At 41.0% G+C, this 56630-nt stretch carries 61 protein-coding genes, 1 tRNA gene, 1 other RNA gene and 1 pseudogene (1 of these 64 running past the window's edge); 29 read left to right on the forward strand and 35 right to left on the reverse strand.

Annotation, left to right across the window (positions count from 1 at the left end; all coding sequences use genetic code 11):
* Positions 1-177: 177 nt before the first annotated feature.
* Positions 178-813 (reverse strand): TfoX/Sxy family DNA transformation protein, encoded by a 636-nt coding sequence (locus ACO5E4_RS07430; protein ID WP_485862604.1) that lies wholly within the window; start codon positions 811-813, stop codon positions 178-180.
* Between the two features lie 243 nt (positions 814-1056).
* On the opposite strand from ACO5E4_RS07430, the gene ssrA reads away from it, so the two are divergent.
* Positions 1057-1422, forward strand: a transfer-messenger RNA (tmRNA) gene (gene ssrA, locus ACO5E4_RS07435).
* 275 nt (positions 1423-1697) lie between these two features.
* Positions 1698-2535, forward strand: a pseudogene (locus tag ACO5E4_RS07440) (integrase arm-type DNA-binding domain-containing protein).
* Positions 2536-2874: 339 nt separating this feature from the next.
* On the opposite strand, the gene ACO5E4_RS07445 reads toward ACO5E4_RS07440, so the two are convergent.
* Entirely contained in the window at positions 2875-3084 is a 210-nt protein-coding gene (locus ACO5E4_RS07445) for a YnbE family lipoprotein (protein WP_485862605.1), read from the reverse strand.
* Entirely contained in the window at positions 3081-5807 is a 2727-nt protein-coding gene (locus ACO5E4_RS07450; RefSeq protein ID WP_485862606.1) for a YdbH family protein, read from the reverse strand. The genes ACO5E4_RS07445 and ACO5E4_RS07450 overlap by 4 nt, the downstream gene beginning before the upstream one ends.
* Before the next feature lie 252 nt (positions 5808-6059).
* On the opposite strand from ACO5E4_RS07450, the gene deoC reads away from it, so the two are divergent.
* Complete coding sequence (deoC, locus tag ACO5E4_RS07455) at positions 6060-6731, forward strand: deoxyribose-phosphate aldolase (RefSeq protein WP_485862607.1); 672 nt, start codon at positions 6060-6062, stop codon at positions 6729-6731.
* An 86-nt stretch (positions 6732-6817) separates the two neighbouring features.
* Here deoC and ACO5E4_RS07460 read toward each other — a convergent pair whose 3' ends face one another.
* From ACO5E4_RS07460 to zapB, 13 genes are all read right to left on the reverse strand, one after another.
* Complete coding sequence (locus ACO5E4_RS07460; protein ID WP_290522098.1) at positions 6818-7246, reverse strand: F0F1 ATP synthase subunit epsilon; 429 nt, start codon at positions 7244-7246, stop codon at positions 6818-6820.
* Positions 7247-7287: 41 nt separating this feature from the next.
* Complete coding sequence (atpD, locus tag ACO5E4_RS07465) at positions 7288-8661, reverse strand: F0F1 ATP synthase subunit beta (RefSeq protein WP_209363774.1); 1374 nt, start codon at positions 8659-8661, stop codon at positions 7288-7290.
* Positions 8662-8677: 16 nt separating this feature from the next.
* Entirely contained in the window at positions 8678-9547 is an 870-nt protein-coding gene (gene atpG / locus ACO5E4_RS07470) for a F0F1 ATP synthase subunit gamma (protein WP_314954298.1), read from the reverse strand.
* A gap of 15 nt (positions 9548-9562) precedes the next feature.
* Complete coding sequence (gene atpA / locus ACO5E4_RS07475; protein WP_021616109.1) at positions 9563-11104, reverse strand: F0F1 ATP synthase subunit alpha; 1542 nt, start codon at positions 11102-11104, stop codon at positions 9563-9565.
* Between the two features lie 12 nt (positions 11105-11116).
* Positions 11117-11665, reverse strand: a complete 549-nt coding sequence (gene atpH, locus ACO5E4_RS07480) for a F0F1 ATP synthase subunit delta (protein ID WP_485862608.1) — start codon at positions 11663-11665, stop codon at positions 11117-11119.
* 13 nt (positions 11666-11678) lie between these two features.
* Complete coding sequence (gene atpF, locus ACO5E4_RS07485) at positions 11679-12149, reverse strand: F0F1 ATP synthase subunit B (protein ID WP_021616111.1); 471 nt, start codon at positions 12147-12149, stop codon at positions 11679-11681.
* Positions 12150-12198: 49 nt separating this feature from the next.
* On the reverse strand, positions 12199-12453 hold the full coding sequence (gene atpE, locus ACO5E4_RS07490) for a F0F1 ATP synthase subunit C (RefSeq protein ID WP_021616112.1): 255 nt from the start codon (positions 12451-12453) through the stop codon (positions 12199-12201).
* A gap of 56 nt (positions 12454-12509) precedes the next feature.
* Entirely contained in the window at positions 12510-13298 is a 789-nt protein-coding gene (gene atpB / locus ACO5E4_RS07495) for a F0F1 ATP synthase subunit A (RefSeq protein ID WP_021616113.1), read from the reverse strand.
* Positions 13299-13325: 27 nt separating this feature from the next.
* Entirely contained in the window at positions 13326-13700 is a 375-nt protein-coding gene (locus ACO5E4_RS07500) for an ATP synthase subunit I (RefSeq protein ID WP_485862609.1), read from the reverse strand.
* A 105-nt stretch (positions 13701-13805) separates the two neighbouring features.
* On the reverse strand, positions 13806-14438 hold the full coding sequence (gene rsmG / locus ACO5E4_RS07505; RefSeq protein ID WP_485862610.1) for a 16S rRNA (guanine(527)-N(7))-methyltransferase RsmG: 633 nt from the start codon (positions 14436-14438) through the stop codon (positions 13806-13808).
* Entirely contained in the window at positions 14438-16327 is a 1890-nt protein-coding gene (gene mnmG, locus ACO5E4_RS07510) for a tRNA uridine-5-carboxymethylaminomethyl(34) synthesis enzyme MnmG (RefSeq protein ID WP_485862611.1), read from the reverse strand. Before mnmG ends, rsmG begins: the two co-directional genes overlap by 1 nt.
* Positions 16328-16744: 417 nt before the next feature.
* Positions 16745-17188, reverse strand: a complete 444-nt coding sequence (gene mioC, locus ACO5E4_RS07515) for an FMN-binding protein MioC (RefSeq protein WP_485862612.1) — start codon at positions 17186-17188, stop codon at positions 16745-16747.
* Between the two features lie 58 nt (positions 17189-17246).
* Complete coding sequence (gene zapB, locus ACO5E4_RS07520; RefSeq protein ID WP_006719913.1) at positions 17247-17465, reverse strand: cell division protein ZapB; 219 nt, start codon at positions 17463-17465, stop codon at positions 17247-17249.
* 191 nt (positions 17466-17656) lie between these two features.
* Here zapB and glpX point away from each other — a divergent pair, with 191 nt between their 5' ends.
* Positions 17657-18670: a class II fructose-bisphosphatase gene (gene glpX, locus ACO5E4_RS07525; protein WP_485862613.1), complete on the forward strand. Its 1014-nt coding sequence runs from the start codon at positions 17657-17659 to the stop codon at positions 18668-18670.
* A 65-nt stretch (positions 18671-18735) separates the two neighbouring features.
* Here the strand turns inward: glpX and cysE are convergent, their stop codons facing one another.
* From cysE to ACO5E4_RS07545, 4 genes are all read right to left on the reverse strand, one after another.
* Positions 18736-19533 carry a serine O-acetyltransferase gene (cysE, locus tag ACO5E4_RS07530; protein ID WP_314954276.1) on the reverse strand — a complete coding sequence of 266 codons (798 nt, stop codon included), beginning with the start codon at positions 19531-19533 and terminating at the stop codon, positions 18736-18738.
* Between the two features lie 3 nt (positions 19534-19536).
* A complete protein-coding gene (gene gpsA / locus ACO5E4_RS07535; protein WP_485862738.1) occupies positions 19537-20550 on the reverse strand; it encodes an NAD(P)H-dependent glycerol-3-phosphate dehydrogenase in 1014 nt (337 codons plus the stop codon).
* Positions 20551-20626: 76 nt separating this feature from the next.
* Positions 20627-21133 (reverse strand): protein-export chaperone SecB, encoded by a 507-nt coding sequence (gene secB, locus ACO5E4_RS07540; protein ID WP_314954273.1) that lies wholly within the window; start codon positions 21131-21133, stop codon positions 20627-20629.
* 14 nt (positions 21134-21147) lie between these two features.
* Positions 21148-21588 carry a rhodanese-like domain-containing protein gene (locus ACO5E4_RS07545; RefSeq protein WP_454905949.1) on the reverse strand — a complete coding sequence of 147 codons (441 nt, stop codon included), beginning with the start codon at positions 21586-21588 and terminating at the stop codon, positions 21148-21150.
* Positions 21589-21910: 322 nt separating this feature from the next.
* Between ACO5E4_RS07545 and ACO5E4_RS07550 the strand changes: the two genes are divergently transcribed.
* The 3 genes from ACO5E4_RS07550 (at position 21911) to cydC (ending at position 26812) form a co-directional block, all read left to right on the forward strand.
* Positions 21911-23233: an anaerobic C4-dicarboxylate transporter gene (locus tag ACO5E4_RS07550; protein WP_109433107.1), complete on the forward strand. Its 1323-nt coding sequence runs from the start codon at positions 21911-21913 to the stop codon at positions 23231-23233.
* Positions 23234-23412: 179 nt separating this feature from the next.
* Complete coding sequence (locus ACO5E4_RS07555) at positions 23413-25161, forward strand: ABC transporter ATP-binding protein/permease (RefSeq protein WP_485862614.1); 1749 nt, start codon at positions 23413-23415, stop codon at positions 25159-25161.
* On the forward strand, positions 25154-26812 hold the full coding sequence (cydC, locus tag ACO5E4_RS07560) for a thiol reductant ABC exporter subunit CydC (RefSeq protein WP_485862615.1): 1659 nt from the start codon (positions 25154-25156) through the stop codon (positions 26810-26812). Before ACO5E4_RS07555 ends, cydC begins: the two co-directional genes overlap by 8 nt.
* A gap of 280 nt (positions 26813-27092) precedes the next feature.
* On the opposite strand, the gene ACO5E4_RS07565 is transcribed toward cydC, so the two are convergent.
* The gene (locus ACO5E4_RS07565) at positions 27093-27185 is read right to left on the reverse strand and encodes a methionine/alanine import family NSS transporter small subunit (RefSeq protein WP_005702403.1); all 93 of its coding nucleotides are present in this window, start codon (positions 27183-27185) and stop codon (positions 27093-27095) included.
* Between the two features lies 1 nt (position 27186).
* Complete coding sequence (locus ACO5E4_RS07570) at positions 27187-28686, reverse strand: sodium-dependent transporter (protein ID WP_314954260.1); 1500 nt, start codon at positions 28684-28686, stop codon at positions 27187-27189.
* A 340-nt stretch (positions 28687-29026) separates the two neighbouring features.
* Between ACO5E4_RS07570 and ACO5E4_RS07575 the strand changes: the two genes are divergently transcribed.
* The gene (locus ACO5E4_RS07575; protein ID WP_485862616.1) at positions 29027-29713 is read left to right on the forward strand and encodes an rRNA large subunit pseudouridine synthase E; all 687 of its coding nucleotides are present in this window, start codon (positions 29027-29029) and stop codon (positions 29711-29713) included.
* 4 nt (positions 29714-29717) lie between these two features.
* Entirely contained in the window at positions 29718-30434 is a 717-nt protein-coding gene (locus tag ACO5E4_RS07580) for an MgtC/SapB family protein (RefSeq protein ID WP_485862617.1), read from the forward strand.
* A gap of 37 nt (positions 30435-30471) precedes the next feature.
* Here the strand turns inward: ACO5E4_RS07580 and ACO5E4_RS07585 are convergent, their stop codons facing one another.
* From ACO5E4_RS07585 to selA, 3 genes are read right to left on the reverse strand one after another with little or no spacing between them, the layout of a single operon-like run.
* Positions 30472-31413: a DUF3298 and DUF4163 domain-containing protein gene (locus ACO5E4_RS07585; RefSeq protein ID WP_485862618.1), complete on the reverse strand. Its 942-nt coding sequence runs from the start codon at positions 31411-31413 to the stop codon at positions 30472-30474.
* A gap of 41 nt (positions 31414-31454) precedes the next feature.
* Positions 31455-33314 (reverse strand): selenocysteine-specific translation elongation factor, encoded by a 1860-nt coding sequence (gene selB / locus ACO5E4_RS07590; RefSeq protein ID WP_485862619.1) that lies wholly within the window; start codon positions 33312-33314, stop codon positions 31455-31457.
* A complete protein-coding gene (selA, locus tag ACO5E4_RS07595) occupies positions 33311-34705 on the reverse strand; it encodes an L-seryl-tRNA(Sec) selenium transferase (RefSeq protein ID WP_485862620.1) in 1395 nt (464 codons plus the stop codon). Before selA ends, selB begins: the two co-directional genes overlap by 4 nt.
* A 152-nt stretch (positions 34706-34857) precedes the next feature.
* Between selA and proS the strand changes: the two genes are divergently transcribed.
* From proS to ACO5E4_RS07640, 9 genes are all read left to right on the forward strand, one after another.
* Positions 34858-36573, forward strand: coding sequence for a proline--tRNA ligase (gene proS / locus ACO5E4_RS07600; protein WP_454905025.1), 1716 nt, complete (start codon positions 34858-34860; stop codon positions 36571-36573).
* A gap of 65 nt (positions 36574-36638) precedes the next feature.
* Positions 36639-36968: a DMT family transporter gene (locus tag ACO5E4_RS07605; RefSeq protein WP_454905023.1), complete on the forward strand. Its 330-nt coding sequence runs from the start codon at positions 36639-36641 to the stop codon at positions 36966-36968.
* 38 nt (positions 36969-37006) lie between these two features.
* Positions 37007-37261: an FAD assembly factor SdhE gene (locus ACO5E4_RS07610; RefSeq protein ID WP_485862621.1), complete on the forward strand. Its 255-nt coding sequence runs from the start codon at positions 37007-37009 to the stop codon at positions 37259-37261.
* A gap of 125 nt (positions 37262-37386) precedes the next feature.
* Positions 37387-37962 carry an RNA polymerase sigma factor RpoE gene (rpoE, locus tag ACO5E4_RS07615; RefSeq protein WP_006719952.1) on the forward strand — a complete coding sequence of 192 codons (576 nt, stop codon included), beginning with the start codon at positions 37387-37389 and terminating at the stop codon, positions 37960-37962.
* 41 nt (positions 37963-38003) lie between these two features.
* Positions 38004-38591, forward strand: coding sequence for an RseA family anti-sigma factor (locus tag ACO5E4_RS07620; protein WP_485862622.1), 588 nt, complete (start codon positions 38004-38006; stop codon positions 38589-38591).
* Positions 38592-38676: 85 nt separating this feature from the next.
* Complete coding sequence (gene rseB, locus ACO5E4_RS07625; protein WP_485862623.1) at positions 38677-39627, forward strand: sigma-E factor regulatory protein RseB; 951 nt, start codon at positions 38677-38679, stop codon at positions 39625-39627.
* Between the two features lie 20 nt (positions 39628-39647).
* Complete coding sequence (locus ACO5E4_RS07630) at positions 39648-40085, forward strand: SoxR reducing system RseC family protein (protein ID WP_485862624.1); 438 nt, start codon at positions 39648-39650, stop codon at positions 40083-40085.
* A gap of 79 nt (positions 40086-40164) precedes the next feature.
* On the forward strand, positions 40165-40674 hold the full coding sequence (mobB, locus tag ACO5E4_RS07635; protein WP_314954235.1) for a molybdopterin-guanine dinucleotide biosynthesis protein MobB: 510 nt from the start codon (positions 40165-40167) through the stop codon (positions 40672-40674).
* Positions 40675-40686: 12 nt separating this feature from the next.
* Complete coding sequence (locus tag ACO5E4_RS07640) at positions 40687-42078, forward strand: MDR family MFS transporter (RefSeq protein ID WP_485862625.1); 1392 nt, start codon at positions 40687-40689, stop codon at positions 42076-42078.
* A 63-nt stretch (positions 42079-42141) separates the two neighbouring features.
* On the opposite strand, the gene ACO5E4_RS07645 is transcribed toward ACO5E4_RS07640, so the two are convergent.
* The 9 genes from ACO5E4_RS07645 to ftsB form a co-directional block, all read right to left on the reverse strand.
* Positions 42142-42236: transfer RNA gene (locus tag ACO5E4_RS07645), tRNA-Sec, on the reverse strand.
* A 143-nt stretch (positions 42237-42379) separates the two neighbouring features.
* Entirely contained in the window at positions 42380-43564 is a 1185-nt protein-coding gene (gene nlpD, locus ACO5E4_RS07650; RefSeq protein ID WP_485862626.1) for a murein hydrolase activator NlpD, read from the reverse strand.
* Positions 43565-43575: 11 nt separating this feature from the next.
* Positions 43576-43764, reverse strand: coding sequence for a lipoprotein (locus tag ACO5E4_RS07655; RefSeq protein WP_314954227.1), 189 nt, complete (start codon positions 43762-43764; stop codon positions 43576-43578).
* Between the two features lie 13 nt (positions 43765-43777).
* A complete protein-coding gene (locus ACO5E4_RS07660) occupies positions 43778-44353 on the reverse strand; it encodes a YqaA family protein (protein ID WP_314954224.1) in 576 nt (191 codons plus the stop codon).
* Positions 44354-44380: 27 nt separating this feature from the next.
* On the reverse strand, positions 44381-45121 hold the full coding sequence (surE, locus tag ACO5E4_RS07665) for a 5'/3'-nucleotidase SurE (protein ID WP_485862627.1): 741 nt from the start codon (positions 45119-45121) through the stop codon (positions 44381-44383).
* A 16-nt stretch (positions 45122-45137) separates the two neighbouring features.
* Entirely contained in the window at positions 45138-46148 is a 1011-nt protein-coding gene (gene truD / locus ACO5E4_RS07670) for a tRNA pseudouridine(13) synthase TruD (RefSeq protein WP_485862628.1), read from the reverse strand.
* Entirely contained in the window at positions 46145-46624 is a 480-nt protein-coding gene (gene ispF / locus ACO5E4_RS07675; protein WP_005702371.1) for a 2-C-methyl-D-erythritol 2,4-cyclodiphosphate synthase, read from the reverse strand. The genes truD and ispF overlap by 4 nt, the downstream gene beginning before the upstream one ends.
* Positions 46621-47316 (reverse strand): 2-C-methyl-D-erythritol 4-phosphate cytidylyltransferase, encoded by a 696-nt coding sequence (ispD, locus tag ACO5E4_RS07680; RefSeq protein WP_485862629.1) that lies wholly within the window; start codon positions 47314-47316, stop codon positions 46621-46623. The genes ispF and ispD overlap by 4 nt, the downstream gene beginning before the upstream one ends.
* Positions 47316-47594: a cell division protein FtsB gene (gene ftsB / locus ACO5E4_RS07685; protein WP_290521225.1), complete on the reverse strand. Its 279-nt coding sequence runs from the start codon at positions 47592-47594 to the stop codon at positions 47316-47318. Before ftsB ends, ispD begins: the two co-directional genes overlap by 1 nt.
* Positions 47595-47750: 156 nt before the next feature.
* Between ftsB and rpe the strand changes: the two genes are divergently transcribed.
* From rpe to ACO5E4_RS07705, 4 genes are all read left to right on the forward strand, one after another.
* Positions 47751-48425, forward strand: a complete 675-nt coding sequence (gene rpe, locus ACO5E4_RS07690) for a ribulose-phosphate 3-epimerase (protein WP_314954212.1) — start codon at positions 47751-47753, stop codon at positions 48423-48425.
* A gap of 2 nt (positions 48426-48427) precedes the next feature.
* Positions 48428-49102, forward strand: a complete 675-nt coding sequence (locus tag ACO5E4_RS07695) for a phosphoglycolate phosphatase (RefSeq protein WP_314954210.1) — start codon at positions 48428-48430, stop codon at positions 49100-49102.
* 121 nt (positions 49103-49223) lie between these two features.
* On the forward strand, positions 49224-50228 hold the full coding sequence (gene trpS / locus ACO5E4_RS07700) for a tryptophan--tRNA ligase (protein WP_485862630.1): 1005 nt from the start codon (positions 49224-49226) through the stop codon (positions 50226-50228).
* 98 nt (positions 50229-50326) lie between these two features.
* A complete protein-coding gene (locus ACO5E4_RS07705) occupies positions 50327-51166 on the forward strand; it encodes a cysteine ABC transporter substrate-binding protein (protein ID WP_485862739.1) in 840 nt (279 codons plus the stop codon).
* A gap of 54 nt (positions 51167-51220) precedes the next feature.
* Here ACO5E4_RS07705 and ACO5E4_RS07710 read toward each other — a convergent pair whose 3' ends face one another.
* Entirely contained in the window at positions 51221-51619 is a 399-nt protein-coding gene (locus tag ACO5E4_RS07710) for a pyrimidine dimer DNA glycosylase/endonuclease V (RefSeq protein ID WP_006719848.1), read from the reverse strand.
* A gap of 497 nt (positions 51620-52116) precedes the next feature.
* Between ACO5E4_RS07710 and ACO5E4_RS07715 the strand changes: the two genes are divergently transcribed.
* The 7 genes from ACO5E4_RS07715 to ACO5E4_RS07745 form a co-directional block, all read left to right on the forward strand.
* On the forward strand, positions 52117-52557 hold the full coding sequence (locus tag ACO5E4_RS07715; RefSeq protein ID WP_485862631.1) for a DUF6636 domain-containing protein: 441 nt from the start codon (positions 52117-52119) through the stop codon (positions 52555-52557).
* An 88-nt stretch (positions 52558-52645) separates the two neighbouring features.
* Complete coding sequence (locus tag ACO5E4_RS07720) at positions 52646-53206, forward strand: DUF4189 domain-containing protein (protein WP_485862632.1); 561 nt, start codon at positions 52646-52648, stop codon at positions 53204-53206.
* A gap of 126 nt (positions 53207-53332) precedes the next feature.
* Entirely contained in the window at positions 53333-53872 is a 540-nt protein-coding gene (locus ACO5E4_RS07725; RefSeq protein WP_006719843.1) for a DUF4189 domain-containing protein, read from the forward strand.
* 53 nt (positions 53873-53925) lie between these two features.
* Positions 53926-54360: a DUF4189 domain-containing protein gene (locus tag ACO5E4_RS07730; protein ID WP_485862633.1), complete on the forward strand. Its 435-nt coding sequence runs from the start codon at positions 53926-53928 to the stop codon at positions 54358-54360.
* A 20-nt stretch (positions 54361-54380) separates the two neighbouring features.
* Positions 54381-55148: a type 2 periplasmic-binding domain-containing protein gene (locus ACO5E4_RS07735; protein WP_006719839.1), complete on the forward strand. Its 768-nt coding sequence runs from the start codon at positions 54381-54383 to the stop codon at positions 55146-55148.
* A gap of 294 nt (positions 55149-55442) precedes the next feature.
* Complete coding sequence (locus ACO5E4_RS07740) at positions 55443-56261, forward strand: DUF4189 domain-containing protein (protein ID WP_006719837.1); 819 nt, start codon at positions 55443-55445, stop codon at positions 56259-56261.
* An 87-nt stretch (positions 56262-56348) separates the two neighbouring features.
* Positions 56349-56630: the 5' portion of a transposase gene (locus tag ACO5E4_RS07745; RefSeq protein ID WP_454906788.1), read on the forward strand. 93 nt of this gene lie beyond the right edge of the window; 282 of the gene's 375 nt are visible here — the first part of the coding sequence; its start codon is at positions 56349-56351; its stop codon lies off the right edge, out of view.

Here is a 56630-nt window from a genome sequence, read left to right on the forward strand (position 1 = left end):
GTATTATAGGCATTTATCCCAACCTTGCAACCCCTTTTTTACGTTTTTTTGAAAAAAATTTTCTAGTTGATAATAATTTAAGCATAATAAAAATTATATCTTAAATTATTCAACTAATTTGCAAGCATTAGATCAAAAATGGTGTTTTATGTATTACTCCCTTTTCCTTAGCATTCTCTAGTACCCTTTGATTTTCCTCATCCCATTAGCTTCAAGCATAAGGTTTAATTTAGTAAGGGCTGATGATTTTTCTTTTTCTGTCAACAAGTTGACGTGTTTATTCATTAAAGCAGCGCTAAATGTCCAGAGTAAATCAATACTTGCCTGAATACCTAATTTCTTTAATCTGACATAACTATGAATAGCACCCAACGATCTAAAATCACTGACGGTATGAATATTAATTTTAGCTAACAGCCTTTCATGTTTAATAGTGAAATTAGCTAATTCTTTGACACGTTCTTTTTTGGCTAAGGCATCAGAAAGTTTTTTTCTTTTGATTTGTTGAATAGAAAGATTAATAACTTGTTTGAAAAGAGTTTTGTTTTTACGAACTGAAGGGGGTAATTGATAATAATGATAAAGAGCTAATTTACTCATATTATTAGGATTGAGTGAATAGGCAACAGCCCCTAACCTCTCAAAATAAGATACCAACTCTCCCTCAGCTCGAACAAAAATTGCATCATTTTGGAATAAAGCAAACATGGTATCTTCCTGGAATATTCCATAACCGGTAAATAAATTCTTAACGCTTACCTCACCAATCAGCTCAGTAAATTCGTTACGTAGTTCTTGTCTTATATTACACATAGTTTTTCCTCACATTATTATGTGAATTGGTTATATCATACTTTTTGTTTTTTAAGAAAAACATATCATTAATAATATTCAAAAATGTGAAGTGGATCGAAAAAAATAAATTTTTTAACTAAAATATCAGCTAAAAACACATAATTTGGGCAAAAAGTTCGCTCACTATTCAGATCCCGAATACGCCTTTATTTTGCCCGCTTTCCTTTATTGCTATATTTTGCTATTCTTATACCCACTTCTGGGGCTGATTTTGGATTCGACGGGATTAGCAAAGCCTGAGGTGCACGTCGAGGTGCGGTAGGCCTCGTAAATAAACCGCAAAAAAATAGTCGCAAACGACGAACAATACGCTTTAGCAGCTTAATAAACTGCTCATAGCCTTCGCTCCCCAGCTTCCGCTCGTAAGACGGGGATAAAGCGGAGTCAAACCCAAACGAGATCGTGTGGATGCCGCCGTTTGAGGATCGAAGCATTAAATGGAATCAAACTAGCTTAATTATCGCGTGTCTGTCCGCAGGGTTAAGCGAATTTTAAAGACTGACTAAACGTGTAGTACTAACGGTAGAGGAATTTCGGACGGGGGTTCAACTCCCCCCAGCTCCACCAAATAACAATCCAAAGCAAACTTATCAAATCCTAAAAGCCCTTGAAAATAATGACTTCAAGGGCTTTTTTATATCCTGAGCGTTCCTATCCAATCCTATAAAATCCTTGAGTTTTAGTTATACTGACAGCCGTATAACAAAACCGGTATAACTAAAATCATACAAAACCTGTTAGCAAAAGGTTTTACTCATGTTTTAGCTATATCCAAATATTTAAAAGTCTGAATCGCTGTCGGAATTATTCAGGATAGTTTTCAACTCTTAGAAAGAAGCAATATGGCACGCATAATCACACCGTTAAATAGTACAAAAATAGACAAAGCCAAGCCGCAGGAAAAGGAATTTACCCTATCCTATGGCAAAGGGCTTTATCTGTTGATTAAACCCAATGGGGCTAAGTTATGGCGGTTTAACTATTACAAACCTTTCACGCAACCAAAGAAAAGGACGTTAATTGGCGTTGGCAAATACCCTGATATTTCCTTATAGCAGGCAAGAGCAATCAGAGAGGAGCATTTATCTTTACCGGCGCAGAATATCGATCCGGCAATCAATCGCCAACACCAAGAACAATAGAAACAAAATGAGCTGAATAATATCAATGAAGCGGTGGTATGGGCGTAGCTTGAGTATCGCAAAACTAAGAAGAACGTTTCAGATAATTATTAAAAAAACGTTATAATCCTGATTAATCGTTGATTATTGCTGCATTTCTGACATTTACCTATTTCTCAAGTTACCGCGCCAATGGCATTAAAAGCATTTAAACAATATCAATATAAAGAGCACTTAGAAAGCTCAAACAGACGATTCTGAAGCATAACGAGATCATAACTTATACCCTACTTATTTCTTTTAATTCCACATTAATACGCAAACGGCAAATGCCGCGATTAAGTGAATGGGTTATGCCGGTAAATTGGTGGCACACAGTTTACGCAGTATCACCAACACCTATTTAAACAATCAGGGTTTTAATAGTGATTTAATTGAAATGGCACTATCGCCCCTCAATTCAGATAGGGTAAAAACTACCTACGACACAGAAGAGAAATAAGAAAAGCGATTCGAGCTATCGCAAGCATGCACGGATTTTTTAGAACAATCCTCATAAGGCACCTTACCACAATTTCATTTGAAGATTGTGGCTGAGAGACTAATAAAACATGAAGTAAAGTGCGGTCGATTTTGACAGCGTTTTACTGTTTGATAATTTAATGCGGCTAGGTGCTGCGTAATTAACCGAGCTGAAAGATAATAACCCTTATTGCTATTTATCGCACTTCCTATGACAAGGATAAAGTTAAAAAGAGGGTATGAATAAGTCAGAATTTATCCAATTGTTTAAGAATAATGCAGAACCATTAGTTAGTATAAAAAATCTACTTATAGAACTATTAAATCACACAAAAAAAACGCTGAGTAAAACGGTACAAACCTATACTGAATTCCCCTATTTCACCAAAGACTTAACGCTATTACCTGTTGCCACTTGTGTTTTTTCATCCATTTTGATACTGATATTGTGATCTACAACTACATTCATATTGATAGTAATACCTTCTTTAGGGGTATCCAGCTGAATCGTTGGAGTACAAGCCACAAGCACAAAACAAAGCCATAAGCAAAAAAAGTGCGGTGATTTTTTCATGTGTTTTTTCATTTTTCTAACTGCCGGTAAAATCGATGTTGTAATTTTTGTTCAAATTGCGAGCCGTAGTCTATCATGTCCCACAATTCAAACATATTTTCTCTATGCGTATAATTTAAAGTTATTGGATGATGGCTTTGCTTATTAGGATTAAACCCATTGATAGTCGCACGTAATGTCATTTGCCCATTCGGCGCTAAATCAATGGAAGCCTGAGAACCTTTTAATTCCAATTCTTTAAGTAAATCCACCAAAATACTTTCAGTCAAACCACCCTTTTTTAAGCCATCCACAACACTCTCATTCACTTTAAGGTGTAATTTACCCACTTGCTCCAATTTACCATTACAAATCAAACAGGTTTTATGTCCCAACCAAAAAGGGAATGTCGCATTTGCCCGTCCGTTTAAACTCAACTGATTATACTGCGCCATTTCTAGCACTTGTGCTAAGTCAATATTTTTAAAGGAAAGCACTGCCATTTGTCGCTGAGGAAAATTCAACTTATCTACTGTTAATTCTCCATCAAACAAACCTATTTTTACTTTACTTAAAGTTAACGGATGATGCTCTGAATAAGGATAAGTGCCGAATATATCAAACGTTCCATTATGTGTTGTCAGCACCCCTATTCTCATATTTTTAACAGAAAAGTTAATCGGTTGGTTTGATTTAAGCTGTAATTTAAGGTTTTGATAATTCAAAGGAAAAGAAATATTAAGCCCCTCAATTTCACCATCCGGCATGGTGATCTTACCATGGTGTAAATTTAATATACCGGTCATGGCAATACCACCACCATTAATCACAAAATCACTTTCGCCTTTAATGCTGCCTTGGTGGATAATCCATTCCCATTGTCGCGGAAACAAGGATTGGAAAACTTTCGCAGATTGTTCCTTCCAACTAATTTTTCCACTAAGCGCATTATTTTCATATGTTGCAAACAAATCTAACGGACCAAGTGAACCCGCTTTTAAATCGCCTGCAGCATTAAAGTGATCGATGCTTTTTCCATCAATCCCTAAACCAAAAACCGGTTTTTCAAACCGTCCACCATAGGCAAATTCAATCCAATCGGTTTTTGCTTGCATCAATCCTCGAATGTGTTGTTTTTCGTAATTCCAACGTAAACGATCTTTCAGCTCTAAAGAAAGAGGTGCCATTTTGACGCCATCAATACTCACTTTTCCAGAATGCGCAAAAAGTTGGTTAAGCTCAATATGATCCCCCTCCCAAAAACCAATACCTTTCATATTTACCGGCGTTTTTAAAGATTTCCACAGCGCATCACCTTCAATTGTCCAATCCCAACGATTTGCTGCCTGCAATTCAGCTACACGAAGTTTTTGTCGCTCATCACGCAATTCAAAAATTGTTTTAATACCGGCAATAAACTCATGGGCCAACCCATCTAATTTCAAATCCAATTGTTCAAATTGTGGTGTAAATCCTTGCAACGTTGCTTGCAATCGTCCTTCTAAACCATAGCGCCCAATTAGAACATCATCTAAAGGCACGCGCACATGGATTTTTGAGTCAGGCTGTAAATTATCCATTTTAAAAATAGAGCCTGGGTAAAAACGCAATAAAGGCAAATCAAAGTTACCACCAATATGATATTTCAAGTTCGTTTGCGCCACTGTGTTGTTATAACGTAAATCACCTCGAGTCATCATCTCAAGGAAAAGAGAATTTTTATTTTCACCACCGCCAATCTCTCCATTTTTACCTGAAATGACAACTTCTCCTTTCCCTTGTTCACCAAAGGTTTGTAATATAACATTTAAATCTAAGCCTAATGGTAACCAACCCTCTTTTGGCTTACGAACAGCCAAACCTAAAAAGCCTTTTAATGGAAGATTCCCATCAAACATCCAATAAAAAGTCCCCCAAGAAATATCCAATCCGCTCTCCGTAAAAGTAAAAGGAACATCAAGCAAAGGAGCATTTCGAGTTAAGTCTTGCGCAGTTATTTTTCCCTCAACCCCATTCCAAACAAATTGAAAATGTCCTTGTTCTACCGTCCATTGCGAATTCTGCCAATCCAGAATAATGTCTCCCTGTGAAGGTGGCTGCCATAATTCATCATGAAGTTGCAATGTGAAATTTAAATGATAGTTCTCTGTGGTAGAGGGATGAAAATCTGTTTGTCCACGCCATTGAAAGACAGAATGTTGACGAATAAGAGTAGAATGATGTTGTAATAGCAATCCTGCATTCGTTCTAGTATTAGCATGAAGCTTCAGTTGTTCACCATCATAATGCGCGGTTACTGACATATCAGAAGAAATCAATTGATGTAACATTGACTGTTGTATTTCATCCAGCCCTTTAATGCGTAAATGTTCAATAACCAATTCACTATCAGGAAGAATGTCAAAAAGTGCGGTCAATTTTGACGGTGTTTTTGACTCTTCACTCACTGGCAAATGCTCAAAACAAGCATAATCCACTACCGCATTTTCCACCTCAAGACGAGGCAACCACCAATTCAAACGAACATTTTGTAACGTAGCAAGTGTGCATTCTGAGGTAGCCAACTTTAATTCAGAAAGTTGTAGTTCACTACTTTGCATGAGCCATTGATCTGAAAGCTGTAAACGGTATTCCGGCAATAAAAAACGGTTAGCCACTTGTTCTACCTGTTTAGGCGTCAACCACCATGGCAGAGAATACATCCCAACCACTAACACAAATAAAACAAACAAGGCATATCGCCACCATTTTTTCATTACAACCTCATATAACATTTTAATAGCCACGCAGGCAAAAACACTGTTCTCGACACATTCTAACGGAATATTACAATGAAAAACACGATAAAAACCCACCGCACTTTCTCGCTCTTTTTCTTTATATTCTGATAATAAAAAGTACGAAGATTATTCTCCTTGTAGCAAAACCTTAGAAACGTTAAATGGATCACGTTCATTAAATTTATTTTAGTTATAATTATTTGATTATTTTCTAAGGAGGAAATACAAATGGAAGAAAAACAAATTGCACATTATATTGATCACACCGCACTAACAGCGGAAAAGAGCGAAACAGATATTTTGAAACTTTGTGAAGAGGCTATTGCCCACCAATTCTTTTCTGTATGCATTAATTCCGGCTACATTCCTTTAGCAAAACAAAAATTAGCGCATTCCAACGTAAAAATCTGTACTGTGGTAGGATTTCCGCTAGGTGCCAATTTAACTTCAGTAAAAGCGTTTGAAACAGAACAGGCCATTGCTGCCGGCGCAAATGAAATTGATATGGTAATTAACGTTGGCTGGATTAAATCAGGCAAATGGCAAGCTGTAAAAGAAGATATTCAAGGTGTTCTTAATGCCTGTCATGGCGTACCACTAAAAGTAATTCTGGAAACCTGTTTGCTAACCAAAGAAGAAATTGTCCGTGCTTGTGAAATTTGTAAAGCATTGCAAGTGGCTTTTGTTAAAACCTCTACCGGCTTCAACAAAGGCGGAGCTACTGTAGAAGATGTTGCACTAATGAAACAAACTGTAGGCAATATCGGTGTTAAAGCCTCCGGAGGTATTCGTGATACACAAACAGCATTAGCCATGATAAATGCCGGCGCAACTCGTATTGGGGCTAGTGCAGGTATTGCTATTATAAACGGATTAAAAGATACAGACACAGGTTATTAAGATAAAATAAAAAATCTGCATTCTAAATAACGAAGTAATTCGATTCTAGAATGCAGATTTAATACAGGTTTTAAAGTGCAGTGAAATTAACGTTTAGATTTCACTAATTTCTCTGTCAGTTCATAAGCACGAAGTTTCGCCAATTCTTTAGAAAGTTTAAGCATTAACAATTCATAATCAGCATCATGGTGATGTTGATGAATGTTTTCTTCCGCACGTTTCTTAGCAGCAAGAATACGCTCGCTATCAAGCTCTTGACCACGAATTGCGACATCAGCAAGAACAGTTACAATCGTTGGTTGAACTTCTAAAAAACCACCGGAAACATAGATAACTTCTTCGTTATCATTTTCTAAAGTAAATTTAACAATACCCGGCTTGATCGCGGTTAATAAAGGGGTGTGCCCCGGTAAAACACCGAGTTCACCCTCAATACCTGTTGCTTGAACACTTTTCACATTACCGGAAAAGATTTTTTGTTCTGCACTTACGACTGTTAAATTAAATGTTGCCATGTTTTTCTCCTTCAAGTTTGATATGCATCAGCTTGAAGTGATTACATATTTTTGGCTTTTTCTAGCGCTTCGTCGATTGAACCAACCATGTAGAACGCTTGTTCTGGAACATGATCGTATTCGCCGTTTAAAATACCTTTAAAACCACGAATGGTTTCTTTTAATGGAACGTATTTACCCGGTGTGCCGTTAAATACTTCAGCAACGAAGAATGGTTGTGATAAGAAACGCTCGATCTTACGCGCACGCGCTACAACCAATTTATCTTCTTCAGATAATTCATCCATACCAAGAATCGCAATAATATCTTTCAATTCTTTATAACGTTGTAAGATACCTTGCACGCCACGAGCAACATCATAATGCTCTTGACCAACAACTAATGGGTCTAATTGACGAGATGTAGAATCTAATGGGTCAACCGCAGGATAAATACCTAAAGACGCAATTTGACGGCTCAATACAACGGTTGAGTCTAAGTGTGCAAAGGTGGTTGCCGGAGATGGGTCAGTCAAGTCATCCGCAGGCACATAAACCGCTTGTACAGACGTGATAGAACCTGTTTTAGTTGAAGTAATACGCTCTTGTAATACCCCCATTTCTTCAGCAAGGGTTGGTTGGTAACCTACTGCTGATGGCATACGACCTAAAAGTGCAGATACCTCAGTACCAGCAAGAGTATAACGATAGATATTATCCACGAAGAATAGTACATCACGACCTTCATCACGGAATTTTTCCGCCATGGTTAAACCGGTTAACGCAACACGTAAACGGTTACCCGGTGGCTCATTCATTTGACCATAAACCAAAGATACTTTATCCAATACGTTGGAATCTTTCATTTCGTGGTAGAAGTCGTTACCTTCACGGGTACGCTCACCTACACCAGCAAATACGGAGTAACCTGAGTGCTCAATCGCGATATTACGGATTAATTCCATCATATTTACGGTTTTACCTACACCCGCACCACCGAATAAACCAACTTTACCCCCTTTTGCAAACGGGCAAATTAAGTCGATCACTTTAATACCGGTTTCTAATAATTCGGTACTGTTTGATTGTTCTTCGTAGCTTGGTGCAGAACGGTGAATAGACCAACGTTCTTCTTCACCAATTGGACCTTGTTCGTCAATTGGCTCACCTAATACGTTCATAATTCGACCAAGGGTTTTCGTTCCTACCGGTACTTGAATTGGAGCATTTGTGTTTTCTACTTTCAAACCACGTTTTAAACCATCGGAGGCACCTAATGCGATACAACGTACCACACCGCCACCTAATTGTTGTTGAACTTCAAGGGTTAAACCTGTTTCAACATTTAATGCATCATAAACTTTTGGTACTGCATCTTGTGGAAATTCGACGTCAATCACCGCACCGATGATTTGTACAATTTTACCTGTCGCCATTACCGTTCCTCTTCTATTAAATCGCAGCCGCACCGGCAACGATTTCATTTAATTCATTTGTGATACTTGCTTGACGAGCTTTGTTATACACCAACCGTAGGTCATTAATTAAATTACCTGCATTATCTGTTGCTGCTTTCATCGCTACCATTCGAGCCGCTTGTTCTGAAGCTAAATTATCTACAACCGCTTGATAAACTTGAGATTCTAAATAACGAACTAAAAGGCTATCTAATAACACTTTTGGATCAGGTTCGTAAATATAATCCCATGCCTGTTGTCTTTCGCTTAAGTGATCGTCTTCTATTTCCGGTAGAGGAACTAATTGCTGTACAACCGGTTTTTGCGACATCGTATTAATGAACTTATTATATGCAATATAAATCGCATCAATTTCTCCATTACGATAGGCATCAAACATGGTATTTGCCACACCAATTAATTCTTCTAAAGAAGGGTTATCGCCCAAACCGGAAAGTTGGCTTCTTACATTAAAGCCAAGGGAACGGAAAAAACTAATTCCTTTAGAACCAATCAAGCCAAGCTCAGTCGTTGCATTTTGAGATTTCCAGTCTTTAATTTGGTTAAGTGTGGTTTTAAACAAATTCACGTTTAAGCCACCGCACATTCCACGATCGGTAGAAATCACTAAAACACCAACTTTTTTTACATCCCGTTCAACTAAGAACGGGTGTTTATAACCGATACTTGCTTTAGACACATGGCTGATAACACTACGGATAGTTTCAGAATACGGACGAGATGCCGCCATACGGTCCTGCGTTTTACGCATTTTTGAGGTTGCAACCATTTCCATTGCCTTAGTAATTTTTTGCGTACTTTGTACGCTGGCAATTTTGGTTTTTATCTCTTTTGCACCTGCCATCTTATTTCTCCGTTACTACCAAGCACTATTCGCTTTGAAACTATCCAAAATACCTTTTAATGTATCTTTGATTTCATCATTATAGTTACCGGTTTTAGTAAGCTCTTGCATAAACTCGGCATAATTACGATTTGCATAATCTAAAAGTGCGGTCTCAAAACTTGCAATTTTAGATAACTCAACATCGTCTAAATAACCAAATTCAACCGCAAATAACACCACGGCTTGCTCAGCAACAGAAAGTGGAGAAAATTGTTTTTGTTTCAACAATTCGGTTACTTTTTCACCGTGAGAAAGTTGTTTACGAGTTGCATCATCAAGATCAGAAGCAAACTGAGCAAATGCCGCTAATTCACGGTATTGCGCAAGTGCGGTACGAATACCACCCGCAAGTTTCTTAATGACCTTAGTTTGTGCTGAACCACCCACACGAGAAACCGAAATACCTGGGTTTACTGCAGGACGGATACCGGAGTTAAACAAGTTAGATTCTAAGAAAATCTGACCGTCGGTAATAGAAATCACGTTGGTTGGAACGAATGCAGAAACGTCACCCGCTTGAGTTTCAATAATCGGAAGTGCGGTTAAAGAACCTGTTTTTCCTTTTACTTCACCTTTGGTGAATTTTTCTACGTATTCTTCATTTACACGAGAAGCACGTTCAAGTAAACGTGAGTGTAAGTAGAATACATCACCAGGATAAGCTTCACGACCCGGTGGACGACGTAATAATAGGGAAATTTGACGATAAGCTACCGCTTGTTTAGAAAGATCATCGTAAACGATTAATGCATCTTCACCACGATCACGGAAATATTCACCCATTGCACAACCGGCATAAGGTGCTAAATATTGTAATGCTGCAGATTCAGACGCAGACGCCGCAACCACAATAGTATTAGCTAATGCACCATGTTCTTCTAATTTACGTACTACGTTAGCAATTGTTGACGCTTTTTGACCAATTGCCACATAGATACATTTAATGCCTGAATTACGTTGGTTAATGATGGCATCAATCGCTAATGCTGTTTTACCGGTTTGACGGTCACCGATAATCAATTCACGTTGACCACGACCGATTGGTACCATGGAGTCAACCGCTTTATAACCGGTTTGTACAGGTTGATCAACGGACTTACGTTCAATTACACCCGGCGCGATAACTTCAACCGGAGAAAAACCGTCATTTTCAATTTCACCTTTACCATCAATTGGTTGGCCAAGGGTGTTTACGACACGACCTAATAAACCACGACCAACCGGCACTTCAAGAATACGGCCGGTACATTGCACTTCCATTCCTTCGGCAAGATCGGCATAAGGCCCCATAACTACCGCACCAACCGAATCGCGTTCAAGGTTAAGTGCCATGGCATAACGGTTTCCCGGTAAGGCGATCATTTCGCCTTGCATCACATCGCTTAAACCATGGATACGAATAATCCCATCACTAACAGAAACAATCGTTCCTGTATTGCGGGCTTCGCTCACCACATCAAATTGAGCAATGCGTTTTTTAATCAATTCACTAATTTCAGTTGAATTTAGTTGCATTTTCTAATCCTCTTATAATTGCAACTCATTTGCTAAACGGGCAAGCTGTCCGCGACTACTGCCGTCTATGACAAAATCCTCTGTACGAATGATAACACCGGCAATGAGCGAGCTATCAACGTTGCAATTTAACTTAACTTTTTGGGCTAATCTTTTTTCCATTGCGGCTGCAATTCTTTCTTGTTGCATGACGCTTAATGGTTGAGCCGATATGACGTTCACTTCCGCAATAGCTTTATATTCCTCAACATAATGTTGGAATTCTTTAAAAACTTGCGGAAGAACAGTTAAACGCTTATTTTCAGCCATTAACCGAACTAAGTTTTGCCCATATTGATCTAATTGTTCACCACAAATTGAGATCACCGTATCTGCTAATTTTTGTGCGGAAAAAGAACTTGTTAAGTAACTTTGCATTGCTTCATTTTTCACTAACTCAGCAAGAAAACCTAACATTTCATTCCATTTTTCGACCGCACTTTTGTCAGATGTACTTTGTTCAACGGCAAAATCAAACGCTGCTTTAGCATAAGGGCGAGCTATGGTAGTTAATTCTGACATAAGCTCAACCTTCTTATAGTTCTGCAACTAATTTATCAATAATGTCATTGTTGGCTGCTTCATCCACAGTACGTCCAACAATTTTTTCAGCACCTGCAATGGCCAAAGACGCAACTTTTACACGTAATTCTTCTTGAACACGTTTACGTTCAGCTTCAACCTCAGCATAGCCTTGTTCAATGATTTTCGCTTTAAGTTCTTCGGCTTCTGCCTTCACTTCGTCTAAAACTTCATTGCGACGTTTATTGGCTAAATCTAAAATTTCTTGCGCTTGAATTTTCGCTTCAGAAATTTCCTTTTCAACAAGCATTTTAGTATCTGCTTGTTCTTTTTTCGCCGCTTCAGCAGAAGCTAAAGCATTCGCAATTTGGCTTTGACGTTTTTCAATTGCACTAATAATTGGTGGCCAAACAAATTTCATGCAGAACCACACGAAAATTGCAAACGCAATTAGTTGACCAATCAATGTTGCATTTAGATTCACAACGTCCTCCTTAATCTGCTTGTTTTACGTTGATAAGCAAATAAGGTGATTATTGTAATAAACCGATGAATGGGTTTGCGAAAATGAAAAGTAAAGAAATACCAACAGCAATCATCGCAATCGCATCCAATAAACCTGCAACGATAAACATTCTTGTTTGCAAGCTAGAAGCAAGCTCAGGTTGGCGAGCGGAAGATTCTAAGAATTTACCGCCTAAAATCGCAAAGCCGATAGCTGTACCTAATGCTGCGAATGCAAGAAGGATTGATGCACCGATAATTGTAGCTGTAATTACAGTTTCCATAATGTTCTCCAATAGAAGTTAAGTTTAGCCCTAGAGCCGGTTAATAAAAAATAAAATTAATGATCTGCTTTGTTATAAGCGATACTTAAGTAAACCACCGTCAACATCATAAAGATGAATGCTTGTAGCGTAATGACCAAAATATGGAAAATCGCCCAAACAAGGTGTAATGGAATCCCCAATGCCGCAATTGCCATATTGGCAGAATACATCACAGCAATGAGAATAAAGATTAATTCCCCTGCATACATATTACCGAATAAACGGAATGCGAGAGAAATTGGTTTAGCCAGTAAAGTAACAGTTTCAAGAATAAAGTTAACTGGAATAAACGCCCAGTGATTAAATGGGTGTAAGGTATATTCCTTAACCAATCCACCAAAACCTTTAGATTTTACTGTATAGAAAAGAATTAAGAAAAAGACACAGATTGACATGCCGAGCGTTGCACTAATATCTGCTGTTGGCACAGCTCTCAAATAGTGAATACCGAACAAACCTGCGAATTGTGGAAGAAAATCGACTGGGATTAAGTCGATGGCATTCATAATGAATACCCAACAAAAAATAGTTAATGCTAACGGTGCAACAACATTGCGTGGGCCATGAAAGTTTTCTTTTACGATACCATTGACCCATTCCACTAAAATTTCGACCAAACATTGCATTTTGCTTGGTACGCCCGGTGTCGCTTTTTTCGCAACACGTGAAAAAACGAAAAGGAAAATAATGGCTGATACGATAGAGAAAAACAGCGTATCGACATGAATATGCCAAAAACCCTCACCGGTCTTTAAAAAAGACAAATGGTGGCCGATATACTCAGAGGTTGTTTGTCCGGACATAGTTGACCCTTTATATAAAACTTAAAATTAAGACCTGTTCAGCAAAAATGGAACGACATTGTTCAACACTAATGCCACAAAAAAACCTGCAAAAAACAAAATGAATTCACTTACATGAAATACTTTAAAGGCAGCAATAATACATAGTATGGTTAATGCAAACTTTACCGTTTCCCCACGATAAAGTGCGGTCAATTTTGTTGATAAATGCTGTTTACGATAAAAAATAAGGTACACAAAAGCACAATAAGGCAGAAAAGCACTGAAAAATCCAAGACAGAAATCAACCGCACTTTTCCACTGCCAAAGTGAGATTAACGCACCGATAATGAGTAAAATCCCCATTTCAATCCATATTGATTTTTGGTAACAATATTTTGCTTGCGTTAAAATCCTAGACATCAAATTACTTTTTAGTATGCAAAAACTGGCTAATTATACATTTAGCACTGAGAGATTCAACTTAAAAAAGGGGAAAACTGTTAAATAAATCACACTTTTAGAAATTTAATGCAGAATGACTAAATGTCGTTCACCTACAAGCTCAGGAACATGGAGCTTAACCACCTCTTTAACCATAAATTTCCCCTCCAAGGCTTGAACTTCCTCATCGTGATAGAGGCCTTTTAAGGCATAAAAATGCCCCTCTTTTTTCGGTAAATGATGGCACCAGTCTGTCATTTCTTTTAACGAGGCAAAAGCACGACTTAATACCCCGTCAAATTGATGATCGGATTGATATTCTTCCGCACGACTCAACACCGCTTCAACATTGGTAAGCTCTAACTCACGTACCGCATTGCGAATAAAGCTGATCCGTTTACCCAAGCTATCTAATAAAACAAAGTGTTTTTGCGGATTAATGATAGCTAAAGGCAAGCCGGGCAAGCCAGGACCGGTGCCAACATCAATAAAACGATCACCTTGTAAATAAGGGCTTACCACAAGACTGTCTAAAATATGTTTAACCACCATTTCCTGTGGATCACGCACAGACGTTAGGTTATAAGCCTTATTCCATTTATTCAGCAGCAAAACCAGCTTCACTAACTGTTGTTGCTGTTGTTCTGTCACAGAAAGTGCGGTCTGTTTTAACAATGTTTTTAGCTTATCCGTTAATTGAAGTTCTAAATTAGTCATTATTCACCACGTTTTAGCATGCCTTGCTTTTTCAAATTCACCAGAATGATAGAAATTGCTGCCGGCGTAATACCGGAAATACGGCTCGCTTGTCCGATAGAGACCGGGCGATGTTGTTCCAATTTTGCCCGCACTTCGTTAGATAAACCGGAAACTTTGCTGTAATCAAAGTGGGCCGGGATAGCTGTATTTTCGTGGCGTTTTTGTTTTTCGATTTCTTCTTGTTGATGCTCGATATAGCCTTGATATTTAATGGCGATTTCTACTTGTTCTACCGCTTCTTTATCTTCCATTGCCGGTTGATATGGCGTTAAGGAAGTCAAAATATCGTAAGTCATTTCCGGGCGACGTAATAAATCTTCACCGCTGGCTTCACGCACTAATGGGCTATTTAATACTTTATTGGCTTCTTCTAGGTATTCAGAACGTGGATGCAACCAAATACTGCGTAAGCGTTGACGTTCTTGCTCGATATTTTCCATTTTTTGGTTAAAACGAGCCCAGCGTGCATCATCAATTAATCCTAATTCATGGGCAATTGGCGTTAAACGAATATCGGCATTATCTTCACGCAATAACAAACGGTATTCCGCACGAGAGGTAAACACGCGATAGGGTTCTTTTGTTCCTAATGTACAAAGGTCATCCACCAATACACCGGTGTAAGCCTGATCACGGCGCGGAAACCAGGCTTCTTTCTCTTGTACGTAAAGACCTGCATTAATCCCAGCCAATAAGCCTTGTGCTGCTGCTTCTTCATAACCGGTCGTACCATTAATTTGACCGGCAAAGAATAAACCTGAAATAGATTTCGTTTCTAAGGTGGGTTTTAAGTCACGTGGATCAAAATAATCATATTCAATAGCATAACCCGGTTTCACAATACGGGCATTTTCCAACCCTTTCATGGAATTGACGATACCCATTTGCACGTCAAAAGGTAAACTGGTTGAAATCCCATTCGGATATACTTCATTGCTGGTTAAGCCTTCCGGTTCTAAATAAATTTGATGCGAATTACGATCCGCAAAACGCATTACTTTATCTTCGATCGATGGGCAATAACGCGGCCCGATCCCTTCAATGACACCGGTATACATTGGGCTACGATCCAAATTATTACGGATCACATCATGGGTTTGTTCATTGGTGTGGGTGATATAGCAAGGAATTTGTTGCGGGTGATCAGAAACGGATCCCATAAAAGAAAATACCGGTAACACCACATCACCATGCTGCTTAGCTAAGACTTCAAAATTAATTGTACGCGCATCAATACGCGGTGGTGTTCCAGTTTTTAAGCGATCCACACGTAAACCAAGATCTCTTAAACGATGAGAGAGGGTTACAGAAGCTGGATCACCCGCTCTTCCGCCTTCATAATTTTCTAAACCAATATGGATCTTACCGGCTAAGAAGGTGCCGGCGGTTAAGATCACAGATTTTGCATGAAACGTCAGCCCCATTTTCGTTGTAACACCGGTTACACGATCTTTTTCGATCAAAATATTCGTGGCTTCTTGTTGGAAAATATCTAAATTCGGTTGATTTTCAAGGGCAATTCTGACGGCTTGACGATATAACACACGATCCGCTTGCGCACGCGTTGCACGTACGGCCGGGCCTTTACTGCTGTTTAATGTACGAAATTGAATACCGGCTTTATCGGCGGCATGTGCCATTAATCCGCCCATGGCATCCACTTCTCTTACTAAATGCCCTTTGCCAATTCCCCCAATCGCCGGGTTACAAGACATTTGTCCGAGAGTATCGACATTATGAGTAAGTAATAGGGTTTTTAATCCCATACGTGCAGGTGCCAATGCGGCTTCTGTTCCTGCATGACCGCCACCGATCACGATGACATCATAGGTTTCAGTGTAAAACATGATTATGAATGATCTCTATTTTAAATGAGGTACGGATCTGTTGATCCTTGAAAAAATTGGTCGCTATTTTACTGAAAATCTTAGGTGGTTAAAAGATGCGTTTCAGTGAAAGAAAAAAGAGGGATCGGGAGAAGGATCTTCGCTAATAAGAAATAAGATCTTTATATAGAGATCTTTTATTATTACTATTATAAGGATCATCAAAACCATTGAATAAGATCTTTTTTACGTTGTAAATGAAACACATAGATCATTTCCAAATGTGTTAAGATCTTCCCGATCGATACCGTTAATTCTTGTGTATAACTTCCTTATTTATCCACAGGTTGATTAGCATAAGAATTTATTCATCACATAAAAACAGATTTTTAACAATAATCAACGAAGTTATCCACATGCTGTTTGCTTTTTTATTGATTAAATATTATGCGTAAAATTAGGTAACCAGTCTTCTGCGCACTGTTCTTGATCAGATTCTGTTGAGACATCAATGCGTAAAGCATCGGTTATTTTGACCGCACTTTTTGCCAACAAACTTTGTTCTACTTTGTCCACGGCAAAGCAAAAGGTATCGTAATCAGAATTTCCTAAACCGATCACCGCAAATCTTAAGTGAGAAAGGTCGTTATCACTTGCATCCAGAGCTTCAAATAACGGTTTTAGGTTATCCGGTAATTCGCCTGCGCCATGGGTGGAAGTCACCACTAGCCATAATTTTTCATTGATTACGTCATTTAATGCCGGGCCGTGGTGCAATTCAGTACTAAAACCTTGTTGTTGTAATCGGCTTTCTATGTGTTCGGCAACATATTCGGCACCGCCTAAAGTGCTGCCGGTGATTAAGCAAATGTGAGGTTGCATTTTATTCTCCAAAAAAGAAGGCTTAGATTAACTAAGCCTTTGTTTTTTTATTAATCGATTAGATACCGTCAGTCATGCCTATGATGGAACGTAAACGCTCTTGAATATTTTGCTGTTCATTTCTTAACTGTTCGTTTTCACCACGTAATGCATCGTTTTCTTGTTGTGATTTGTTGTTTTTTTCTTTTAATTCTTCAACTTCTAATTGAAGTAATTGAATGGTTTCAACTGTTTGCTTAATTTTATTTTCTAATTGATCTAATACTTCGAATGACATAGTAATTTCCTCTAAAAAAATGGATAAAAGTGGCTTTATTCTACCTAGTTAATTGGTTTTATTAAAGCGGAGAATCAAATAATCTTTGAATTAATTACCCCTAAGAAAATTTCTGGATGTTTTTGGTATGCAAACGTTTGCTTAGTGATAAAATAAGCCGATTTTTTACTTCTCACTTTTAAGGAATTTCCATGAACAGATCATTAGCTATTGAGTTTTCAAGAGTAACAGAGGTTGCCGCATTAGCGGGTTTTGCTTGGTTAGGTCGCGGTGATAAAAATTCGGCTGATGATGCCGCCGTAAAAGCGATGCGTTATATGTTGAATTTAGTGCATATGGATGCAGAAGTCGTTATTGGAGAAGGGGAAATTGATCAGGCGCCAATGCTGTATATTGGTGAAAAAGTGGGATCCGGCATGGGTGAGTTAGTGTCGATTGTTGTTGATCCAATTGATGGCACGCGTATGACGGCAATGGGGCAAACTAATGCTATTTCTGTATTGGCGGCAGGGGGAAAAAATACTTTTTTAAAAGCACCTGATATGTATATGGAAAAAATGGTAGTTGGTCCGGAAGCAAAAGGTATCATCGATTTAAATTTACCACTTGAACAAAATTTGCGTCGGGTAGCCTCTAAATTAGGCAAATTATTATCTGACTTAACAGTAACGATTTTAGATAAACCACGTCATCAAGAAATCATTGATAAAATGCATCAATTAGGCGTGCGTGTATTTACTATTCCAGATGGTGATATTGCGGCATCGGTATTATGTTGTTTACCGGAAGCAGGAATTGATATGGTGTATGGGATTGGTGGTGCACCGGAAGGTGTTATTGCGGCGGCAGCAATTCGTGCTTTAGGGGGGGATATGCAATCCCGTTTATTACCTCGAAATGTTGTTAAAGGGGAAACACCAGAAAATAATGCACTGGCAGCAGAAGAAATTCGTCGTTGTGAAGGAATGGGTGTTCAAGTAAATACGGTATTACAGCTTGAACAATTAGTACGTGACGACAATTTAGTTTTTGCGGCCACCGGAATTACTAATGGTGATCTATTAAAAGGTATTCATCGTAAAGGCAATCTGGCAACTACGGAAACCTTATTAATTCGAGGAAAATCCAGAACAATCCGTCGTATTCAATCTACCCATTATTTAGACCGAAAAGACACCGCACTTTCCCGTTTAATAGGTGCTTAATAAATTTTAAAGTGCGGTCATTTTTGAGTATGTTTTTTAGGCTCAACCTTGAGATAGTGTTGAGCCTAAATATTTAGTTCCATTCCTAAATCAATAAAATTTTGGTTCATGTCAAATGCCGGTTTGGCATCTTTATCTTTTCCGATAATTCGTGCCGGTACGCCAGCAGCGGTGGCATAGTCAGGAATAGGTTGTAATACAACAGAATTCGCGCCGATTTTGGCGTATTTACCCACTTCAATATTGCCCAAAATTTTTGTACCCGCACCAATCATCACGCCTTCGCGAATTTTTGGATGACGATCACCGCATTCTTTCCCGGTACCGCCTAGGGTGACACCTTGGAGAATAGACACGTTATTTTCAATAACGGAGGTTTCGCCAACAACAATCCCTGTGGCGTGGTCAAACATAATACCATGGCCGATTTTGGCAGCAGGGTGAATGTCCACATCGAATGCAACAGAAATTTGGTTTTGCAGATAAATTGCTAACGCTTTACGGTTTTGTTGCCATAAATGATGGGTAATACGATAACTTTGAATAGCATGAAATCCTTTTAAATAAAGCAAAGGAGTTGACCAAAGTTCTACTGCAGGATCACGTTGACGAACGGCTTGAATATCAAAAGCAGCACATTCAATAATGCTTGGTTTTTCCTGATAGGTTTCTTCAATAATTTCGCGTAACGCAATGGCAGGCATAATCGTATTGGACAATTTATTGGCTAAAATGTAACTTAATGCACTGCCTAAATTATGATGTTTTAAAATCGTTGAATGGAAAAAACTGGCAAGCATAGGTTCGTTATCTACTAACTCTTTTGCTTCCTGACGAATGTTTTGCCAAACCGTTGATGACATGGATTATTCCTCTTTACGTTCTCTACCTAATAAACTCAATGCGGCTTCTTTAGCATTTTTGCCACAGAACAGGACTTGATAAATTTGTTCAGTGATAGGCATTTCAATGTGGTGTCGTTGTGCAAGTAAATAGGCTTCTTTGGTGTTGTAAAAACCTTCTACTACTTGACCGATATTATTCATTGCTGTTTGAGCGGAAAAACCTTGCCCTAACATCATGCCGAAACGACGGTTACGGGACTGGTTGTCAGTACAGGTTAAAACGAGATCACCTAAGCCGGACATGCCCATAAAGGTATTTGGATTTGCGCCTAGGGCGATACCTAAACGAGATATTTCGGCAATACCACGCGTGATGAGCGCTGTTCTAGCGTTTGCGCCAAATCCCATGCCGTCGGACATTCCTGCGCCAATGGCAATAACGTTTTTAATGGCACCGCCAAGTTGTACACCAAGCATATCGTTATTAATGTAAACGCGAAAATGTTTGCTGCAATGAATGCGTGCTTGAAATTGCAATGCAAATTCTTCATCGTTGGAAGCCAATGTGATTGCTGTCGGAAGACCAGAAGCCAACTCTTTGGCAAAAGTTGGGCCGGAAAGTACTGCTAAAGGATAGTGGTTGCCTAATTTTTCTTTGATAACGTTTTCTAACAAACGACCGGTATCTCTTTCTAAGCCTTTTGTAGCCCAAACAATACGGCTATCAGGACGTAAGTGCGGTCGAATTTTATCGAGAATTTCACCAAAACAATGACTTGGAACGGCTAATAATAAATCACGTGAAGCTTGAATGGCTTTGGCTAAATCCGTTTCTATTTGTAACGAATCGGGAAAAACAATCTCCGGTAAAAATTCTGTATTTTGTCGCTCGCTATCAAGTTTTTGCATTTTTATCGGATTATGTCCCCAAAGATGGGTTAAGTGTCCATTGCGGGAAAATGCGATAGCTAAGGCGGTACCAAAAGAACCGGCGCCTAAAACGGTAATAGAAGAATGAGTTAAGGTCGTATTCATCATTGACTCCTTGACGGATAAAAATGAGAGTAACGAAAAAATAGAACCCACTTTATCAAAAGTGGGTTTTTTGAGATTAATTTACTTTTGCTTGCTCGGCAGATTCTTGCTCTTGTTGTTGACGTTGTAAATATTCAACAAATAAAGCATCGAAGTTAACCGGAGAAAGATTTAATGCAGGGAAAGTACCGCGGTTGACTAAGTTAGAAACCAATTCACGGGCGTAAGGGAATAACATATTTGGGCATTGAGCGGTTAAGCAATGTGCCATTTGCATATCTTCTAAACCGCTAATGGTAAATACACCGGCTTGTTTCACTTCACAAATAAAAGCCACATCGCCGGAATCTTCTAAAGTCGTTTCAACGGAAATATTTAGGCAAACTTCGTATAAATCATCGGCTAGTTTGACGGTTTCAGTGGATAAGTCAAAAGCCAGTTTTGGTTTCCACTCTTGATTGAAAATGTGTGGCAAATTAGGTGCTTCAAAAGAAACATCTTTCACATAAATACGTTGAATTTGGAGTACCGCTTGGATTTCTTGTTCCTCGTTTTTTACAACATCTTTGTTTTCTTCGGTCATTTTTGTGTCCTTATTTATTTTTTAACTAAAGGTAAATTTGCTGCTCGCCAGCCGGCAAGGCCTTCTTTTAAGGAATAAACGTGATTAAATCCTTGTTTTGCTAAAATTTCAGCAGAAGAAGCGGAAGTCACACCGTTATCACAAACTAAAATAATAGGTGTCTCTTTATGCTGTTCAATTTTACCGATATTGTGATTTTTAATTTCGGTAGGAAGCAGATTTAAACTGCTAATGATATGGCCTTTATTAAAGTCATCTATTGAGCGTAAATCAATAACAACGGCATTTTGGTTGTTGATTAACGCAATGGCTTCAGTATTTTCAATCACTTTGGTTTTGCTTGTGGCTGATTTGATGAAGTGGTAGATAACCATTAGAAAAATAGCCACCCAAGCAACAACAATTAAAGAATGATTTTTGGCAAATTCAATTGCCATCGGCATAAATTCTTCCATATATTTCTCAATAATTAGGTTTAAAAATAAGGGCTCAAGTATAACTTTACTTTGACTATTTATCAAAAAGTTATTGTTTCTACGGAGAATGTTGATTTTGTTGAAATAATCATCAAATTTTATTTAAAATCTGACATGGATCATAATTTAATGAGAACATTCAAAATCAGCCATACTCAGTATTATGACATTCTTATATAATTAACCTGAATTTTGGGTTGTTAAATCCCTATTGCCTTGGAAAGGTATCTCTATCAAAATATAACTGAGTATAATTTCTTATACGTTATACAGATTTTATTTCATTCTCTAAGGAGGCAGTATGTCTGCTATGTTTTTACTTCAATTCGCCATCGTGTTGCTCTGTATTTTAGTTGGTGCACGTGTTGGCGGTATCGGTTTGGGTGTTTTTGGCGGCTTGGGGCTTGCTATCTTGTCTTTCGGTTTTGGCTTAAAACCGGCAGGTTTGCCAATTGACGTAATGTTTATGATTATGGCTGTGGTTTCCGCTGCAGCAGCAATGCAAGCGGCAGGCGGTTTAGATTATATGATCAAAATTGCTACCAATATTTTACGTCGTAATCCAAAACACATTACGTTTATTGCACCCGCAGTCACTTGGACTTTTACATTATTAGCCGGTACAGGCCACGTTGCATATTCTGTATTACCAGTCATTGCCGAAGTGAGCCGCCAAAATGGTGTTCGCCCTGAACGACCAATGTCTATGGCAGTTATTGCCTCTCAATTTGCTATTGTTGCCAGCCCGATTGCTGCAGCTGTAGTTGCAGTTGTGGCGTACCTTGAACCGCAAGGTATTCATTTAGGTGATGTGTTAATCGTCACGATTCCTTCCACTGTTCTTGGTATTTTCTGCGCGTGTTTATTTGTCAATAAAATGGGTAAGGAATTAAAAGATGATCCGGAATACCAACGTCGTTTAAACGATCCTAAATATGCCGAAGCCTTTAATTCAACTATTAGTGGAAAAGAACTTGAGATCAGCAAAACAGCAAAAATTTCTGTTTCTCTTTTCTTGTTTGGTGCATTGCTTGTTGTATTAATGGGGGCAATGCCTTCTCTTCGTCCGGTATTTGATGGCAAACCAATGGGTATGGCACATACCATTGAAATCATCATGCTATCTATCGGTGCGCTAATTATCTTAACCTGTAAACCGGATGGCACTGAAATTACCAAAGGTTCCGTATTCCACGCTGGTATGCGTGCGGTAATCGCTATTTTCGGTATCGCATGGTTAGGAGATACCTTAATGCAAGCTCACATTGAGGAAGTAAAAGATTTAGTTAAAGGTTTAGTAGAAACAGCGCCTTGGACATTTGCTTTTGCCTTGTTCGTGCTTTCTGTACTCGTAAACAGCCAAGGAGCTACCGTAGCGACCTTGTTCCCATTGGGTATTGCTCTTGGTATTCCACCGGCAATCTTGATTGGTGTGTTTGTTGCGGTAAACGGTTATTTCTTTATCCCGAACTACGGTCCAATCATCGCTTCAATCGACTTTGATACCACAGGTACTACTCGAATCGGTAAATACATTTTCAACCACAGTTTCATGCTACCAGGTTTATTAAGTATGGCATTTTGCTTAGGTTTTGGTTTGTTATTTGCCAATATCTTGCTATAAACTGATTTGAATTTTATACAAATAGCACCTTTCTTAAGGTGCTATTTTTTTTGTTTTAAATTTAAGCGTCAAATATAAAAACACCAAAAATTAGAATAAAATTAATTATCATTTGTTATAAAAATGTTATGATGTAGCCCTTTTTACTCATATGATTTTTTTAAGGAAAAATAAACGTTATGATGATTGATAAACGGCTGATAAACACAGTCGCGGATAGCAAAAAATGGATTGCTATTAATGTCTTATGGAACTGGGTTGCCTTAATTGGCGGAATTATAAGTGCAGTAGTGTTTGCCATTTGTTTGCAATGGGCGTTTGAACGCTCACTTACACTACAAAGTGCGGTCATTTTTACCGTTGTTTTGGTTGCTTGTCTGGCGTTGCGTGCTTGGGCGGGCAAAATGGCGGTGAAAGCCTCCTATAAAGCGAGTACGCAAGTGAAACATAAATTGCGCACGCTGATTTATCAAAAATTATCTTCCATGCCGCTGAATCAGGTTAACCAACAATCTACCTCTTCCGTGATCCAAGTGGCATCTGAAGGGGTGGAACAACTGGAAATTTATTTCGGTCGTTATCTTCCACAGTTGTTTTATAGCCTGCTTGCGCCGCTCACATTGTTTGTTTTCCTGGTCTTTTTTAATGCACCGACCTCGTTAATTCTTTTGGTTTGCGTGCCGTTAATTCCAATGTCCATTATTGCGGTAAATAAAATCGCGAAACGTTTGTTGGCGAAATATTGGTCTATTTATGTCGGGTTAGGCAGTAGCTTTTTGGATAATCTACAAGGTTTGATTACCTTAAAAATCTATCAAGATGACGATTACAAAGCCAAACAAATGGATATCGAAGCAGAGAATTTCCGTACCATCACCATGAAAGTACTGACCATGCAGCTGAACTCTGTTTCTTTAATGGATTTATTGGCTTACGGCGGTGCGGCACTCGGAATTTTGACGGCGCTTTTACAATACCAAGACGGCAATTTAAGCATTTTTGGTGTCATTTTATTCATTTTGCTTTCTTCCGAATTTTTCATTCCGCTACGCTTACTCGGTTCTTTCTTCCACGTGGCGATGAACGGCAAGGCGGCTTCAGAAAAAATCTTTACGCTGTTAGATACCCCGGTAGAAGAAAACAAAAGTGCGGTAGATTTTCCGGCTAAAAATGAAGTTACCGTGCAAATTAAGGATTTACATTTTGCCTATTCTGCAGAGAAACCGGCTATTAACGGATTAAACCTTGATATTCAACCGAAACAATTAACAGTTTTTGTGGGTAAAAGCGGTTGCGGTAAATCCACATTGGTTTCCTTGCTTATGGGCTTTTACCAAGCACAGCAAGGGGAAATTTTATTTAATGGCGTCGATATTAAACAAATTAACCGTCATTCCTTATATCGTCACGTTTCGTTGGTGAGCCACAGCAGTTACATTTTCAAAGGCAGCCTCAGAGAAAATATGTTGATGGCATTATCCGATGCTTCTGATGACGCTATTTATCAATGCTTGGAACAAGTAAATTTAGCGAATTTCGTCCGTGAAAACGGCGGGTTGGACATGATGTTATTAAGTCGCGGAACTAACTTATCCGGCGGTCAAATTCAACGTTTAGCGTTGGCGCGAGCGTTGTTGCACAATGCCGACTTATACGTTTTCGATGAAGCCACCAGTAACATCGACGTAGAAAGTGAAGAAATCATTCTGCAATTTATTCAACAGCTTAAACACGAAAAAACTATCGTCATGATTTCTCATCGTTTGGCGAATGCGGTAAATGCCGATCAAATTTATGTATTACAAAGCGGTCACTTGGCAGAATCGGGCGATCATGCTTCTTTAATGGCTGAAAACGGAATTTATGCAGAAATGTTTAATCAACAAAAGAACTTAGAAAATATCAGAACGGGGGCAAATCATGCGTAAGAACGGATTTGTCGTTATGTGGCAGCTCATGAAATTGGTGACGCCGTTGGCACATATCATGAGTTTTACGATTATTATGGGTACCCTCGGTTTCCTCAGTGCCATTTTTATTATGGTGCTGGGGGCGATGGGTTTGTCGGAATTACTTAATTTCCACTCCCACTTAAATTTATCGCAAATTTTGACCGCACTTATTGTGCTCGCAGTGGCGCGTGGCATTTTGCGTTATTTGGAACAAATGTCCGGCCATTACATCGCCTTCAAATTATTGGCGTTGTTACGCGACAACGTGTTCAGTGCATTACGTCGTTTGGCGTTTGTGAAATTGCAGGACAAACAATCGGGTCAGCTGCTTTCGTTGGTCACCAACGATATTGAATTGTTGGAAGTATTTTATGCGCACACCATCGCGCCGATCGCCATTGCCTTTTTAACCTCCGGTATCTTGTTGGCAGTGTTCGCTCATATTTCTTGGTGGTTCGTGTTGGTGGCATTTTTAGCATATGTCACCGTCGGTATTATTTTGCCTATCGTCACCACCCAAATGGCGCGTGAAGATGGTCGTAAATACCGTGACTTAGTTGGCGAAATGAATGATTTCTTCCTCGACAGCATTCGTGGCATGAAAGAAATTCAACTTTTCGGCAACGAGGAAAAACGTTTACAGGAAATCCACCAACGCAGTGAAAAAATCGACCAAGCCTTTTTAAAAATCAAACAACAAGAAGGCAACGTGCGTTCGTTCACGGAAATCGCGGTGTCTTTCTTCAATATCCTGATTTTATTGGTGGGCTTAACCCTCTTTGCTTACGATGACATTGATTTTGCCGGCTTGCTCATTGGTGTGATTTTATTGATGTCTAGTTACGGCCCGGTGATTGCTTTAAGTAACCTGTCTAACAACTTATTGCAAACCCTCGCCAGCGGTGAACGTGTCTTAGCATTATTGGCAGAACAACCGGAATTAAAAGACGTAGAAAACGGCGTGAACATCGCCGAAGTGCAGCAAATTAACGTGGAAAACGTCAGCTTTGCTTATGCGGACGAACAAATTTTGTCTGACGTGAATTTGCAGCTCAATAAAGGTGAAATTCTCGGTATTCATGGTCGTAGCGGTAGCGGTAAAAGTACGCTTTTGAAATTAATGATGCGTTTTTACGATCCGCAACAAGGCCGTATTTGCATTAACGATACGGACTTAAAAAACATTAATACGGTGAATTTGCGCGATAATATTGCTTACATCACCCAACAAACCTATATTTTCAATGAAACGGTGTATGAAAATATTGTGTTGGCAAACCGTAAGGCAACAAAAGAGCAAGTGATTGAAGCGGCGAAAAAAGCCTCTATTCATGAATTTATCATGAGCTTGCCGGAAGGCTACGACACCAAAATTACTGAAATGGGGAACAACCTTTCCGACGGTGAAAAACAACGTATCGGCATTGCCCGCGCCTTCTTGCACAATGCGCCGATTATTTTGTTGGACGAACCGACCAGCAATCTGGACAGCTTAAACGAAGCTATGATTTTGCAATCTCTGCTAAACGTGAAAGCGGAAAAATTGATTATCCTGGTAAGCCATCGTGCTTCTACCATGGCAATTTGTGATCAGGTTATTCCAATCGCCAACGGACGAATGTCATAGTTAAGGCTTGTTGAACGTCAAAGTGCGGTGGGTTTTCGAAGAGTTTTTTGAGAATGTAGCAGTTGTATAAAGCTGAAATTATGGTCACTGAGCTTGTTGAAGTGCAAGTAATTTCAGCTTCTCCGATACACAAAACGAATGCTTCGACAAGCTCAGCAGGCTTTTTGTGCATTTGCCAATAATACCGCGTGTTTTTTAAAACGGTCGGGAAAACCACCGCACTTTTCCCATAAAAAATCCCATCAAACATTTGATGGGATTTTTGTTTTTGAAAGCTAAATTATTCTTTTGGTAATCTGATGACGGAAACCAATAATCCGCCCCAGATAATGATAAGCGCGATAGCCATCATAATAATTGCATTGGTTGACATCTTATTTTTCTCCTTGTTTTTGTACGGTATGTTTCCACGGTAAACGGGAAAGTAAGAAGCTGATGATGACTAAGCCGATCGCCATGCCCCAGCCGAAGGTATTAACGAACCATTCAGGATAGCCTTCGTAGCCGTTTGCCAATACTTTAGTGGCTTCTTTGTAAAGCATGAACGCTAATACGCCGGTGGTAACCACAATGCAGGCTTTCCAGATTGTGCCGACTTTGAAAGAGCTGGTTTCGTTCAAGTGTTCACCAAGTTCTTTTAATCTGCCGGTAACGATAATAGAGAGTAAAGAGAAGAATGCCACAGCAACAATACCGAACATATTGACGAAGTTGTCCATGGTATCAAGCATCGGTAAGCCGGCTGCCGTACCAAACAATAAGGTAGACGCTACCATCATTGGTAAGCCAACCAAGAACGTGGCGTGTGCACGGCGTAAGCGTAATTTATCTTGTACCGCCGCAATGATAACTTCTAATACGGAAATGAAAGAGGTTAAGCCGGCGAAAACTAAAGAACCGAAGAATAACACGCCCAATAATTGACCTAACGGTGCTTGGTTAATGATGGTTGGGAATGCAAAGAATGCCAATCCGATACCGCCTTTGGCAACCTCGCTGACATCTTGTCCGTTTGCAACAGCGATGAACCCTAAAGCAGAGAATACGCCGATACCTGCTAAAACTTCAAAGCTACTGTTAGCAAAGCCAACGACTAAGCCTGCACCGGTTAAATCCGATTCTTTTTTCAAGTAAGAAGCATAAGTCAACATGATGCCGAAGCAAATGGAAAGCGAGAAGAAGATTTGGCCGTATGCGGCAATCCAAACACTTGGGTCGGCTAATTTTTCCCAGTTTGGTGAGAATAAAGCATCAAGACCTTTTTCTGCACCCGGTAAGAACAAGGAATAGACCACTAAGGTAATGAACATGATAACCAAAATTGGCATGAAGATAACGGAAGAACGTGCCACGCCTTTTTGTACGCCAAAAGAAAGAATCAACAACGTGATAATCCACACGGCAAGTAACGGACCGACAACAGTGTCAACAAAATCCAAGCTTAATGCCACCTCGCTTGCCATCTTAATGTGTTCATGTAAGAAGAAATCTACCGGGTTGCTACCCCAAGCGGAGCTGAAGGAATAATAAGCATAGCTTGCTGCCCAGCCAAGAATAACCGCATAGTAAAGACCGATAATCACATTGATCATCACTTGCCACCAACCGAAGGTTTCAAAGGCGGTTTTGAGCTTGCGATAAGCTAATGGCGGAGAGGCACGGAATTTATGGCCTAAAGCATAATCTAAAAAGAGCAAAGGAATACCGGCCGTTAATAACGCCACAATGTAAGGCAAAATAAAGGCACCGCCACCGTTTTCATAAGTAACATAAGGGAAACGCCAAATGTTTCCCAAGCCGACAGCCGAACCGATTGCCGCAAAAATAAAGGCTCTGCGTCCGGAGAATGTTTCACGTTTATGTGTTTGAGTCATGGAACAACCTGTTAAAGTTAAAAAAATGTTAGAGCGTCAATATAAATCAATAAAAACGGGAGTCAACAGATATAAATAACAAATTATAAAAATTTACGTTATTTTTTATTAATTTATTTATAATTTATGGTTTTTTATTCTGGTTTGTTGGTTGGTTTTTAGAATAAAAAAACGAGATTTATTAAAAAGCAACGTTAATTTGCTAAAAGGAGAAGTGAAAAGCCGAATAAAACGCTAATGATGAAAAAGTTCCCTATTTTGTGCATTTATTTTGGCCATAAATTTAGATTTTGCTTCAATTGGTGCTAAAGTATGCAAAATTTTTATGAATACCTTGTTTATGCAGCCAACATCTTTTCGGCGAAAACCCCAAAAATGGAGAAAACCAACGCAAAGTGCGGTTCATTTTAGTGGTGTTTCTAGATCTAAAATCGCGTTTTCTCAAACGCAAGTTATCCTGTTTAATAAACCCTTTGATGTGTTGTGCCAATTTACTGATGAAAATGGCCGCAGCACGTTGAAAGATTTTATTGATATCGCCGCGGTTTATCCTGTCGGGCGGTTGGATCGCGATAGTGAGGGGTTGTTGCTGTTGACTAACAACGGGGAGATTCAACATCGCTTGGCGGAACCTAAGTTTAAAATGGAAAAAACTTACTGGGTGCAGGTGGAAGGCGTGCCTGATGAAACCGCGTTAGAGCAACTTCGGCGAGGCGTGCAATTAAAAGATGGTATGACAAAACCGGCAAAAGTGCGGTTGATTTCCGAGCCGGATTGTTTATGGCAGCGTGTTCCGCCTATTCGCGAGCGAAAAAACATTCCTACATCGTGGTTAGAAGTTAAAATTTATGAGGGGCGAAATCGGCAAGTGCGCAGAATGACGGCGCATATTGGCTTTCCGACATTGCGTTTAATTCGTTATCAGCTTGCCGGTTTTACGCTCCAAAATTTAGCGCCCAAAACCTACCGCACTTTAACGCAAGATGAACTAAAACAACTTTATCAATCACTTGGATTAACAATTTAGCATTATGAGTAACCTATCTGTTTTCTTTGAAAGCTTGGCGCAAGACAGCCATTTCTTTATTTTCGTTAAAATGGCCTTTGCCATGGTACTGGGTGGTATTATCGGTTTGGAACGCGAATTAAAAGCCAAACCCGTGGGGGTAAAAACCTGCATGATTATTGCGGTGACTACTTGTGTGTTAACCATCGTTTCCATTCAATCGGCCGAACATTATGCCCAAGTATCAGAAAACATTCGTACTGACCCAATGCGTTTGGCGGCTCAGGTGATTAGCGGCATCGGTTTCCTTGGTGCAGGCGTGATTTTGCGTAAACATAACGATGCCATTTCCGGTTTGACCACCGCAGCAATTATTTGGGCGGCCGCAGGTATAGGCATTGCTTCTGGTGCCGGATTCTATTTTGATGCGATTATTGCCACTTTCATGATTTTAATTGCCATTCGTTTGAGTCCGTATGTGCATCGTTGGGTGCGTCGTTATGAGAAAAAGAAGAAAACCCGTATTACTGCCATATTGGCGTCTCCGTCGGCGGTCGGGCAGTTTATCCAGCTGCTACATACCCATAACCATCTTGTTGAAAATATTAATATGAAAGATCAGGCAAACGGTGAGACTAAATTGACGATTCGTTGTACGATTAATGATAAAGATACCATTCACGAATTGTATTTATTACTGAAGAATGAACCGGATGTACTGAGTTTAGAATTAGAGAACTAAAAAAATCCCCAAGTATGTACTTGGGGATTTTTGTTTGTTATTCAACGTAACTTTTTCCTAAAAATTTAAATGCCGGCGTTAACAAGGCTTTGATTTCATCATCATATAAAGACAGGCGCAGTTCCTTTTCACCTTCTGCATAAGGGCCAAGGGCATAAAGCGGATAGACAAACACAATGCCATCTTGTGAAAAATAGAAATTATCACTGAGGTAAAAATCGGCTTTTGCGGTGAAAGGTTCTTGTCGCTCGCCGTTATCGCCACGAGATTCATTTTGGTAAATCTCCCATAACAATGTTTTAACTTTGCTTTGTTGTGCTTTAGCAAAGACATCGTCTAATCGAATGACGGCTTTTTTGTCTAAATCAACGTTCACAAAATGGGTTGAATACATCCCATGCGCACCGCCGGAATAGCCATAATAGTGGAGGGTGAAGGTGGCTAAGTTTTCCTGCTGTCCTAAATATTCCATGCCGACTCTATATTCCATGCCGACTCTATATTCCATGCCGACTCTGGTTTTTGCTGCCAAGATTTCATACTCTCTCGCTTCTTTTAGGATTTCAGCCATGTCTTTCTCTAATCGTTCAATAAACTGCTGTTTATTTTCGATTTTAGGCGCCCCTTCCACATTGAATGACGTAATGACTTCATTTAATAACAAGGCATTTAGCCAATCCAAATTAGTTTTTAACATCGTAATATCGAATTCGACTTTATTTATGGAAGTGTCATCGGTGCCTTTTGTAGGTGAAATGACTTCTGATTTTTGGAAGAGGACTTCCGGTTCTACTTGAATTGCTTGATGCTGCGCCAAATCCAAAACCTGTCTTTGCAAGGTATTCACTTGTGCATTTAGCTGCTCGATCGTTTGGGTTTGTTTTTTGACTTGTTCGGAAAGCGCATTTTTTTCTTCATCATTGCAGCCGGTAAGCGTTAAACCGGCGACGGCTAAAGCAGAAATGAGCAGTTTTTTCATGGAAACTCCTTGTATAAAATGTTGTGAAAATCGACCGCACTTTATAGATCAAACACATCCGCATCGCGCAACACGTGAATATTACCTTTGCGGCGTAAGAAACCACAGCGGTCGAAATATTCCACCAGTTGCACGGTCATTTTGCGTCCGAATTGTAACGCATCACGCAATTCGTTCACCGATATACCTTCTTTGTCGGCGACAAGCTGTTTGATTAAGCGAGCGGTGGCATAAATGTTCTCGGTCAGGAAGAAGCGGTCTTTTACCACAGCGGTGAGATAACCTAATTTACCTGCTTTGTAGAGGAAGTTACGCATGGCGCTTTCTTCTTGTCCCAATAAACCTGCAAGATCACGCACCCATAATGCTTGTCCGTTATGTTGCTCAAATTGTTCGAGAACTTGCCGCCACAATGAACGTTCTTGTTCATTAAATTGAATTTTATGATCAGCGGTATGTAGCCAACCTCGGGTTTGCTGTAGCTGATTTTCGGCTAATAATTCATCAATAAAATGATAAATCAGTTTTTCCGGCTGATTCAGTGCCGCAATGCGATACAAACGAGCTTTACCTAAACCAAGTTGGTCGGGATGTTGTTCGTGATATTGCGCAAGTGCGGTCAATAATTTCGACGTTTGTTGCGTGCGATACTCGGCATTAAAGCACCAGCTTTGGAAGCGAATGCCACCGTTTTTTTCAAGAATGTCGTTCAGTTGGGAGTCTGTCAGCTGTTCAATCCACATTAACTGCTCGGCTTCCACCGCATGATTTTGTAAATAAAGTGCGGTACGTTTTTCGGCTGTTTCTGCTTGAATCAGTTGGCGTAAATAATCGAAACGGGCTTCTGTGCGCTTGTGGCGTTTTGGTGAATCGATTTCAATTACTTTTGCGCCACCAAGTACGGCGGTCGAGTTGCTGTTGCGTAAGATAATTTTGTCACCATGCGCCAAAAACAACGGTTGTTCTAAAATCAGTTCTGCCAGCGCTTGTTGCTGGGGTGCGAGTTTTTGTTGTTGCAATAACGTCAGCTTGCCCGTGGTGTGTGAGGCGGCGTGATAAATATGCACCGGTTGGCTTTCGTTCAGTGGAATTTGGTTTTCCAGCCAAACGGTGACGCGATCTGTTGCCTCGGCAGGCGGTTGGGAGAACAACCAATCGCCGCGCTCAATTAATGTGCGGTCGAAATCCAAGTTAATATTTAGCGCGAGGCGTTGCCCTGCCAAGCCTTCTGTGCTTTGTTCGTTTTGTGCGTGGATATTTTTCACCCGCACTTTTTGTCCATTGCTTAAATACAATTCGTCGTCAATGGCAACCTTGCCCGCAAATGCCGTGCCTGTCACCACGGTGCCGGCACCTTTAATGGTGAAAATACGGTCGATGGCATAACGGAACGGTTTTTCTGTCTCGGACAATTCCGGCAACTGTGCCAAATAATCGCGTAACGTTTCAATACCCTGACCGGTGGTGGCAGAGGTCACGAAAAATTGACTGTTTGCCAAGATGGCATAGTGTTGGCGTAGCTGTTGTTCTAATGCGTCAATTTTTTGCGCATCGGCGCGGTCGGCTTTGGTGATCACTACCATGATTTCCTGCAATTGCAACAAGCTCAAAATGTTTAAGTGCTCGATGGTTTGCGCTTGCACGCCTTCGTCTGCGGCAACGATAAGCATGGCGTAATGAATGCCGCCCAAGCCTGCCAACATATTGGCAAGAAAACGTTCGTGTCCCGGTACATCAATAAAACCGAGGATTTGATCTTTTAGTGGCAAATAGGCGTAGCCCAAATCAATGGTCATGCCGCGTTTTTTTTCTTCCGGTAAATGCGCCGTATGCGTGCCGGTGAGGGCCTGTAATAGCGCGGTTTTGCCGTGGTCAACGTGTCCGGATGTGACAATAATCATAATGTCTCCAAGCTATCTAGAAGGCGATCAAGGCTCGCCAAACTGCGTAAATCTAACCAAATTTTATCCCGTTCAATGCGCCCGATAACCGGTTGCGGTAACGCCAATAAACGGGCGAAAAGTGCGGTGATTTTTGTCTGCGTTTTTTCTGTTGCCGGCGCAATAGTCACCGCGACTGACGGAATTCTCGCCAACGGCTGGGAGCCGCTACCAACTTGCGCTTCGCTTGGTTCGATAGCAACAACGTAGTCTGTATTTAATCGATTTTCCAACCGCACTTTTAGTTGTTCTGCTTGTGCTTGTAATTCAGCTACAGGCTGAGTGAGCAGATGAAGTGCGGTCAGTTTTTCGGTAATTTTTTCCGGTTGCAAATACAAACGCAAAGTGGCTTCTAGCCCGGCGAGAGTGACTTTGTCGCAACGCAACACGCGTTTGAGCGGATGGGCTTGTAGCTGTTGAATCAATGCTTTTTTACCCACGATAATACCCGCTTGCGGTCCGCCAAGCAGTTTGTCGCCGGAGAAGGAAATCAAATCCAGACCCTGTTGTAATTTTTCTTGCACCGTGGGTTCTTCCGGCAAGTCGAATTGTTTCAGATCGATTAACGCGCCGCTACCTAAATCCGTGATGACCGGAATGCCAAACTCTTTGCCTAATTCCGCCAGTTCTTGTTCGTCAACAGAATGCGTGAAACCACAAATTTGGTAGTTACTGCTGTGAACTTTCATTAAAAAGGCGGTATTTTCGTTAATTGCGTTGCGATAATCTTTTAAATGGGTACGGTTGGTGGTGCCCACTTCCACCAGTTTGCAACCTGCCTGCGCCATGATGTCGGGAATGCGGAAAGCACCGCCGATTTCAATCAATTCACCGCGGGAGATGATCACCTCTTTCCCCTGCGCGAAAGTCGCCAACATCAGTAATACCGCCGCTGCGTTGTTGTTCACCACACAAGCCGCCTCTGCGCCCGTGAGTTGTTGCAGTAAGTCGCTGATGTAGTTATCCCGATGGCTCCGCTCGCCTGCCGCTAAATCATATTCCAACGCGACATTGCCCTGCATAGCGTCTAGTGCCGCTTGTTGTGCCGCCGGTGACCACAACGCGCGCCCGAGATTGGTATGTAATACTGTGCCGGTTAAATTATGTACGCTTTTTATGTTCACCTGTTGTTGTAGCAATAATTGTTGGCGGATGTACTGAAAGGTCGCGTCATCGGTTTGCAAAAAGTACGGTAGATTTTCATGGCGTTTTATATGTTCGCGTGCTTGTTGTAACAAGTCTCGGCAAACATTGACGGTGGCGCTATGGCCAAATTCTGCCACGAATTGTTCTCCTTGCGGGGTTTTGAGTAATTTATCGACGGCGGGAAGGGCTTGATAAAGGGCTGACATGATGATTCCTTTTTCTGGGGTTAAATTGGCATTTTTAGCGGGGATTATAAGGCGTGAAACCTGATTTCTTCTTTGCTTTTGCGTGCGCATTAGATACACTAACGCCAATTTTTTTCTCGTATTTTTAAATTCTTGGAATTATAGGTAATTCAATGCGTACAAGTAAATATTTATTATCCACCTTAAAAGAAACCCCGGCAGAAGCGGCGATTGTTAGCCATCAACTCATGTTACGTGCGGGCATGATTCGCCCTCTAGCTTCTGGGCTTTATAACTGGATGCCAACCGGTTGGCGCGTGCTACAAAAAGTGGAAAACATCATTCGTGAAGAAATGAATAAAAGCGGTGCTATCGAGATCAAAATGCCCGTAGTACAACCGGCAGAATTATGGCAGGAGTCCGGTCGTTGGGATCAGTATGGTCCGGAATTATTGCGTTTTACCGACCGTGGCGAACGGAGTTTTGTGATCGGTCCAACCAATGAAGAAGCGATTACCGATTTAATGCGTCGTGAAGTGACCTCTTACCGTCAGCTTCCTCTTAATTTATATCATATTCAAACCAAGTTCCGTGACGAAGTGCGTCCACGTTTCGGTGTGATGCGTAGCCGCGAATTTATTATGAAAGATGCTTATTCTTTCCACATGGACAAAGAAAGTTTGCAACAAACCTATGAGGTGATGTATCAAACTTACAGCAACATTTTCACCCGTTTAGGGTTGGATTTCCGTGCCGTACAAGCAGACACCGGTTCTATCGGCGGTAGCGCGTCTCATGAGTTCCAAGTGTTGGCGAACAGCGGTGAAGATGATGTGATTTTCTCCACCGAATCCGATTATGCAGCGAACATCGAACTTGCCGAAGCGGTGGCGGTGGGTGAACGTGCCGCACCAACTAAAGCGATGGAATTGGTGGATACACCGAATGCGAAAACCATTGCGGAGCTTGTCGCGCAATTTAATCAACCGATTGAGAAAACCGTTAAAACCTTGATTGTAAAAGGGGCTAGTGAAGAACAACCGTTAGTGGCGTTAATCATTCGTGGCGATCACGAATTAAATGAAGTCAAAGCGGAAAAATTGGCAGAAGTCGCTTCCCCATTTGAATTTGCTGATGAAGCCGCCATTAAAGCCAAAATTGGCGCAGGTGTAGGTTCCCTTGGGCCGGTCAATTTAAATATTCCAGTGATCATTGACCGCAGCGTGGCGATCATGTCTGATTTCAGCGCCGGTGCCAACATTGACGGTAAACATTATTTCAACATTAACTGGGAACGCGATGTGGCGTTGCCGAAAGTGGCGGATATTCGTAATGTGGTGGAAGGCGACCCAAGTCCGGATGGCAAAGGTACCTTACTCATTAAACGTGGTATTGAAGTCGGTCATATTTTCCAATTAGGCGACAAATATTCCAAAGCCATGAATGCGACAGTACAGGGTGAAGACGGTCGTCCTACAGTCGTCACCATGGGCTGCTATGGTATTGGTGTGACGCGTGTTGTGGCAGCCGCCATTGAACAGCATCATGATGAACGTGGCATTATTTGGCCGAGCGATGCGATGGCGCCGTTCACCGTGGCGATTGTACCGATGAATATGCATAAATCGGAAAGCGTGCAAGCATTCGCTGAAGAGTTATACCGCACTTTATTGGCACAAGGCGTGGAAGTGATTTTTGATGATCGTAAAGAACGCCCGGGCGTGATGTTTGCGGATATGGAACTTATCGGAGTGCCGCACATGGTCGTCATCGGTGAGAAAAATTTAGCGAACGGCGAAATCGAATATAAAAATCGTCGCACCGGTGAGAAACAAATGATTGCGAAAGCGCAATTATTAGACTTCTTAAAAAGCCAAATTAAGGCGTAATTGAAATAAAAAGTGCGGTCGGATTTTTAACTGAATTTCCGACCGCACTTTTGTATAGGGAAAACATGAATCCGTGGATTTTATTAGCTGTTTCTATTTGTTTGGAAATTGTCGCGACCAATCTATTGAAAGTCAGCGACGGTTTTACTAAACCGTTGCCGACGCTTGGCACTTTGGCTTTTTATGGTTGTTCTTTTTATTTTGTTTCCATTATTTTTCGCACGCTTCCGGTTGGTTTAGTATATGCCATTTGGTCTGGGGCGGGCATTGTGTTGACAGCGATTGTGGCCTATTTTGCCTTTGGGCAGAAAATTGATACTGCCGGTTTAATTGGCATGGGATTGATCATCTGTGGTGTGTTAGTGATTAATTTATTTTCGCAAACGGCACACTGACGCTATAATCCAATTGACTTTTGGGAAAGGAGAATAGGATGAAAAAGTATGATCCGCTGCGCATTGAGTGGGATTGTCGGCGCGGTATGTTGGAATTAGACAAGGTCATCATGCCTTTTTATAAACAGTATTTTGACGGGCTTAATGAGCATAAAAAAGAGGTTTTTATTCGTTTGTTAGCCTCGACTGATTTACAACTTTTTTCGTGGTTCTTTAATAACGGCGAAATCCATGATCCGGAATTGCGTGAAATGGTGCTGGAAATTCAGCAAAAATTAAACTTAACGCATTGATTTTTTATTGTTTTATTGGTTTTTTCTAAAATAACTGAACTTTTTTTTATTCATCTCGTCTAACGCATAACAATAGCTTGCTGGCTTTGAAATTAAAGTTTGTTAGAAGTGATATTTGAGGTTATATGGCTGAACAGCTAACAGATCAAGCTTTGGTAGAAAGGGTGCAGCAGGGAGATAAGAAAGCTTTCAATTTGTTGGTATCGCGTTATCAAAATAAAGTAGCTGGATTACTGACTCGGTATATTTCACCGAATGATATTCCCGATGTTGTACAAGAATCATTTATAAAAGCATACCGTTCCATCGGCTCTTTTCGTGGTGATAGTGCTTTCTATACTTGGCTATACAGAATCGCAGTGAATACTGCAAAAAATTATTTGACTGCACAAGGGCGTCGTCCACCAAGCGAAGATATTTTAGCTGAAGATGCGGAATCCTACGATGTAGGAACAAATTTACGGGTTGTGGATACGCCTGAAAATGAAATGTTATCCAACGAGTTGAAGAATATTGTATTTGATACGATTAAAGGTTTACAGGAAGATTTACGCACAGCAATTACTTTACGCGAAATCGAGGGATTGAGTTACGAAGAAATTGCGGAAATTATGGATTGCCCAGTAGGTACTGTGAGATCGCGGATTTTTAGAGCGCGTGAAATCATTGAAAGTAAAGTTAAACCGCTTTTACAGCGTTAATAAAAAACAGGAATAAAACTACGATTATTCGGAGTAAAAACATGCAAAAAGAACTACTTTCAGCATATATTGATGGTGAGCAAGTCAATCATGAACTCACTGAAAAATTGTGCCAAAATGCAGAATTGCAAGAGAGTTGGGCGAACTTCCACACCATTCGTTCTGTTATGCGTCAAGAAACAAATATTTTCTTAGGCGCGGATTTTACTGCAAAAATGGAAAGTTTGATTGCAGCTGAAGAAATTCAAACGGCTGAAGTTACCGAGTCTCAACCATTGCCACAGGAAGTAGAAAACTCTCCGTTTATGCAAAAATTAAAAGCATGGTTTATGCCAATGACACAAGTTGCCGTTGCTGCGGCCGTATGCTTGGTGGCGGTGTTGGGTGTACAGTCTTTCAATGCAAAATCTACTGTACAAAATGCAGTGGATACACCGGTTTTACAAACACTGCCGTTTAATAATGGTGTGCAGGAAGTCAGTTACAACGCACCAAGCAAAGATGTCATCACAGCCGAACAGCTTGAACAAAAAAATAAACGTATTGGCGCTATGTTACAAAGCTATGAACTACAACGTCGTGTTTATGCCGATTCAATGAATTTAGGACAGAATCATAGCAATAGATAATACTCTATGTATTCCGGTATAACTGTTTTTTATGAGAATTCACCACCATTTTTTGGTGGTGAATTTGTTTATTAGGAATTTGATCATGTTAAAAACATTTCTAAAAACCACCGCACTTTTTTTCTTATTAAGCGCCTCATTTTCTTCCCTTGGTGCAGAAATGCTTTCGCCGAAACAGTTGTTGCAGGATATGAAGAAAGCGACGGAACAGCTAAATTATGAATTTTCTTTTGTACAAACTACGCCTTCTAATATGGATTCATTGCGTTACCGTCATTTTAAATCTCATGGCAAAATATTTGCGCAATTGGTGACGCTAGATGGTGCACAACAAGAAATTGTGCAACGTGATAATTTAATTAGCTATTTTCAACCGAACTATCAACCTTTCACTATTAATAGTGAAGGCATTACCGATAATTTACCGCCACTCATCCGAGCGAATTTTGATACGTTGGAGCAATACTATGATTTCGTTAATATCGGGCGTAATCGCGTAGCGGATCATGTGGTACAAACCATTCGAATTTTGCCGAAAGACGATTTCCGTTATCAATATGTGGCCTTTATTGATGAAGACACTAACTTACTGTTGCGCAGTGATATGCTTGATCGAGACGGTAATTTATTGGATCAATTTCGTGTCGTCAATTTGTATGTGGGAAATGGGATTTCAGGCTTAGTGGATTATTTAAATCAAGTGGCTTTTCCTCCGTTATTAATGGATAAAAACGCAAATCAAACGCCGGATTTTAATTGGGTTCCAGGTTGGTTGCCACAAGGTTTTAAAGTGGTAAATCGTAGCATTGAGCATGATGGCGACGATAAAATTGAATCACAACTTTACAGTGATGGATTGTTTTCTTTTACGTTATATGTGTCTGACAAAATCACTGAAAACACGCAGCGAGATAACACTTGGCGACAAGGTGCGTACACCATTTATAACGAAACAGTGGACAGCAAAGAAGTGACGATTATTGGGCAATTGCCGATTTCTACGGCAAAACGTATCGTGCAAGACATTCAATTTTAGAAAAAATAAACAGGCTTATTATGTTGACAGAAAGTGCGGTCGTGATTGAATACGAATCCGGCAAGGCGAAAGTAAAATGCCAATCACAAAGTGCCTGTGGCAGTTGTGCGGCAAAAGCTGCTTGTGGTAATTCTGCGTTATCTGAATTAACCGGTAGTGGCGTGCATGGAGAGCATATTTTTACCATTGAAACCATTACACCGCTAAAAGTGGGTCAGTTGGTCGAAATTGGTTTATCTGAACATTCTTTGATCAAATCTGCGTTGCTGATGTATTGCGTACCTTTACTTACTTTATTATTCAGTACCTTATTGTTTGATTCATTGTTTAGTCATGAACTTGTCAGTGTATTTTTCATTTTTATTTCCACTGGCCTTTCCTTCCTTGGTGTGCGCTGGTATGCACAAAAGCTGAATCGCAAATCAGCTTACCAACCGGTGTTGCTGCGTGTGCTCTAAATCTTTGGACATCATTCGTTTTCTTTGGCGGGCTGGTATATAATCAGCCCGTTTATTTTATTATCTTTAAGGAAATATTATGCTCCCTATGCTTGGCATTACTGGTTACAGCGGCAGCGGCAAAACCACCTTATTAGAAAAATTACTCCCGAAATTAAAACAACGTGGCTTGCGTCCTGCGGTGATTAAACACAGTCACCATGATGCACAAGTGGATAAACCGGGCAAAGACAGTTGGCGTATGAAAGATGCCGGTGCCAGCCAAGTGATTATGGCCTGTGATCATCGCTGGGCACTTATGACAGAAACTCCACAACAACATATTTCCCTGCCTTATTTATGTGAACAATTTGATCACGAATTAACCGACCTCATTTTAGTAGAAGGCTTCAAACAGGAGCCGATTGAAAAGATTTTGTTGCATCGCCAAGACATGACTAAACCACTACCCGACATTGATGATCTCGTGTTGGCCGTTGCTACAGATTATCCTTTAACGGCAGATAAACCTTGTTTGGATATTAATAATATTGCGCAGGTTGCTGATTTTATTACGGCTTGGTACGGGCAAAAGTGCGGTCGAATTTAAGCGTGGTTTTTTATGCCTAAGCTCCAACATTATCGCCATTTATCCTTAATTGCCGCCATGGCATTATTTATGCAGTCCCTTGATGCCACTATTTTGAACACGGCATTGCCTGCTATTTCTGCCGATTTGCATGAATCACCGTTAGAAATGCAAATGGCGATAATCAGTTATTCCCTCACTGTTGCATTATTTATTCCACTCACCGGTTGGATTGCCGATAAATACGGCACGCTCAATGTGTTTCGGGTTGCGGTGGCGATTTTTGTGCTTGGTTCTGTTGCTTGTGCCGCCTCCAATTCATTAAATGCATTGATTTGGTCGCGCGTGTTGCAAGGGCTAGGCGGGGCAATGATGATGCCGGTAGCACGCTTGGCAATTATTCGTCATGTCCCCAAAAATCAATTGGTTGCTGCATGGAATGCTATGGCGATGGCGGGGCTGATTGGCCCGGTGCTCGGGCCGATTGTGGGCGGATGGCTTGTGACACATGCCAGCTGGCATTGGATTTTCCTAATTAACATTCCTATTGGTATCCTTGGGATTGGATTTGCCGGTCGGTATATGCCGAACAGTACGGGCAATATTAGTAAGCTGGATTGGTGGGGCTTTTTGCTGTTTGGTGGTGGGCTGGTAGGGTTGACGCTCGGCTTGGATTTGTTGTCTGAAGATCGTATCAATCAATGGCTGACTGCGTTGATTTTGGCTGTGGGATTGGGGTGTTTCTCCTTTTATTATTTGTATGCTCAATGGGTAAAGAATCCTTTATTGCCGTTAAATTTATTTGCTACGCGCACGTTTCGGCTGGGCATGGTGGCGAATATTTTTATCCGTTTGTGTGGTTCGGGCATTCCGTTTTTAATGCCGCTGATGTTGCAGGTTGTGTTTAATTATAGCGCGGATGTTGCCGGTTGGTTGTTAGCGCCAATTGCACTAAGTTCTGTGTTAACGAAATCCTTTGTTGGAAAAATTCTAGTGCGTTTGGGTTATAAAACGACATTAATGCTGACCGCACTTTCGATGACCCTTGCCATTGCTGCCATGAGCCTGCTGCAACAAGATACACCGATTTGGTGTTTGGTGCTGATTTTGGCTTGGTACGGTAGCTGTATGTCAATTATTTTCACCTCGGTTAACACGCTGACGATTAGCGATTTAGGTGAACACAATGCCAGTGCAGGTTCTACTTATCTCAGTGTGATTCAACAAGTGGGGATTAGTATTGGTATTGCTATTTCTGCTGTGATTTTAGACCTTTACCGTCATTTTATTGGTGAAAGCGGTGAACAACTTCAACGTGCATTCAGTGCGACCTTCCTGACCTCAGCTATTTTCGGCATCATTTTATTATGGGTTTTAACTTACCTTAGAAAAGAAGATGGTGCGGAGAATTTTCGTCGAGAATAAAAAGTTTATTTTTTGAAGGTGTTTTCGGGAGATATTCTGTTAGGCGTGAGAGAAAAGTTGAATTGGCGGAAGATCGTAGGAGTTGAACCTACCCGAGACTGCTGGCAGCCTCAACAGGATTTGAAGTCCTGCCGCTTCACCGGAAACGACGATCTTCCTTTGGGAAATTGGTGCGAACTTTAGCGCAAAAGTCGGGACGATTCAAGTTGAGCCGCAAAATAATAGCCTGAATTGATTAAAAAAAGTGCGGTCAGAAAAATGATTAAATTTCTGACCGCACTTTGAGTTTTATAAGTTGAAATTAACGACGTGGTAAATAACGTGTCGGATCAACAGATTTTCCTTTGTAACGAATTTCAAAGTGAAGTTTTACATCGTTAGTGCCGGTGTTCCCCATTTTGGCGATTTGTTGGCCGGCTTTTACTTCTTGCTGATCTTTCACTAAGATGCTGTCGTTGTGGGCATAGGCACTGAGGAAATCATCGTTATGTTTGATGATGATAAGATTTCCGTAACCGCGGAGTGCGTTGCCGGCGTAAACGACACGGCCATCTGCCGCAGCGTTAACGGCTTGACCACGAGAACCGCCAATATCAATCCCTTTATTGCCACCATCGGAACTAGAGAAACCTTGAACGACATTACCACTTGTTGGCCAGCGCCAAGCAATGGTAGAGGCAACAGGTGCATTGTCTTGTGGGATTGGTTGGCTTACCACAGGTTGGTTTTGAATTTGTACTGGTTGATTTACCGGTGCGGTATTTACCGGCGGTAAACCGCCTGCGGTGGCTTTTACCGGGCCGGTAATAGTGCCATCAGAACCATATTGTGTGCCATTTGCGCCCGGTGTGTAAGTAACGGTTGGTTCACTGCTCACCGGTTGTTGAACTGGCGCTTGTGGTTGTGGCGCAACAGCAGGTTGTGTCACGCTTTGAGAACGTCCGTTAGACACTTTCAAGGTTTGCCCTACGCTTAAATTGTAAGGCTCCTTCATATTATTTAAAGCTGCTAATTCTTTTACATCCAAACCGGAAATATACGCGATAAGGAACATGGTATCACCTTTGCGCACGGTATAGGTGTTACCTTTGTAGAAGCCTTTATTAATTTGGCTGTAATCCGGTGCGTTGGTGGTTGGGTTGCGTGGAATCGTGAAATCCTGTGAAGTTTGTTGCGGTTTATTTTGCACTACCGGCGTCGGTTGTGGTTTTTGCACCGGTTGTGGTTGATAAGTTGGTTGGAAATTCGGCTGTGGTGCAGATTGTGCCGGCGCTTGAGGCATTGGCGCATTCATGCTGTTGGGTACATTACTTTGTTGAATTTGCGGTTCCCATGTCGCATTCCCACCCATAGATGGACTATCAACCGGTTGCATCATGCCTGGCGATAACGTGCCATCAGCACTTTCTACCGGTGCCGGCGAGTTTGAGCTACAAGCTGCAAGAACAGCAATGGTAATCGGTAAAAGTAAAAAGGATTTTTTCATAGAGGTATTCCTTATTGCATATTTATTGGCATACGTTGTTGTTGAATTTCCGGCATCCAACTACCGCCTGCGATAGCGCCGGTGCCTTCTACCGGTTGCATGATGCCCGGCGGAAGTGAATTTTCGTCTTTCCCCGCATCATCAGAAGAACAAGCCGAGAGAGTTAATACCATAGACAATAATAAAATTGATTTTTTCATTTTATAACCCTGATTAACGTAAAATAAAATAAGCGACAACGGCTAAAACCACCATCGACCATCCAATGAGCTCAATGGATTTGCGCAGTTTTGCTGCAAATTTTTCACCTCCCCAAGCCGCTAATTTGGCGACCAATAAGAACCTTGCCGCACGAGAAATAAACGCGGTGATAACAAAAGGTAAAAATGCCATTTGCATCACGCCGGCACAGATGGTGAAAACTTTGTAAGGAATTGGTGAGAACCCTGCTACAAAAACCACTAAAATGCCCCATTTTTCAAACCATTGAATAGCGGTTTGCCAATGCGACTGATAGCCCCATTGATTAATGTAATGTTCTACAAAATCAAACGCATAATAACCCAATGCATAGCCGATCATGCCACCCAAGACGGAAGCAATCGCCGTAACTAAGGCCAATTTCACCGCACTTTGTGGCTTTGACATGGACATTGGAATTAACATGACATCCGGCGGAATGGGAAAAAAAATGGCTTCGATAAAACTGACAAAAGTTAGCCAAAATGGGGCGAAACGGTGTTTCGACCACGCCATGGTTTTATCGTACATTGCGCCAAATAAATTCATTTACTTTCCTTATGTTGAAAGACGAAATTATTCACTTTCTAACCAATGTTGTAAAGCCTTCATTGAGTGGTGTGCCGTCATATCGACTTGAATCGGCGTGATGGACACATAACCATTTTTTACTGCATGAAAATCCGTGCCTTCGCCCTCATATTCCGGCAATCCGCTCAGCCCGATCCAATAAATATCTTCGCCACGCGGGCTTTGTTGTTTAATGACTTCGGCGGAAGAAGAGCGGTAACCCAAATGGCAGACTTTAATGCCTTTGAGTTCTTCATAAGGCACGTCCGGCACATTAATATTGAGAATTTCGTGTTTGCCCAATAATTGCGAATGTAATTTAGGGACGAGTTCGCATACCACACGCGCAGCCGTGTCAAAATGTTGACGACCGTCAAGAGACACCGCAATAGACGGCAAGCCCAAATGACGCCCTTCAAAGGCGGCGGCCACGGTACCGGAATACAATACATCGTCCCCCAAGTTTGCACCGGCGTTAATGCCGGAGACCACTAAATCGATGCGCCCGGAAAGAAAACCGTTGAGCGCAATGTGTACGCAATCGGCGGGCGTGCCGTTAACGCAGTAATCGCCACTTTCCAAATGTAACGGTTGTAATGGTTTCACTAAGGTTAACGAACTAGACGCGGCACTGCGGTTGCTGTCAGGGGCGACGATGGTAACATTGGCGATCTTGCGCAAGGCCTCTGCCATGGTGCGAATACCCGGCGCGTGAATGCCGTCGTCGTTACTCAATAAAATATTCATAGAAAATTCCTGTGTTTTAATTCTCGATATTGACCAGTTCGCGAATGAGTGCGGTGGCATAACTACCCGCCGGTAAAGCAAATTGAAGGCGCAAGCCGTTTGGCTCAAACTGCCATTGAAAATATTGCGGGTGCATTAAAATGGGGCGCCGTGCCGCTTTCATGCGTTCTTGACGCATTAACGCAAACAACGCCTGATGTTGGGCGAAAATTTCATTTTCAAAATCGACCGCACTTTTTTCTTCTTCGCCGATAAGTGGCGCAGTGAGTAAAACATCTTGTTGTGCCAAACGCTGTTGCAGCTGCGCCAAATCTTCCGATTCGTCCACCACAAACCAGCTGTGTGAACCGTTCAGTTGTAACACATCGCCGACTAAAATCTGCTGTGCCAAGTTCAATTCCATCCGTTTGGACACGAGTAAATTAAACATTTCGCTGCGTGCAGCAGAAAGATAGAAGCTGCGTTTATTGCGATCTTTGACTTTAATTTCGCCGTTTGCCCAGCGTAACGCCTGCGTTAAGTTATTGCCATCACGGCCAAAACGTTGTTCGGTGAAATAATTTGGGAAACCGTTTTTTGCCAAAAAATCTAACCGCACTTTGAGTTCGTCGGTTTCTTTGGCGTTGCGGAGCAAAATCTCAAAATGATTGCCTTGTAGGCTGCCGATACGAATTTTGCGTTGGTGGCGGGTGACGTCGAGAATTTCTACCCCTTCGAGGGAAAATTGATTGAAATCCGGTGTTGGTTGTCCTGGCATTTGCAGACTGAACCATTGCTCGGTAACAGCTTTACGATCTTTTAAACCGGCGTAGCTCATGTTGCGCGCGGAAATGCCGGCAAATTTTGCCAGCTGTTCGCCTACAAACAAGGTGTTGCAATCGGTTTTGCGTACTTTCACGGCAACAAATTCGCCATCGCCACTCATGTCGTAGCCGAGCTGTTCTTTCACTACAAAATCCGCACATTCCGCTTTTAAAAGTGCGGTCTGTTTTGGCGGTGTTTTTTGCAGATAGGCTAAATCCATCATGATTTGCGCACCAACAATGCCACGGCTTCGCAGGCAATGCCTTCACCGCGACCGGTAAAGCCAAGCTTTTCTGAGGTAGTGGCTTTGACGTTGACTTGTTCGATGTCGACAGACAAATCTTGTGCGATCAGGGCGCGCATGGCGTCAATATGCGGGCGCATTTTCGGTGCTTGCGCAATGATGGTCACATCCACGTTGCCTACGACATAGCCTTTTTCCTGTACTTGACGGTACGCTTCCCGTAATAACACGCGGCTGTCTGCGCCTTTGTATTGCATATCCGTGTCGGGGAACAGCTTGCCGATGTCACCTAAGGCCACTGCGCCAAGTAAGGCATCGGTCAGCGCATGGAGCGCCACATCGCCGTCGGAATGGGCGATAAAGCCTTTGTCAAAGGGAATGGTGACGCCGCCGATAATGAGCGGGTTGTCGGTGCCGAAAGCGTGAACGTCAAAACCATGGCCGATTCGTATCATTTTGTCTTCCTCATTAAATAAAATTCTGCCAACGCCAAATCTTCCGGGCGGGTGACTTTAATATTATCGCTACGCCCCGCCACCAAGTGCGGTCGAAATCCCGCGAGCTCCATGGCGGAGGCTTCATCCGTCACGGCAAGCTGTTGCTGCTTGGCGTGGATTAACGCATTTCGTAATAGCTCCGCACGGAAAAATTGCGGCGTCTGCGCTAACCAAAGTTGACTGCGATCTTCGGTGTGGACAATTTGTTGTGAAGGCAGCGCGCGCTTGATGGTATCCGTCGCCGGAATCGCCAAAATCGCGCCGTTGTCATCATGAATTTCAAGCAATTTATCCAAATCGCCGTGCGTTAAACAAGGACGTGCCGCATCATGCACCATCACCCAAACATCCGTGCCGGCATTTTGGATGGCTTTTAATCCGTTTAACACTGAATCCGCACGGGTTTCTCCACCTTCGACTAACGTAATTTTGGGGTTTTGTGTCAGGTTAAGCTGAGTAATGTAAGGATCATCGGCAGCCACTGCCAATACGATTTGGCTGATGTGTGGATAAGATAGCAACACGTTTAAGGTGTGCTGCAAAATGGGTTGTCCGTGAATAGGAAGGTATTGTTTCGGTTTGTCCGCTTTCATCCGACTGCCAATGCCGGCCGCCGGTACAACGGCGATAATCTTGCGATTTGAAGTCATTATTTGTGTTCTTTGACGATGTGATAGAAAGTTTCGTTTGGTTTCACCATTTCATGTTGCAAACGCGCGCGTTCCTCAATGGCATCTACCCCTTCTTTTAAGTCTTTAATTTCCGCAGCAATGATCTGATTTCGTTGGGACAGTCTTTCATTTTCCTGTTGATGGACGGCAATTTCTTTGGTGGTAGCTTGATAATCCCAATAGCCGTTTTTGCCGAACCAAAAATCGTATTGGAACAGCAATAACACTGCGATGAGTAAAGAAATAAATAAGCGCATAAAAAAATAATAAATCGAATCGAAAAAATTGCGCGTAGTTTACCTTGAATTGCACCAAAATGCGATATTGCCTACCCGGCGCCGAATAATTTCTTAAAAATTGAGGTGTATCGTAGTAAGATAAGGCGATTTTTAATAGCCTGTGAGGTGTGCCCCATGAAACCCTATTTAATTGCTCCCTCCATTCTTTCTGCGGACTTAGCGCGTTTGGGCGAAGAGGTGGAAAATGTCTTAAAGTGCGGTGGTGATGTCGTGCATTTTGATGTGATGGATAACCATTATGTTCCGAACTTAACTTTCGGTCCTGCCGTGTGCAAAGCCTTACGCGATTATGGTATCACTGCGCCGATTGATGTGCATTTGATGGTGAAACCGGTGGATCGCATTATCCCCGATTTTGCTAAAGCCGGTGCCAGCTACATTACCTTCCACCCGGAATCCTCCGAACATATCGACCGCACTTTGCAACTTATCCGCGATAACGGTTGTAAATCCGGTTTAGTATTTAACCCGGCAACGCCGTTAAGTTATTTGGATTATGTAATGGACAAAGTGGACATCATTTTACTGATGTCGGTGAATCCGGGCTTTGGCGGACAATCTTTCATTCCGGCAACCTTAGAAAAACTGAAACAGGCGAGAAAACGCATTGATGAGAGCGGATTGGATATTCGTTTAGAAGTGGATGGCGGTGTTAAAGCGAGCAATATTGCGGAAATTGCCCGCGCCGGTGCGGATATGTTCGTTGCCGGTTCGGCGATTTTCGATCAACCGGACTATAAAAAAGTCATTGATGAAATGCGTCAGCAGTTAGCCGCAGTAGGAAAATAAGCATGACAGGACAGTTTAAATTAATCGGTTTTGATTTGGATGGCACCTTGGTGGACAGCTTGCCTGATTTGGCTCTATCCGTGAATTCAGCGTTAGCAGAATTCGATTTGCCACAAGCGCCTGAAGCGTTGGTGCTCACTTGGATTGGCAACGGCGCGCAGATTTTAATTGCCCGCGCATTGGAATGGGCAACGGCACAATCAGGCAAAACCTTGACGGAAGGCCAAATTGCCACATTAAAAGAGCGTTTTAATGTCTTTTACGGCGAAAATATCTGCAATCGCAGCCGTTTATTCCCTCACGTGAAAGAGACTTTGCAGAAGCTCAAAGCCAAAGGTTACCGTTTGGCTGTCGTCACTAACAAACCGACCCAACACACCCGCCCGGTGTTGAAGGCTTTCGGCATTGAAGAGTTATTCGATGAAGTGTTGGGTGGACAATCGTTACCGGCCATCAAACCGCACCCGGGCCCGCTATTCTATTTATGCGGTAAATTTGGCTTATACCCGAAACAAGTGCTGTTTGTCGGCGATTCCCGCAATGATATTATTGCCGCGCATAATGCCGGTTGCCCGGTGGCGGGGTTGACTTACGGTTACAACTACAACATTCCAATCTCTGAATCCCATCCGGATTGGGTGTTTGAGGATTTCGCGGAGTTATTGACGCTTGTTTGATTGATTCTTCTGAATGGATGGCGCAAACGACCACGTTTGTGCCTTTATTTAATTTTGGCTACAGCACAAGCGTGGACGCTTGCGCTATCAATAATAAGATTTAAAAATTAAGGATGTAAAAATGACCAAACCTATCGTGTTCAGCGGCGTACAGCCATCAGGTGAATTGACTATCGGTAACTACCTCGGTGCGTTGCGTCAGTGGGTGAGAATGCAGGATGACTATGAATGCCTGTTCTGTATCGTGGATCAACACGCCATCACCGTGCGCCAAGATCCGGCGGCATTACGTAAGGCTACCTTGGACGTGTTGGCGTTATATTTAGCCTGCGGTATCGACCCAGCAAAATCTACCATTTTCATCCAATCTCATGTGCCGGAACACGCGCAATTGGCTTGGGTGTTAAACTGCTACACGTATTTTGGCGAAATGGGTCGTATGACCCAGTTTAAAGATAAATCCGCCCGTTATGCGGAAAATATCAACGTAGGCTTGTTCACTTATCCGGTGTTAATGGCGGCAGACATTTTGCTTTACCAAGCCAACCAAGTGCCGGTGGGCGAAGACCAAAAACAACATTTGGAAATCACTCGTGACATTGCGCAACGTTTTAATGCGTTATACGGACCGCACTTTGCTGTGCCGGAAGTATTCATCCCGAAAGCGGGTGCACGCGTGATGTCCTTGCTAGAGCCGGAAAAGAAAATGTCCAAATCGGACGAAAACCGCAACAACGTTATCGGCTTATTAGAAGATCCGAAAGCAGTCGCGAAGAAAATTAAACGTGCGGTAACCGATTCTGACGAGCCGCCGGTGATTCGTTATGACGTGAAAAATAAAGCGGGCGTGTCCAATCTTCTCGACATTCTCTCCGGCGTGAGCGGCAAAACCATCGCAGAACTTGAGCAAGAATTTGAAGGCAAAATGTATGGTCACCTCAAAGGTGCTGTTGCCGACGAAGTTTCCGCCATGTTGACCACGTTGCAAGAACGCTACCATCATTTCCGCAACAACGAGGAATTACTCCTCCAAATTGCTAAAGACGGTGCGGAAAAAGCCAAAGCACGTGCACAAGAAACGTTAGCGAAAGTGTATGACGCCATTGGGTTTATTGGCGCGAAGTAAGTCATTCCACACAAAAACAAAAGCGGCGTGAAAGCCGCTTTTTTATTTCAAGGGAAAAGCTAAAGGCAAACAAAAAGTGCGGTGAAAATCCACTGTAAATTTTGACCGCACTTTTAGCCACTGCCACCTTAGCATTTGGCTTAACCGCGTGTAATGATAAAGAACCCGCTAAAGACGGAGCAAAAACAATCTCAAGCCTTGAGCAAATACAAAAAGATGGCAAAGTGCGCATTGGTGTATTTAGCGATAAACCACCATTTGGTTATGTGGATGCGCAAGGTAAAAGCCAAGGCTTTGATGTCGAAATTGGTAAAGCGATCGGTAAAGACTTATTAGGTGACGAAAACAAAGTAGAGTTTGTTTTAGTGGATGCCGCAAACCGTGCTGAATACTTACTTTCTAAGAAAGTTGATATTATCTTAGCTAACTTTACTGTGACACCAGCTCGTAAAGAAGTGGTAGATTTTGCTAATCCATATATGAAAGTGGCACTCGGTGTTGTTTCAAAAGATGGCTCAGTCATTACTGATCTTGAACAATTAAAAGGCAAAACTTTAATTGTAGATAAAGGCACCACGGCTGATATTTTCTTTACCAAAAACTATCCAGATGTGAAGTTATTGAAATTCGAACAAAATACAGAAACCTTTGAAGCCTTACGTGATGGCCGTGGTGATGCCTTATCTAACGACAATACCTTCTTATTCGCTTGGGCAAAACAAAATCCAGGTTATACTGTGGGCGTAAAAAACTTTGGTGATCAAGATGTTATTGCACCAGCTGTTCGCAAAGATGCACCTGATTTGTTAAATTGGTTAAATAACGAAATCCAAACCTTAGGCAAAGATGGTCGTTTAAAACAAGCTTACGAAAAAACTTTATTGCCAGTTTATGGTGATACCGTAAACGAAAGTGATATCGTAGTTGAATATAAATAATTTAAACCCATTCACTTCCCCTGTAATTTCCCCACAGGGGAAGTGAAAACTCCTTTATTTTTGACCACTCTTTGGAAGATGTGGTGTAAATCTCGCCTTTAGTGGCATTCTTTCCTGAATACGTTCCCGATTAATCTGTAACGCCGCCTCTGTGGCTTCATAGTCCAACCATAAACTTGGATCATCAGGTAACATTTCATTCCAAATATATTGTACGTTAAAGCCTCGCGCCTTACATTCCGCATGCAATGCATCATACCGTTTCTTTAAAAACGCCAATTTATTAAAGAAAAAACGCACATGCCCTTCACCTAATTTATATTCCGTAGGCTGTCCTTTCAAATGAAATTTACCTTTCGCCACGGCATTAGGAATGCGGGTTAATTCACGATGTTCAGCTAAAAGATGCTGATCACAAAGCTCCTCAGGTGGAACAAGATTAATTCGAGTCATAAGTCATACCAAATAAAAAGGAACATAGTAAGGGGCGTAAAGGTATTTGTCTATGATTTACTTATCTCTTTAAAAGAATAAATATTCAAGCATTTCAGAAAAGATATTTATCTGAGCATTTTAATAAAGTATTGATCTATTCAAAATAAACAGTATGACCTAACCTTAACAACTTATTATGGTCCACAAGAGCAATATTCATAATTTAAAGTGAATAAAGAAGATACTTTGCGATGTTGCTATGGATGGCGAAAGTTGGAGTATTCGGGAAATATTTATTTGATTTGAATGCGCTACAAGGCACCAATTATGATGGCGTGTTCCAAACCTCATCGGTTTATATTTATTTTTTATGCCCATTATTGTTAAGTTTGTTATCCTACCTTTATTGTAAGAAATAAAACAAGTAAACTCATAACTTAGCAATTCAAAAGGGTTTGCAAGCGGTTAAATTTTGTAGGAATTTTACCAATCTCTCCATTCAATAAGGATTCATCATGAAAAAGTTATTTTTATTCGCTTTATGTACTTTCTCTGCTTCTAGCTTTGCCTTAACCCCGCAAATAGAAACAGCATCAAACTCAGACTCTTTTATCAGTTTCCGCACTGCTAATGATACTATTTATTGCTCTGGCGATATTCCTGACCTAAACCCCAAAGTTGAATGTGTTACTAAAATCAAAGGAAAACCGATTTTGCCGCGTCCGAAAGATTGTGAATTAGAATGGGGCGAGCTATTTTCTGTTGGCGCTACAGGAAAAGCCTCACTTGTTTGTGCCAGTGATATCCCCGCTGTACCAGACTCTCAGATCTTAAAAGACGGCGAAACAATTAAAGGCAAAGGTTGGCAATGTACTGCGTCTGGTGATTCAGTTACTTGCTCAAACCAAGAAAAACACGGTTTTAAAATTAGCCAAGCAAAACAAAAATTATTTTAGTTTGTAGCGTATTTGAAAAATACACAATACGTTAATTGCCTTACCACAAGAGCGGTCAAATTTTTCTCACTTTTTACAAGGAATAAAAATGAAAAAATATTGGTTAATCCCATTGATGATACTTATTGGATCCCCCTATGCCAATAGCTGTGGCGGGCAATTTGATCCAGCAACTGGAACGTGTCGAATTATTGGTCCTGACGGAAAAATGATCCTATATAATTCAGCTCCACCTCAAAGAGGATATTCCGGAGGGTATTCAAGTGATGACTATTCAAATATCCCTAGCCGCCCCATCCCTTTTTACGCAGCAATCGCTGTGAATAGAAATACTGGTGACTGGGGGTGGTCAACAGGTACTTTGACTGAATTTTCTGCTATCGAAGATGCCAAAAATAACTGCGAAAAAGCAGGGAATGGCCCATGTGACACTACGGCAACACAACTCAATGGTTGTCTTGCAATGGCATCATCTAGAGGCAAAAATGGTAGTTGGTCTTATTTCTTATCAAATTCAGGGACTTGTGGCTCAGTTGAAAAAGAAGCATTATCAAACTGTCGAGCAAGCAAAGCTAAAAACTGTAAAATTGAAATCCACCAGCTTGATTCTACGTATCAATACTTGGTTGAACCACTATTAAGAGATTAGCTTATAGGGGACATTCACGCAAGGCTGTCATACACACTCGTGCGTGAATTGTAAAAAGCCCATACTACTTGAATCTTCTTGCTACAAGAGCGGTCAAATTTCTCTCACCTTTTACAAGGAATAAAAATGAAAAAATATTGGTTAATCCCATTGATGATACTTATTGGATCCCCCTATGCCAATAGCTGTGGCGGGCAATTTGATCCAGCAACTGGAACGTGTCGAATTATTGGTCCTGACGGAAAAATGATCCTATATAATTCAGCTCCACCTCAAAGTGGATATTCTAGTGGTTATTCGAATGTGCCAGCAGAACCACCACGTTCTGACTACTATGCTGCCATTGCCATCAATAAAGCCACTGGAGATTGGGGATGGTCAAGCGGCTTTTTAGGCGAATCTACGGCTATCATGGATGCAAGATTGCACTGTGAAAAAGCAGAACGAGGAGAATGCGAAGGAGCGGCAACACAATTAAATGGCTGTCTTGCTATGGCATCTTCAAAAGATAAAAAAGGGAATTGGGCTTACTTCTTTTCAAATTCTGGGATTTGCGGCGTAGTTGAAAAGGAAGCATTATTAAATTGCCAAGCAAGCAAAGCTAAAAACTGCCAAATTGAAATCCGTCAATTAGATGCGAATTATCCATACTTTATGTATCAATAAACGCTTAAAATCAATATGGAGCGTATCAGATACGCCCTAACAAAAGGATTATTATGAAAAAATTACTTACATTGGCTTTATGTGCTTTATCCGTTTCAGCTTTTGCAACAACACCTTCAATCGAAGATCAAATCTCGTATCCACCACGACCGCCAATTCTAGAATTTCCTAATTGGTGGAGTGTAATTGCTTATAATCCAAAAAATGGTGCTTTTGGTTATGGCGAGGGAAATATGATAAAGCCTGCTCAAAATAAAGCACTAAAGAATTGTGAGCTTGCTTCAACGGATACAAATAAACAATATTGTCAAATTGTGACAGAAGCTAATCATGCTTGTGTTGCTCTTGCAACGGGAGACTCCCCTGAAAAATATGCCGCAGTTGGCAATTTCGGAATGAAGCGAGAAGAAGTTGAACAAGAAGCCTTGGCAGCCTGTAAAACGAATTCAGCGAATTGCACAATCACCTTCTCTGCTTGCGAAAGATAATCTTAAAAAAGGAACGCTCTATGAAAAAAATCTTACTTTGCCTGTGTCTCTTTTCTTCTGCCGCTTATGCTAACCAATGTGAAATCATTGATACCGAATTAGCCGCAAGTTATTCAGAGATGAAAACCTACGGCAACTATAACGAAAACAATGAAGAAAAATACCAGTCTTCAGAAAAACGTTTTAAAGACGCACTAGCCAAAATTGAAAATTTAGAAGGCAAATTCTGCGCTTGGGAAAAAGCACCTAAAGCGGGGGTTGGTGTGCTCACGTCAAAAGACAATAAGCTTCAGATTCTGACTTGGGATTGGCAATCTGGCGGGACAATGCACGAATATGGCAGCATTTGGCGTTATCAGTTACCTAACGGCACTTGGAAAACGGAATTTAATGAGTTAGACTCTGATTCTGATATAACCAGCCTAACAGCCCCTAAATTGAATGGAAAACCTTACTATTTTGTAGAAACTGCTGACATCTACAGTCAATGTCATCATGCAATCGCAGCGAAATTTTATCAAATTACGGAAAAAGGTTTAGAAGAAGCCAATCTGATTCAAGGTAAAGAACCAACTTCTAATATTGGTGTATCGTATATCTCATATACGAATAATGATTTACCAGAATCGAATGCCTATTTTGATTACGACTTGAAAAATAACCGCTTTAGCTTCCCGTTAGTACATCAATTTGAAGATACATGTGGTAACGGAAAAATGACCTCAGAACGCATTTATTATCGTTTTGATGGCAAACACTTTGTAAAAGAGAAAAAGACTAAAAAATAGATCTATTCCTGTACTCACATAAAAAAGGGGGCTCGAATCCTTATTAAAGGATCCCCCCTTTAAGGAAACAGCCATGTCTGTAAAAACATTTGAAAAATTGACCGCACTTTTTTTATTTAAACCTATAAAAATATTCACTTTATACTTACAATAAAATCTGATAACCTGAGCAAATTACTATATTATTATCACGTATCTTTATCCTTTAATAAGGAAATATATCTCATGTTATCTCATAAGATTAAGCTAGTTTGTCTAGTTGCGTTCACACTCTTTTTAACAAGTTGCTCAACAATGTATAACCCATTAGACACTTTATACTGGCATGGTAAAGAAGACTATGAGTTTTTTGCTCGAAAACGTTTGCCAGATGAATCTTATCAATGCTTTAAAGACAATGAAAGAAGTTATATTCACGCTTATCGACTTGCTCTTTATGATTTACAAACCTATGAAGTTGGCAGAAACTCTAGAACAATCTTTCTAACAACAGAAAAAGTATATACTGGTGGTCATACATGGACTTATGTATTTACGGATGCAAGCCATAAAATCACATCTATTAGAGATGCCACAGGGTTTGGAGACATTGAAAAAGAATTTGGTTGTGGTGAGTATCAAGAAGCAGTAAAAATTGCTACACCAGAAGAACTAAAAAAACGCAAAATTAAACCTAGATTATGGGCTGCAATTGTTCGCACTCCAGAAATAAATCAAATGATGTGGGCTTCTGATGCAGCTTATAGTACTCTTGAGCAAGCCAAACAAGATTCACTAAAACAATGTCAAGAGTATGGTGGCAAAGACTGCCAATTAGTGATTGGTATAAGTAATATGTGTTTAGGGTTAGCTAGTGGTCGAGATAGTAGAGGTATGAGAGATTACTTCGGAAATAGTATTATTCCTGAGCACGCTAAAGAAATGGCGGTTGAAAATTGCCAAGCGAAAGGGGGCTCATCTTGTAAGCCTAGCCCAGCCCCTTCGCTTTGCGCCCTACCGTGTGATATGCTTAGAGATAAAACTTGTAACTTTGATAGTCCTCAAGTCATCATACCAGGCATTAAAGGCGGAAAAGCATTTAACGTAGCATTAGATGGTAATGTACTTAAATAGTAAATAATATTTTCAAAGTGCGGTCAAATCTGACCGCACTTTTGATCTGCATCCCAAAACCTGGACACCTAATTTGAGGTGCAGATTATGTCCTACCCTTATCAATTTCGTTTGAAAATTATCAAACTCGTCACCGAACAGGATTATGGTATCCGTGAGGTGGCTAAACTTCATAACATTCCCCATTCTGCCGTCATCTATTGGCTAAAAGCGTTTCGGGAAAGAGGGCTTGATGGCGTAAAATCACCTCATACAACCCTTCAAACACCGAAAATAGCGAAGCCAAAGATGAAAAAGAAAGACATTGAAATCCCGGAAACTACAGACTTTTCACCTAAAGCGTTTAAAAAGTTACAACGAGAGCTCGCC

It is taken from the genome of Aggregatibacter sp. (assembly GCF_057314075.1).

Coding starts and splice junctions, on each gene's coding strand:
- ACO5E4_RS07655 (WP_314954227.1), bottom strand. CDS start 43,764: ATGAAAAAATCAATTTTATTATTGTCTATGGTATTAACTCTCTCGGCT.
- ACO5E4_RS07555 (WP_485862614.1), top strand. CDS start 23,413: ATGATGATTGATAAACGGCTGATAAACACAGTCGCGGATAGCAAAAAA.
- rseB (WP_485862623.1), top strand. CDS start 38,677: ATGTTAAAAACATTTCTAAAAACCACCGCACTTTTTTTCTTATTAAGC.
- mobB (WP_314954235.1), top strand. CDS start 40,165: ATGCTCCCTATGCTTGGCATTACTGGTTACAGCGGCAGCGGCAAAACC.
- ACO5E4_RS07450 (WP_485862606.1), bottom strand. CDS start 5,807: ATGAAAAAATGGTGGCGATATGCCTTGTTTGTTTTATTTGTGTTAGTG.
- ACO5E4_RS07585 (WP_485862618.1), bottom strand. CDS start 31,413: ATGAAAAAACTGCTCATTTCTGCTTTAGCCGTCGCCGGTTTAACGCTT.
- ACO5E4_RS07715 (WP_485862631.1), top strand. CDS start 52,117: ATGAAAAAGTTATTTTTATTCGCTTTATGTACTTTCTCTGCTTCTAGC.
- ACO5E4_RS07695 (WP_314954210.1), top strand. CDS start 48,428: ATGACAGGACAGTTTAAATTAATCGGTTTTGATTTGGATGGCACCTTG.
- ACO5E4_RS07550 (WP_109433107.1), top strand. CDS start 21,911: ATGTCTGCTATGTTTTTACTTCAATTCGCCATCGTGTTGCTCTGTATT.
- ACO5E4_RS07660 (WP_314954224.1), bottom strand. CDS start 44,353: ATGAATTTATTTGGCGCAATGTACGATAAAACCATGGCGTGGTCGAAA.
- atpA (WP_021616109.1), bottom strand. CDS start 11,104: ATGCAACTAAATTCAACTGAAATTAGTGAATTGATTAAAAAACGCATT.
- ACO5E4_RS07640 (WP_485862625.1), top strand. CDS start 40,687: ATGCCTAAGCTCCAACATTATCGCCATTTATCCTTAATTGCCGCCATG.
- ACO5E4_RS07740 (WP_006719837.1), top strand. CDS start 55,443: ATGTATAACCCATTAGACACTTTATACTGGCATGGTAAAGAAGACTAT.
- atpG (WP_314954298.1), bottom strand. CDS start 9,547: ATGGCAGGTGCAAAAGAGATAAAAACCAAAATTGCCAGCGTACAAAGT.
- ACO5E4_RS07460 (WP_290522098.1), bottom strand. CDS start 7,246: ATGGCAACATTTAATTTAACAGTCGTAAGTGCAGAACAAAAAATCTTT.
- deoC (WP_485862607.1), top strand. CDS start 6,060: ATGGAAGAAAAACAAATTGCACATTATATTGATCACACCGCACTAACA.
- glpX (WP_485862613.1), top strand. CDS start 17,657: ATGAACAGATCATTAGCTATTGAGTTTTCAAGAGTAACAGAGGTTGCC.
- atpE (WP_021616112.1), bottom strand. CDS start 12,453: ATGGAAACTGTAATTACAGCTACAATTATCGGTGCATCAATCCTTCTT.
- ACO5E4_RS07575 (WP_485862616.1), top strand. CDS start 29,027: ATGCAGCCAACATCTTTTCGGCGAAAACCCCAAAAATGGAGAAAACCA.
- ACO5E4_RS07630 (WP_485862624.1), top strand. CDS start 39,648: ATGTTGACAGAAAGTGCGGTCGTGATTGAATACGAATCCGGCAAGGCG.
- ACO5E4_RS07580 (WP_485862617.1), top strand. CDS start 29,718: ATGAGTAACCTATCTGTTTTCTTTGAAAGCTTGGCGCAAGACAGCCAT.
- secB (WP_314954273.1), bottom strand. CDS start 21,133: ATGACCGAAGAAAACAAAGATGTTGTAAAAAACGAGGAACAAGAAATC.
- atpB (WP_021616113.1), bottom strand. CDS start 13,298: ATGTCCGGACAAACAACCTCTGAGTATATCGGCCACCATTTGTCTTTT.
- rpoE (WP_006719952.1), top strand. CDS start 37,387: ATGGCTGAACAGCTAACAGATCAAGCTTTGGTAGAAAGGGTGCAGCAG.
- ftsB (WP_290521225.1), bottom strand. CDS start 47,594: ATGCGCTTATTTATTTCTTTACTCATCGCAGTGTTATTGCTGTTCCAA.
- ACO5E4_RS07545 (WP_454905949.1), bottom strand. CDS start 21,588: ATGGAAGAATTTATGCCGATGGCAATTGAATTTGCCAAAAATCATTCT.
- zapB (WP_006719913.1), bottom strand. CDS start 17,465: ATGTCATTCGAAGTATTAGATCAATTAGAAAATAAAATTAAGCAAACA.
- mnmG (WP_485862611.1), bottom strand. CDS start 16,327: ATGTTTTACACTGAAACCTATGATGTCATCGTGATCGGTGGCGGTCAT.
- atpD (WP_209363774.1), bottom strand. CDS start 8,661: ATGGCGACAGGTAAAATTGTACAAATCATCGGTGCGGTGATTGACGTC.
- rsmG (WP_485862610.1), bottom strand. CDS start 14,438: ATGACTAATTTAGAACTTCAATTAACGGATAAGCTAAAAACATTGTTA.
- ispF (WP_005702371.1), bottom strand. CDS start 46,624: ATGATACGAATCGGCCATGGTTTTGACGTTCACGCTTTCGGCACCGAC.
- ACO5E4_RS07735 (WP_006719839.1), top strand. CDS start 54,381: ATGAAAAAAATCTTACTTTGCCTGTGTCTCTTTTCTTCTGCCGCTTAT.
- ACO5E4_RS07430 (WP_485862604.1), bottom strand. CDS start 813: ATGTGTAATATAAGACAAGAACTACGTAACGAATTTACTGAGCTGATT.
- selB (WP_485862619.1), bottom strand. CDS start 33,314: ATGATTATTGTCACATCCGGACACGTTGACCACGGCAAAACCGCGCTA.
- atpH (WP_485862608.1), bottom strand. CDS start 11,665: ATGTCAGAATTAACTACCATAGCTCGCCCTTATGCTAAAGCAGCGTTT.
- cysE (WP_314954276.1), bottom strand. CDS start 19,533: ATGTCATCAACGGTTTGGCAAAACATTCGTCAGGAAGCAAAAGAGTTA.
- surE (WP_485862627.1), bottom strand. CDS start 45,121: ATGAATATTTTATTGAGTAACGACGACGGCATTCACGCGCCGGGTATT.
- mioC (WP_485862612.1), bottom strand. CDS start 17,188: ATGCAACCTCACATTTGCTTAATCACCGGCAGCACTTTAGGCGGTGCC.
- ACO5E4_RS07730 (WP_485862633.1), top strand. CDS start 53,926: ATGAAAAAATTACTTACATTGGCTTTATGTGCTTTATCCGTTTCAGCT.
- ispD (WP_485862629.1), bottom strand. CDS start 47,316: ATGACTTCAAATCGCAAGATTATCGCCGTTGTACCGGCGGCCGGCATT.
- ACO5E4_RS07710 (WP_006719848.1), bottom strand. CDS start 51,619: ATGACTCGAATTAATCTTGTTCCACCTGAGGAGCTTTGTGATCAGCAT.
- ACO5E4_RS07500 (WP_485862609.1), bottom strand. CDS start 13,700: ATGTCTAGGATTTTAACGCAAGCAAAATATTGTTACCAAAAATCAATA.
- rpe (WP_314954212.1), top strand. CDS start 47,751: ATGAAACCCTATTTAATTGCTCCCTCCATTCTTTCTGCGGACTTAGCG.
- selA (WP_485862620.1), bottom strand. CDS start 34,705: ATGTCAGCCCTTTATCAAGCCCTTCCCGCCGTCGATAAATTACTCAAA.
- ACO5E4_RS07605 (WP_454905023.1), top strand. CDS start 36,639: ATGAATCCGTGGATTTTATTAGCTGTTTCTATTTGTTTGGAAATTGTC.
- ACO5E4_RS07720 (WP_485862632.1), top strand. CDS start 52,646: ATGAAAAAATATTGGTTAATCCCATTGATGATACTTATTGGATCCCCC.
- proS (WP_454905025.1), top strand. CDS start 34,858: ATGCGTACAAGTAAATATTTATTATCCACCTTAAAAGAAACCCCGGCA.
- cydC (WP_485862615.1), top strand. CDS start 25,154: ATGCGTAAGAACGGATTTGTCGTTATGTGGCAGCTCATGAAATTGGTG.
- trpS (WP_485862630.1), top strand. CDS start 49,224: ATGACCAAACCTATCGTGTTCAGCGGCGTACAGCCATCAGGTGAATTG.
- ACO5E4_RS07620 (WP_485862622.1), top strand. CDS start 38,004: ATGCAAAAAGAACTACTTTCAGCATATATTGATGGTGAGCAAGTCAAT.
- ACO5E4_RS07445 (WP_485862605.1), bottom strand. CDS start 3,084: ATGAAAAAACACATGAAAAAATCACCGCACTTTTTTTGCTTATGGCTT.
- ACO5E4_RS07610 (WP_485862621.1), top strand. CDS start 37,007: ATGAAAAAGTATGATCCGCTGCGCATTGAGTGGGATTGTCGGCGCGGT.
- truD (WP_485862628.1), bottom strand. CDS start 46,148: ATGATGGATTTAGCCTATCTGCAAAAAACACCGCCAAAACAGACCGCA.
- nlpD (WP_485862626.1), bottom strand. CDS start 43,564: ATGAAAAAATCCTTTTTACTTTTACCGATTACCATTGCTGTTCTTGCA.
- ACO5E4_RS07570 (WP_314954260.1), bottom strand. CDS start 28,686: ATGACTCAAACACATAAACGTGAAACATTCTCCGGACGCAGAGCCTTT.
- ACO5E4_RS07565 (WP_005702403.1), bottom strand. CDS start 27,185: ATGTCAACCAATGCAATTATTATGATGGCTATCGCGCTTATCATTATC.
- gpsA (WP_485862738.1), bottom strand. CDS start 20,550: ATGAATACGACCTTAACTCATTCTTCTATTACCGTTTTAGGCGCCGGT.
- ACO5E4_RS07725 (WP_006719843.1), top strand. CDS start 53,333: ATGAAAAAATATTGGTTAATCCCATTGATGATACTTATTGGATCCCCC.